The organism is Sheuella amnicola (assembly GCF_010499255.1).
Lineage (GTDB): Bacteria > Pseudomonadota > Gammaproteobacteria > Burkholderiales > Burkholderiaceae_B > Zwartia > Zwartia amnicola.
Window position 1 is genome coordinate 1 of sequence record NZ_JAAGRN010000005.1, and the last position, 54,857, is coordinate 54,857.

Here is a 54,857-nt window from a genome sequence, read left to right on the forward strand (position 1 = left end):
AGCTATTTACTTTAAATCGCGTCTGACGATTTTTGGTTTTTTCTGTTGCTGTTTGAGCAGCAGAGAAACGAGATTATGAAGGACTTTTTTTACCCTGTCAAGTTGATCTACCTAAAGTAGTTCTACCCAGGCAAAAACTAGTTTTTTAACTTGTCTGAAAACTGCTTCTTGAACTTGGATACCTTGGGCGCGATCACGAAATGGCAATAGCTTTGCTCGGGATGCAAGGCGAAATAATCGTCATGCATCTCTTCGGCCGGCCAAAAGGTTGCCGCCGGCAATAACTGGGTACAAACCGGATCCGCAAAACGACCGGAACGATTCAACTCGGCGATTGCCGCCTCGGCAGATGCAAGCTGCTCGGGCGATTGCACAAAAATGGCGGACTGATACTGGGGTCCCACATCATTGCCCTGACGTCCCGGAGTCGTTGGATCGTGGGTCGCGAAAAACACCTCCAACAAATCATCGTAGCGGACTAAGGCAGGATCAAATTCGATCCGCACAACCTCGATATGCCCGGTCTGCTTTGTACAGACCTGCTCGTAACTTGGATTTTGAACATGTCCGCCACAATAGCCCGACTTTACGGAAACAACCCCGGTCATCGAACCAAAAACAGCTTCGGTGCACCAGAAGCACCCACCACCAAATACGGCCACTTCATTTTGAATCGTCATGATCATTTCCAACTAACTAATCAGCAGGCTTGAGTGTCGTAATCCAACGCGCCAGCGTTAAAGCATCCTGCCTTGTCACGGACTGGGCAGGCATGGGAATCGCACCCCATCTACCCCGCCCACCTTGCATGATCGAATCTGCAAGGTATTCGACATCGGCCTGACTATTACCGTGGCGCCGGGCAATCTGCACAAAAGACGGACCAACCCTTTTGTCTTCGACCTGATGGCACCCCAAACAGGTTTTTGACTTGGCTAATGCAAATCCATCGACCGTCTGAGCCAAGGTCGGAGCGTGCAAAAAAAGACACGCTACCGATAAGGCCGTTGCATACAACTTTCTAGTCACGAAATCATTACTCGTCGAAACCGTCCGTGACCGCACCACGGCTAGCCGTACTTGCGAGACGACCAAACTTGGCAAGCACGCCACGCGTGTATTTGGGCTTGGGCTGTTTCCATACCTTGCGACGCTGCTCGATTTCCTGCTCGGACACATTCAGTTGCAACAAAAGCTTATGGGCATCGATCGTGACTGAATCACCCTCGTGGATCAAGCCGATCAATCCACCGACATATGCCTCGGGCGAAACGTGTCCGACAACCATTCCCCATGTGCCGCCGGAGAAGCGGCCATCGGTAATCAAGCCCACCGTTTCGCCAAGTCCCTGACCAACCAGCGCGGAAGTCGGGGCGAGCATTTCACGCATGCCGGGACCACCTTTCGGGCCTTCATAGCGAATCACAACGATATCGCCATCCTTAATCTGACGAGCCATGATCGCTTTCATCGCATCGTCTTCAGAGTCGAAAACACGGGCAGGCCCTGTTATTGCGGGGTTCTTCAATCCCGTAATTTTGGCAACCGCGCCCTCAGGCGAAAGATTACCCTTCAAAATCGCCAAATGCCCATGGTCATACATGGGGTTATCGATCGAACGAATAACCTGCTGACCGGCAGGAGGCTGATCCGGAACATCTTTCAACAATTCAGCAACGGTTTTGCCGGTAATCGTCATGCAATCGCCGTGAATCAAACCCGCGTTGAGCAAAATTTTCATGACTTGCGGAACACCACCGGCCTGATGCAAGTCAACAGCCAGAAATTGGCCCGACGGCTTCAGGTCGCACAATACCGGCACACGCTTGCGAATGCGTTCGAAGTCGTCAATCGTCCACTCTACCTGCGCGGCATGGGCGATCGCCAGAAAATGCAATACGGCGTTGGTCGAACCACCAAGCGCCATGATCACCGAAATGGCGTTTTCAAGCGACTTGCGCGTAATGATGTCGCGGGGGCGACGATTATTACGCACGGCATCAACCAAGACGCGCGCGGCCTCGCGAGCATTGGCGATTGCTTCACCATCCTCGTTGGCCAAGGTGCTTGAATATGGCAATGCCATACCCAACGCTTCGAAAGCAGAACTCATCGTGTTCGCTGTGTACATCCCGCCACACGAACCTGTTCCCGGAATTGCTTTTTGTTCGATCGCCTTGAAATCTTCCGTACTCATGCGCCCCATGGTGAACTCACCAACAGCCTCGAACACGGACACGATGTTGAGATCTTTGCCTTTGTAATGTCCGGGCTTGATGGTTCCGCCATAGACATAAATCCCGGGCACATTGGCGCGAGCCATGCCGATCATGCCGCCAGGCATATTCTTGTCACAACCACCAATCACGACAACACCATCCATCCACTGACCATTTACGGCGGTCTCGATGCAATCGGCAATCACTTCACGCGACACGAGCGAATATTTCATCCCTTCGGTACCCATAGACATGCCATCGGAAATGGTTGGCACGCCAAACACCTGGGGGTTTGCCTTGGACTCTCTGATCGCCTCGATTGCAGCGTCGGTCAAAGGCTGCAAACCGCTATTGCAAGGGGTAATCGTCGAGTGTCCATTCGCAACGCCAATCATAGGATTGGCAAAATCAGACTCCTTGTAGCCCATGCCGTAATACATCGCACGGTTCGGTGCACGCGTGATTCCCTCGGTAATATTTTTTGAACGATCGTTATTTGCCATGATGAATGAATATCCAGTGTTGTTTCACAAAAAACTGTGGACTAAAAGGTGAATCGTACTCTTCAGATGAGTCGCTGCAAACTGTCCGACCCGAAATACAAGAGTTATTATCGAACATCTTTAATTTGATGGCTTGACATGCTCCAGTTTCCTCAATTCGATCCGGTGGCGATTCGCCTTGGCCCCCTTGCCGTACATTGGTATGGATTAATGTACTTGCTGGCATTTGGTTCGGCCTGGGTACTTGGTCGCTGGAGAATTCAGCACGGCAAAACCCGCCTGACGCTACGCGACCTCGAGGATGTCATCTTTTACGGTGTATTGGGCGTCGTTGCAGGAGGGCGGTTAGGCTACGTCCTGTTTTACAAGCCAGGCTACTACCTGAGCCATCCTCTTGAAATCTTCTATCTTTGGGAAGGCGGCATGTCCTTTCATGGCGGGCTCATCGGTGTGCTGGTCATGATGCTCTGGTTTGCGCGCAGCCGTGGCTACAAGTGGCTTGAAGTCGGTGACTTTATCGCCCCACTCATCCCGACAGGACTTGCCGCAGGACGGCTTGGCAACTTCATCAATGGCGAACTGTGGGGGCGTCCAAGCGATTTGCCTTGGGCGATGATTTTTCCACAAAGCGGCGACGGAATCGCGCGACACCCATCCCAACTCTACAACATCGGACTTGAAGGGGTTTTCCTGTTTATTCTGCTCTGGTGGTTTGCGAATAAACCGAGACCAACCGGTCAAGTAAGCGCAATATTTTTGATTGGATACGGCAGCGTCCGATTCATAGAGGAATTCGCTCGGCAACCCGATGATTTTCTTGGGCTGCTTGCCGCAAACTTATCGATGGGCCAGTGGCTATCGATTCCGATGGTGATCGCCGGATTGTTGATGTTTGCGTTATGTGCAAAAAAAAGCTGATTCCCTTCTTGAGGAATCAGCTTCATTTACATCCAAACCAGTGACGCACTGCTCACTGGCTGGCTCTCGAATAATTGCCCCGCTTGTGCCGTTCAGGTCGGCATCTCGAACCTAAGGTTCAAGTCGGCCACGTTGTGTTGATTTCGAGTTCGTCTGACAAGAGACGAACATGCCCACTCAACAAGCTCGCAGCCTATGTATGCCATAAGCATTGGTTCAGAGAATATATGACCTGGTCACGAACACAGCAGGGACAAACTTTAAATTCAGCGCGATAGAGCGAATGCGGAATCCAAAATCGCGTTCATGTCGTCAATTTTACGCTTGAAGTCACCCACCGCCAAGCCCCCAAGCGGGCCATCGGGAGCACGCATCGATAAAAGCTCGACTGCGATCTGAATGGCCGCCATCACGGCAATTCTTTCATTGCCGGAAATTTTACCGCTGCCCTGAATACGGCCTGCCAACTGGCTGACATGCAGTGCTGCCGCATTCAAAGCCTCTTTTTCTTCAGGCGGACATGCCAAAGAGTATTCGCGCCCGAGAATGGAAATGTCGACACGTTCCATTAGTGCTGCTCCTCATGATGACCACCTGGCAAGCGCTCGAGAACGGCATCAATACGCTCTTTTGCCTGAATCGTCGCAGCACGCAAAGCACTCACCTCATGGTCACGAGACTGCAACTGAGCTTGCAAATTGGTGTGCTCTTGCTTGAAGAGATCAAGCGACCCCTGAAGCGCCTGATTTTTGGCTGTGCTTTGACTGCGCAACACCTCGATTTCGGCCTCGTAAGCATTGACTTTGATACCTAAAGCCTTGGCTTGCACATCCTCTTGAGCAAGCTTTTTTGCTAGAGCATCGCGCTCGGACTCGACCTGGGCAAGTCGAGTTTGCAAGGCTTTACGGTCGGCAACAAGCTGCTGAGTTTGCTCAACCAGCTTTTTCAGACGTTGGGATAAAAAATCGAGATCATCAAGCATGGCACTATCGTAAATCAAAAAATGCAAGCTTAGTTAAGGATTCAACATTTTGCATTTCGAAAAAATAGCAAAAATGAAAGAAATGACATTATTTACACCATCAGTCAGCTTCGAGTAAGAATTGTCTCATTTTGTACATAAACAAAATGTCATTTTGATGAGCAAGCTCAAACTCTTGCGCCTTTATTTGATTTTTCTGCCTTTCTCTAGGGAAAACCCCACTGATTAGGGGTTAGTTCAGGGTTTGCATTGTCGCTTCTCTCAATTACCATGCACTCCTCAGTTTATCGAGTGCATTAACCTGATCGGCTCAAGCCCTCGAAGTACAGAAAGAACACTCGGTGCAAAAACACCGAACTATCGATTTTCAACAAAACTCTGTTAGCAGCGCAGTCAAGGAGCTACTTACCATGCAGCTTAGAAATAAACAGGATTTCTGGTCGGGGGTGATGTTCATCCTGCTAGGGCTGGGATTTGCCTGGAAGGCAACCAGTTATTCAATGGGTACCGCCGCCCGAATGGGACCCGGTTATTTCCCGCACTGGCTTGGAATTCTCATGGCCATCCTTGGCTTCGTGATTCTTCTTTCCTCCTTGAGAAAAAAGGCGGAAAAAACTGAGGTCGACCGTTTCGACTTCAAGATTCTGGCCATTATCGTTGGCTCGATCGTTCTCTTCGGTTTCGTCCTGCGTCCTTTGGGCCTGGTTGTCTCCCTTTTCCTGTTGGTTGCCTGCAGTAGCTTGGCAAGCCACGAGCACAGCTGGAAAGTATCGATTCTCAACTCGATCTTTCTAACGCTTCTTTGCTGGTTGGCTTTTGTCAAAGGTCTCGGCTTGGTGTTCCCAATTTGGCCAGCTTTTCTCGGTATGAATTAAGGAGCCGACTTAAATGGACTTACTCAATAATCTAATCGTCGGTTTCGGCGTCGCGTTTACTCCCGAGAACCTCTTTTACGCACTGATGGGTTGCCTGTTGGGCACGCTCGTAGGCGTTTTGCCGGGCTTGGGTCCTGTGCCAACAATCGCAATGCTGCTGCCCATTACGTACCAGCTGCCCCCGATTGCCGGTCTGATCATGCTGGCCGGTATTTATTACGGCGCACAATACGGTGGATCAACCACAGCTATTCTGGTTAACCTGCCAGGTGAAACGTCATCTGTTGTGACGACGCTAGACGGTCACGCCATGGCGAAAAACGGTCGGGCCGGCGCGGCTCTGGCTATCGCCGGACTGGCTTCGTTCTTTGCCGGTAGCGTTGCCACGCTACTTTTGGCTGCGTTTGCACCTCCTCTGGCCGAAGTCGCTTTCAAGTTCGGCCCTGCCGAGTACTTCTCCCTAATGGTTCTTGGTCTAGTTGGTGCCGTGGTTCTGGCTTCCGGCTCGCTGATCAAGGCGATTTGCATGATCTTGCTCGGTCTGCTGCTGGGCATGGTCGGTACGGACGTTAACTCGGGTGTTGCACGCTTCGACTTTGGCGTACCTGAACTGCAAGACGGCCTGGACTTTGCGATCGTGGCGATGGGCGTATTCGGTTTTGCCGAAATCATGACCAACCTCGAACAGAAAGAGAACCGCGTTGATTTGACCAGCACGATGGGGTCGCTTTACCCGAACATGCAAGAGTTCAAAGAGTCTTGGCCTGCTGTTGTTCGTGGCACGGCGATCGGTTCGGCTTTGGGTATCCTGCCGGGTGGTGGCGCAGTACTTTCCTCGTTCGCCTCTTACACGATGGAAAAGAAACTGTCCAAGCATCCCGAGCGTTTCGGCAAAGGCCATCCTGCAGGTGTTGCAGGCCCTGAAGCCGCAAACAACGCTGGTGCGCAGACATCATTTATTCCTCTGTTGACCTTGGGCATTCCCGGCAACGCTGTGATGGCGCTGATGGTTGGCGCGATGACCATTCACAACATCCAGCCTGGCCCTCAGGTCATGACCAGCCACCCTCAGTTGTTCTGGGGTCTGATTGCCTCGATGTGGATCGGTAACCTGATGCTGGTGGTTCTGAACCTCCCGCTCGTCGGAATCTGGGTCAAATTGCTCAAAGTGCCCTATCGCATTCTGTTCCCTGCGATTCTGGTGTTCTGTACGATTGGCGTGTATTCGCTCAACTACAACACCTTTGACATTTTCACCACCTCTTGCTTCGGCATCATCGGCTACCTTTGGTCGAAACTGAAGTGTGAAGGCGCCCCGCTGTTGCTGGGTCTGGTGCTGGGTCCCCTGATGGAAGAAAATTTCCGACGCGCATTGTTGCTTTCACGCGGCAACTACATGACATTCCTGGATCGCGGTTTGTCGGCATCTCTGCTTGCAATCGCCGTTCTCTTGGTGATCATCGTTGCGCTGCCTTCGGTCAAGAAGAAACGCGAAGAAGCCTTCGTGGAAGAGGATTGATTCATGGCAAGCATCAACGCCAGAACGTACGAGCCATCAAAACCCCGCAAGGTCGCGTTTTTAGGCCTGGGGGTCATGGGCTTGCCCATGGCTGGCCATCTTGCCAAAGCAGGTCATCAGGTTACGGTGTACAACCGTAACGCGCAAAAGGCTCAATCATGGGTCAGCGAATTTGGCGGTCGTGCCGCTGCTACGCCTCGCGAAGCCGCTCAGGGCGCTGAAATCGTCTTTTCCTGTGTCGGCAACGACGATGACCTCAGAAGCGTAGTGCTCGGTGAGAATGGTGCGTTCGCGGGGATGCCGGCCGGATCAACTTATGTTGACCACACAACAGCGTCCGCTTCGGTTGCGCGAGAACTCCATGAGATTGCGAAATCGAAAGGCCTGCGGTTTATTGACGCCCCTGTTTCAGGTGGCCAAGCAGGCGCGGTCAATGGCATGCTCACCGTCATGTGCGGTGGGGATGCCGCCGAATTCGCGGCCGTTAGCGATGTCATCGCAGCCATGGCGCGTGCAGTGACACTTGTAGGTCCTGTCGGAGCTGGTCAACTAGCCAAGATGGTCAATCAAATCTGTATTGCCGGTCTTGTTCAGGGCTTATCCGAAGGCATCGCCTTTGGACAGGCTGCCGGCCTGGACATGAAACAGGTACTTGATGTCATCAGCAAGGGTGCAGCGCAAAGCTGGCAAATGGAAAACCGTGGCGCAACCATGGTGGACGATAAGTTCGAATTTGGCTTTGCAGTTGACTGGATGCGCAAGGATCTGAGCCTGGTCATGGACGAGGCGCGTCGTAATGGCGCCCGCGTCCCGGTAACCGCTTTAGTCGACCAGTTCTACGCGGATGTTCAAAAAATGGGTGGATCTCGTTGGGATACTTCCAGCTTGATCAAACGACTTCGTTAAAGTCCGCAGCCCAGTCATATGAAAAAAAGGCAGTGCAAGCGCACTGCCCTTTTTTTTGGATTGAACACAATTGAACTCAGCGAATAACACCCTCGTCCGGCATCAAGATACGCGAATCGGACTCAATTTGGCGCGCTTCTCCAGACCTTCTGAAAATCAGGGGTGCCAACTCGTTCAGGGCCTGCGTGTAAACACTGCGCTTGAACTCGATCACAGACTCAAGGGAAACCCAATAATGGCTCCAGCGCCACGCATCAAACTCGGGGTGAGGCGTAGCGCGCAGGCAGACATCATGATCCCGGCCAACCATGCGCAACAAAAACCAGATCTGCTTCTGGCCTTTGTAATGGCCACGCGACTCGCGCCGGATAAAGGTATCCGGCACGTCATAGCGCAACCATTCTCTAGTTCGTCCCAAAATCTGCACATGGTCGGGTTTCAAGCCGACCTCTTCGTGAAGCTCGCGAAACATGGCCTGCACCGGGCTTTCCCCGTGCTTGATGCCACCCTGAGGGAACTGCCAGGCATGTTCCCTGATACGCTTGCCCCAAAAGACCTCGTTTCTATGATTGACGAGGATGATACCGACGTTGGGACGGTAGCCTTCGCGATCAAGCATGGCTAGTTCCAACGAATTCAATACAATTGCACTTGATTATACGTACCTGTCGGCTTTTTTGCCCTAATCAAATTTAGTATTTACACATGCGCGCATCCGCTTTTCATCTCAATACCCTTAAAGAGGCTCCTAACGAGGCCGAAATCGCCAGCCATCAACTGATGTTGCGTGCGGGCATGATTCGCAAACTTGCAGGAGGTGTCTACAACTACATGCCAATGGGGCTGCGCGTGATTCGCAAGATCGAGCGCATTATCCGCGAAGAGATGGATGCCGCAGGTGCCCTCGAATTGCTCATGCCAGTGGTACAGCCCGCCGAACTTTGGATGGAGTCCGGACGCTGGACCGAGTACGGTCCCGAACTGCTTCGCATTAAAGACCGTCATGGCAGGGACTTTGTTCTGCAGCCAACATCCGAGGAAGTCATCACCGATATTGCTCGCAATGAAATTCAAAGCTGGCGCCAGCTACCAGTCAATTTCTACCATATCCAGACAAAATTCCGTGATGAGCGTCGTCCACGCTTTGGCGTGATGCGGGGACGCGAATTCACCATGAAAGACGCCTACTCTTTTGATCGCGATGTAGAGGGCGCCCAAAAGAGCTATCGCATCATGTACGACGCCTACATGAAGATCTTTAATCGCATGGGTTTGACCTTCCGCGCGGTCTCTGCGGATACGGGATCGATTGGCGGCTCGCAAAGCCACGAATTCCAGGTGATTGCCGACATCGGAGAGGATCTGATTGTTTATGACCCAGAGTCCGACTATGCAGCCAATATCGAATTGGCTGCCGCACCCTGTCTGATTGCGACGCGTTCACCGGCCAGCTCCCCCATGACATTGACCCCTACCCCTGGTGCAAGCAAATGCGAAGCTGTTGCCGAATTACTCGGAATACCGCTTGCCAGCACGATCAAATCCATCGTGCTGGCGACCGATCCCGAAAAGGGACCGGCTCAAATCTGGTTGCTTCTTTTGCGTGGAGATCATGAGCTCAATGAAATCAAAGCCGGAAAGATTGAGGGCCTGAATAAGGGTTTTCGGTTTGCAACCGAATCCGAAATCATTGACACTTTTGGCTGCAAACCCGGTTATCTCGGTCCGGTCGGTACAAAGCGATCCGTTAAAGTCATAGCAGATTTGACCGTTTCAAACATGCATGATTTCGTTGTCGGTGCGAACCAAGAAGACGCTCACCTCACGGGGGTGAACTGGGGTCGCGATCTACCCGAGCCGGATTTGATCACCGACTTGCGCAACGTGGTTGTCGGCGATACATCGCCCTCCGGCAAAAGCAAACTGGCCATCCAGCGGGGAATTGAGGTCGGTCATGTATTTTATTTAGGCACAAAGTACTCGAAGGCGCTTAACGCCACTTTCCTGGACGAGAGCGGCAAGCCCGCACTCATGGAAATGGGTTGCTACGGGATTGGCGTTACCCGCATTGCCGGCGCCGCTATCGAACAAAATCATGACGAACGAGGCATCGTGTGGCCACGTGCCATTGCACCCTTTGAAGTCGTTGTCTGTGGTCTCGGATGGGGTAAAAGCGAAGCCGTTCGGGAAGAATCCGAAAAGATTTACAACGCGCTCAAGACAGCGGGTGTCGACGTCATTCTTGACGATCGAGATCAACGCCCGGGGATTATGTTTGCCGAGTGGGAACTCATCGGAGTGCCGGTTCGAATTACGGTTGGCGACAGAGGCCTGAAAGATGGCATTGTGGAAGTGCTTTTGCGCAAGGAAACTGAAGCCGCACGGGTTAGCCTATCGGACTGCATCAACGAAACACTTGCTAAACTTGCATCCGTTTAATGACGCAAATCCCTTCACCCGCATTTCGTCATCGACTTGAGGTCCGTGTTTATTATGAAGACACGGACGCAGGGGGGGTCGTGTTTTATGCCAATTATCTGAAATTCATGGAGCGAGGTCGCACAGAATGGCTCAGATCGGTCGGCGTGAACCAATCCCAGGTGGCGAGAGATTTTGAGCGAATATTCATTGTCGCCGGACTAGATATCAAATATCTGAGACCGGCTCGACTCGATGATGTGCTTCAAATCGACAGTGCGGTCACACGAATGGGCCGAGCTTCGTTACACTTCGCACAGTCCGTTTCCCGAGATGGGGAACTTCTGGCTCAAAGCAACATCCAGATAGGTTGCGTGGATACGGTTAAGATGCGTCCCGCAGCGATTCCGGAAATTGTGAGATCCAAATTTGTAGTAACTACCCAGGAATAAGTCATGCCTTTTACCCCTGAGATGTTGGCACTATCACCACTACTGCTTGCAAACGCAAACGGCGCTCCGTCGGCATCGGATATGTCGATGCTATCGCTCGTGATGAACGCCAGCATTCCCGTACAACTGATCATGCTGATGTTGATCGTTATTTCGGTCATTTCCTGGACATTCATCTTCGCAAAACGTGCCACGATCAAAAAGTCACTGGTGCAAACGCGCCGCTTCGAGGATGATTTCTGGTCGGGCGGCGACTTGGCGATGTTGCATCAGTCCATATCCACTCGTCGGGCGGAACAAGGCGCATTAGCCAGAATCTTCGACTCGGGCATGACAGAGTTTTTGAAAGCCCGTCGCGCGGCCGGACCTACCGCCGATGTGTCGATTACCTTGGATGGGGCGCGACGTGCCATGCGCGCCGCCTATCAGCGCGAAATGGATGAACTGGAGTCGCACCTTAATTTTCTGGCCTCTGCAGGCTCAGTCAGCCCATACATCGGATTGTTGGGTACTGTATGGGGAATCATGCACGCCTTTGTAGGCTTGGCCAACGTTCAGCAAGCAACACTTGCCTCTGTTGCCCCCGGTATTGCCGAAGCCTTGATTGCAACGGCTATTGGCCTTTTTGCGGCGATCCCGGCGGTAGTCGCCTACAACCGCTATACACATGACATTGACCGTCTATCGATCAGATTCGAGACCTTTGTCGACGAGTTTCTGAACATTCTGCAACGGCAGGTGCGCTAATGTCCTCGGTTCGGTCAAGTTCCGGTCGATCAGGCCGGAAGCTTAAAAACGACATTAACGTCGTTCCCTATATCGATGTGATGCTTGTGCTGCTCGTGATCTTTATGGTCACAGCACCCTTGATCACTCCTGGAGTCATCGAATTGCCCTCGGTTGGTCAGGCTTCGAATGTGCCCCAAACTCCCATTGAGATACAGATTGCCGAAGATGGCAAAATTTCTTGGCGCAAACGAGAAGCCGGGTCAACATATCAACCGGTGGAACGCAGCTCTTTGGCTCAGACCATTTTGTCTGAACTCAAGCCGGATCAACCTGTGGTGATTGCCGCAGACGGTAAAGTGCCATACGAAACCGTCATGAAGGTCATGGACGATCTGCGCACCAACGGAGTGACAAAACTTGGCCTACTGGTTGATCAGAAAGGCAATTCGAATAACGCCCCGAAATCAGGCGGCAAATCCAATAAACGTTAAGGCTCATATGCGCATCCGATGCGCAACTTCACCAAATTAATGACTAAACACCAAGATATTGCCACTCGCGGCCCGATTTTGCCGCCCAGACAAACGCTGAACTGGCGTGCGTTGGGCATGGCTCTGGCTGCGCATGGACTGCTGGTGTTGGCGCTCGTGTTAAACCTTGACTGGAGAACGGAAGCGCAAGGGCCGATGCAAATCGAACTCTGGGCCGACGGCAATAGTCCTGTGAGCCCGCCGCCACAAGCTTCCAAGCCTGTCCCTCAACCCGAAGCCAAGCCCGAGCCACAGCCTGAGGCCGAGGTGCCACCGCCACCGCCACCACCTCCGCCACCTCCCCCACAGCCCCCTGCGCCGGCAGTGACCGAAACCCCCAAGGCTGAAATCGATCCTGAAATTGCGCTTGAAGATGAGCGCAAGAAGAAGCTCGAGAAAGAGCGCCTGGCCAAAGAGGCGGAAGAAAAGCGTAAAAAAGAAGAAGCTCGCAAAGAAGAGTTGAGAATCAAACGCGAAAAAGAATTGGCTGAAAAGAAGGAACGCGAGCGTCTGGAAAAAGAACGCCTGGAAGCTGAACGCCTTGAAAAGGAAAAGAAGGCTAAAGAAGAAGCCATAAAGAAAGCCGCTGCCGAAAAGAAGGAAAAAGAGGAAAAGGCCAAGAAAGAAGAAGCAGCCAAAAAAGCCGCCGAGGACAAGAAAGCCAAGGAGGCAAAGGCAGCGGCTGACGCAAAGGCCGCAGCCGATAAAAAAGCCGCAGCTGACAAGGCGCTGAAGGATGCATTCAGAAACGACGCAATGGGCGTAGCAGGCATCCCGGGTGGAACAGCGGATCGAAATCAATCCGGTGGCGGTCGTGATAGTGGCTATGCCGGGAAGGTCCGCCAGTGCATTCAGCCCCAGGTTTCATATCCGACCCCTGCCAGAAGCGGATCGGCAAATCCGACTGTTTCTTACATTGTGCGGTTAAAATCGGACGGAACAGTTTCCGGCCTTAACCTAAAGAAATCTTCAGGTATTGCCCAGTTTGATGAAGCAGTCGCTAAAGGCATCCGGCGCTGCGATCCATTTCCCAAGCCTAGCACGGGCGGCTATCCAGCCGATGGCATCGAAGTGATTTACCAGATGTACGACTGACAGGAGAAATGAATCCATGAAGTTTGACAGTCCCGTTACACCTCGTCTGGCAACCGCGCCAAACGTAGCTCAAATGATTCGAACCGTTTGGATGAAATTCCTTATGGTTTTGAGCGCTTGCCTGGCTTTGCCGGCGGCGCACGCGCAGTTACGCGTCGACATTTCCGGGGTGAGTGCCCAACAATATCCGGTAGCGATCGCTGACTTCAGTGGGGATCCGGCGGGGCGTCAGATTGCAGAAATCATTCGTGCCGACCTGACCAGAACCGGTCAGTTTCGTCTGATCAACGCAACTGGAGCCGCACTTACCGTAGACACTCCGATCGCATATGACGAATGGCGAGGCAAAGGTGCCGACTTTATCGCCTATGGCACGGTGGTTCGCAGCGGCGACGGTCGCTACGAAGTTAAGTACCGACTGGGTGATACAACCAAAAAGGGACAACTTGATGGTGTCGCATTTACCGGCACCGAGAAAGAGTTGCGTCGTATTTCCCACCAGATTGCCGATCGCATTTATGAAAAAATTACCGGCATCAAGGGCGTATTCTCAACCCGTATTGCTTACGTCTTGAAGCAAGGCGGGACATACGAATTGCAAATCGCCGATGCCGATGGCCAAAATCCCCAGGTTGCCCTGCGTTCCCGCGAGCCGATCATCTCGCCTGCTTGGTCGCCTGATGGCAGCCGTCTGGCTTACGTAAGCTTCGAATCCGGTAAGCCAGTCGTCTATGTCCATCACCTCGCAACCAGCAAGCGCCAGCCCGTTGCTAATTACAAAGGTAACAATTCGGCTCCTGCTTGGTCACCCGACGGCAAGTCCCTTGCCGTGGTGCTCACTCGCGATGGTTTATCCCAGATCTATGTCGTGAATTCCGCCGACGGCAGTGGGTTGCGCCGCATTACGCGGTCACCGCTCATTGATACCGAGCCGACTTTCAGCCCTGACGGCGGCTCGATTTACTTTACAAGTGACCGCAGCGGCAGCCCCCAAATTTATCAAGTTGGACTAGGTGGCGGCGAACCTCGTCGCGTCTCTTTCAACGGGGGTTACAATATCTCACCAAGAATTTCTCCAGATGGCAAAACGTTGCTTACTGTTACACGTCGAGACGGTTCATATCGTGTCGCGTCGCTGAATCTGGCAAATGGTTCTGAAACCCTTCTTACCGAAGGACGTGATGACCAATCACCCAGCTTCGCACCCAATGGTATGCAGGTGTTGTATGCCGCTGTTCAGGGCGGCCGTAGCGTTCTGGCAGGCGTATCCAGCGATGGACGCGTTCGCCAGACACTTTCGGTGCTGAACGGCGAAATACGCGAACCCACCTGGGGCCCGTTTCCCCAATAATTTGTTGAGTCTCCCCACGAAGGAAATATCATGACCTCGCGCATCACAAAAGCTCTTTCCATCGCTGCACTGACTGCCACGCTGGCTGCATGTAGCTCCGTCAATCTTGATGACAAAGCCGGTGCCGGTGGCGCAGGCAGCGCCGATGGTTCGGGCGTGATGGATCCCTTCAACCCGAACAGCGTGCTGGCAAAACAGCGTTCGGTTTACTTCGACTTCAACAGCTATACCGTTGGCGAGCAGTATCGCAACACGGTTGATCTGCATGGTAAATACCTGGTCGCCAATCCGCAGCAGCGTGTAACAATCGAAGGCAACACCGATGCCCGTGGCGGTGCGGAGTACAACTTGGCCTTGGGTCAGCGCCGCGCGGAGGCTGTTCGTCGCATGTTGACGCTGATCGGCGTGCCTGACACACAGGTCGAAACTATCAGCTTTGGTAAAGAGAAGCCCAAAGCACTGGGTGATACAGATGCCGACTACGCAGAAAACCGCCGTGCGGATTTCAGCTACAAGCGTTAATCTTCCGGTTGCTGTTTAGTTTTACATAAGGCGGCTCATGGCCGCCTTGTTGCTTTAACGAGGATGGACATCATGCGCTTTAAATCTTTTTCCTTACGAACTGCAAGCTCCAGCATTCTGCTAGCCTGCAGTTTCATGACTTTCACCCAGACTGCCATGGCTTTCGCCGATGACGATGCGCGCAAAGCAATCGTCGATTTACGCCAGCAAGTCAAAAACATGCAAGAAGCCAATCAGCGTGCCCGCATGCAACTGGCCGATCAAATCGAAGCACTCGAACAGGAAGTAGCTCGACTGCGAGGCGAAATGGAACAGCTTGGCCGCCCGGGTGGCTCGCAAGGAGGTCGTGCAGCTGAAGCCAAGGCAAATGATCCCCGCGAGCAAGCCGCTTACGACCAAGCGATGGAAGCCTATCGCAAAGGACAGTATAAAGAGGCTACGACAGGCCTGATGAACTTCATGGTGGACTTTCCGGATAGCCCTCTGACCCCATCAGCGCTGTTTTATCAGGGCAGTAGCCGATATGCCCAAAAGGACTTCAAAGGAGCGATTACGCAACTTCAAGGTATGGCGCAAAAATATCCTGACCATCCTCGTGCACCCGATGCACTCATGATCGTTGCTGGCTCGCAAATCGAACTGAACGATCGTGCCGCAGCCAAAGCGACACTACAGCGCATTGTCAAGACATATAAAGGCACGCCTGCGGCGGATACGGCAGCAAAACGCCTCCAGTTACTGCAGTAACTTCTTGCTTATCTTACGCGCCACCTGGGCCTGCTCAGGGGCGCGTCAAAAGCAAAATCGCCACACCGGCAACGATCAAAATTGTGCCGAACATTTCTTGACGCGTGCCTTTGTTCAAAAAGACACGCCACGACAAAATTTGGGCAAACAGAACTTCAACCAGTCCAAGCGTGCGCACGTTTGCCGCCGCGGTCAGGGCAAAGCCCAAAAACCAGCCCTCGGATGCCGAGGCGCCAAGCAATCCACCCCAGATAGAGATTCTCCATGCTTTGAGACACTGGATCATTGCCTCACGATGGAAAATGGTCATCCATGCACCAAGCATCACGGTCTGGATGCCTAATCCGCAAGCCAGTGTAAAAGACGAATGGGCTAGAAAATGTCCATCACCCAATGCAAGAATCGCACCACGGAAAGTCACGGCTGCCACGGCAAAACTTGCGCCAGCCAACAATCCCAGAACGACGGGTCGCCAGTTGCCTGTTTGATTTTCGGTTTTCGCGACGGGCTTGCGCGCCATGATCGTCACGCCCACTGTCGCCACCAAAATTGCAAACATGCCTAGCCAGGATATGTGGTCACCAAGCACAACCAATCCAAAAACAGCTACCTGCACCGGCTCAGTCTTGGTCCAGGCAGTGACCACCACAAACGCGCGCTGCCTCATCGCTGCGAGCATCAGCGCGGTTGCAGCTATCTGACTGACAGCACCTGCCAACGTAAACATCACAAAATCGGAATGAATGACAGGCCATTTCGAGCCGGTGGCCCATAGCGCCAATGCGGCAAATAGCACTGCGAAAGGAAAGCCGTACAGAAATCTCACCTGAGTTGCGCCTAGCGTTCCTAGCTTTTCCGTCAAACTGCGTTGAATTGCATTGCGCCCGGCTTGCGCTGCGGCGGCAAAGATCGATGCAGGAATCCAAAGCCAAGTCCATTCGTGCACAACAATCCCCTTATTATTTATTTTGAAATCACGCCAAGCCGCGCACTACATTCTACATACTTGTTCGTTCACCCATAAAAAAACGCCGGACGATTTGTCCGGCGTTTTTTTTCGGTATCGATCCGAACCGAGGTCCGGATCCGAAACAAGCGTAAAAGCTTAGAAGCCCATACCGCCCATTCCACCCATACCGCCCATGTCGCCACCGGGCATACCGCCTGGAGCGGGCTTGTCTTCAGCCAGTTCGCAAACAGCGGCTTCGGTCGTCAGCAACAAGCTAGCAACGGAGGCTGCATTTTGCAATGCTGTGCGGGTGACTTTGGTCGGATCCAGCACGCCCTGCTCCACCAGATCGCCGTACTCGCCGGTCGATGCGTTAAAGCCGTAGTTGCCTTTACCGTTTGCAACGTTGTTAACCACAACGCTTGGCTCATCGCCGGCGTTGGCAACGATCGTGCGCAGTGGCTCTTCGATTGCGCGCAACACCAGCTTGATACCGGCTTCCTGATCACCGTTGTCGCCCTTAACCTGAGCAACTGCGGCGCGGGTGCGAATCAGAGCAACGCCACCGCCGGGAACAATACCCTCTTCCACAGCAGCGCGAGTTGCGTGCAGCGCGTCTTCGACACGTGCTTTCTTCTCTTTCATTTCGACTTCGGTGGCAGCACCGACGCGAATCACGGCAACACCGCCAGCCAGCTTGGCCACGCGCTCTTGCAGTTTTTCACGATCGTAGTCGGAAGTGGCTTCTTCGATCTGGATACGAATCTGCTTGACACGTGCTTCGATCGATTTTGCATCACCGTAACCGTCGATGATGGTGGTGTTTTCTTTGCCAACTTCGATACGCTTAGCCTGACCGAGTTCAGCCAGTGTTGCTTTTTCAAGCGACATGCCGGTTTCTTCGGAAATAACAGTACCACCGGTGAGGATGGCGATATCTTCAAGCATGGCTTTACGACGATCACCAAAACCAGGCGCCTTGACAGCGGTAGTCTTCAGAATGCCGCGGATGTTGTTCACAACCAGCGTAGCGAGTGCTTCGCCTTCGACGTCTTCTGCAACGATCAGCAAAGGACGGCTCGACTTGGCAACCTGCTCGAGTACGGGCAACAGATCACGAATGTTGCTGATCTTCTTGTCGAAAATCAGAACATAAGGATCGTCCAGTGCCGACACTTGCTTGTCAGGATTGTTGATGAAGTAGGGCGACAGGTAGCCGCGGTCAAACTGCATACCTTCAACGACGTCGAGTTCGTTGTCGAGCGACTTGCCGTCTTCGACAGTGATCACGCCCTCTTTACCCACTTTGTCCATTGCGTCGGCAATGATCTGACCGATCGACAAATCGCTGTTAGCCGAGATCGAGCCGACTTGAGCGATTTCCTTGGTCGTGGTGCAGGGCTTGGACAGCTTCTTGAGCTCTTGTACGGCAACGGCAACAGCCTTGTCGATACCGCGCTTCAGATCCATTGGATTGATGCCGGCGGCAACGTACTTCATGCCTTCGACAACGATCGATTGAGCCAAAACGGTAGCAGTGGTCGTACCGTCACCGGCGTTGTCGGACGTCTTGGAAGCCACTTCCTTGACGAGCTGAGCGCCCATGTTTTCGAACTTGTCCTTCAGTTCGATTTCTTTCGCAACTGAAACGCCGTCCTTGGTGACGGTGGGGGCGCCGAACGAACGCTCGAGCACAACATTACGACCCTTCGGGCCGAGGGTGGTCTTAACAGCATTGGCGAGGGTGTTCACGCCACGGACGATACGTACGCGTGCGTCATCACCGAATAAAACTTGCTTGGCAGCCATTTGAATTTCCTTCGTATTCTGTCAATTACTGGATCACGGCGAGGATCTCTTCCTCGCGGATGACGAGAACTTCTTCGCCATCGACTTTTACGGTCTGGCCGGCGTATTTGCCGAACAGGACTTTGTCACCGACTTTGACGTCCATCTTCAGGACTTTGCCATCTTCGGTTTGCTTACCGGGACCAACAGCCAGCACTTCACCTTGGTCGGGCTTTTCAGCCGCGCTTTCAGGGATAACGATGCCCGAGGCAGTTTTGCGCTCGTTGTCCAGGCGTTTGACGATCACGCGATCGTGCAGGGGACGCAGGGCCATGTAGAACTCCTAAATTTCAGTAGTGATGGGTTGTAGAAAAATTTGGCGCGACGCTATTCAACGTTTAATTGTTAGCACTCACATCCATTGAGTGCTAATTATAGAGACTGTTTTATGCATTTCAAGGGGTATCGAAAGAAATTCCGACTAATTTACTCAACATTAAGTTAGTTTTTGTGCCGCAATGCGAATTCTGATACCGTATTGAGCAAAACAAAGGCCAACTGGAGACGCTTTTATGAATATCACTCGAAGACTGATGATGATCGGTTCTATATGTACCGCTCTAACGCATCAAACAATTTTTGCTCAAACTACCGAAGATTATCCAAATCGCCCCATCACTATCGTCGTGCCATTTACTCCGGGCGGCGTAACGGACATCACCACGCGACTGATTGGTCAAAAAATGAGCGAAAAACTCAACCAGACCGTCATCATCGAAAACAAGCCGGGAGCGGGAGGCAACATCGCGGCATCTTATGTCGCGAGATCACCTGCCAACGGGTACACCTTGTTTCTGGCTACGATCGGCACACATGCGATCAATCAGAATTTATATAAAACCATGCCCTATGATGGGGAGAAAGATTTCGCCCCCTTGTCAAGACTCGCGGTATTTCCGAACTTGCTGGTTGTACCCGCCAACTCGCCCTATCAGACCGTCAGCGATCTGATTATTTTTGGCAAAAACAATCCGGGCAAATTGACTTTCGGCTCCCCCGGAAATGGAACATCATCCCACCTGTCGGGCGAGTTGTTCAAACTCATGACAGGGGTGAACATGGAACATATTCCCTACAAGGGAAGTAGTCCGGCCAATGCAGACCTCATCAGCGGACAAATCAGCCTGATGTTCGATGCGATACCCTCTGCTTCAACCAATATCAAGGCAAACCGCACCCGCGCACTGGCGATTACATCAAAGGACCGCAATGCCCTACTCCCTGAAATTCCAACGCTGGATGAATCAGGGGTGAAAGGCTATGAACTGATTGCATGGGTCGGGCTAGTCGCGCCCGCCGGCACGCCTCAACCCATCGTTGACAAACTGTACAAGGTCATTGCAGAAGTACTGGCCAGTCAGGAAGTGAAGGACAAGCTGTTGTCGCTTGGTGCAAATGCAGCGCCACAAACCCCGAAGGAGTTTGCGGGCTACATCAAAGAAGAGGCGGCAAGATGGCGCAAAGTGATTTCAGAAGCGAAAATCTCAATCAACAACTGAGTGCTATTAATCGGGAATGATTTACTTTCTCGGAGACGTGCATGGCCGGTTTGATCATGTGCAAAATTTCATTCAAGAGCGAAGGGGGCACCAGGATGCGCCCTGCTCTTTGATCTTTCTTGGTGATATCGAAGCACCGCGTCCATTTGAAGATATGATTCGTCCACTCCTGGACGAAGGTGCCGCCGTCTGGTTTATTCACGGCAACCATGACACGAATCGATCGCAAAGCTGGGACAATCTGCAAGACTCACAGCACAGAAATCTGAACGGCCGCATCGAAATCATCGAGGGATTCAGGGTAGCGGGAGTCGGTGGCATATTCAGGGGAGAGGTTTGGTATCCCGGAATGAAATGCCATGAAAACACCGCTCAGTTTGAAGCGTCCCCTCAAAAAAAATTCACCTCCTATACAGAATATGCTGATCAATTACGCGCCAGTAGCTTGAAAAGCGAAGAGGTGCTTTCGGGTAAGCTGCTAAAGCATAAGAGTACGATCTTTCCGCAAACTATCGACTCATTGAGACGCAAGGTAGCGGATGTCATGGTGTCGCATGAGGCCCCCGACGGTCATCCGCACGGTTTTAGCGAACTTGGACGACTCGCGTCGGCAATGGGTGTGACGCATTATTTTCACGGACATCATCACGACAGTCTTGACTACACTGATTGGCGAAAAGCAACAGGCATCAATTTGCATGGCGTTGGATTCAGAGGCATTACGAATATGAACGGCGAAATCATCGTTCAAGGCACTACCTTATCAACCATGGAAACAATGCATCCATGAGCAACACTCCACTGCCCGCCGATTCAACGATCGGATCAGGTTCGCCTCCTTCCTCGGTATCATTTGGCGAAGCTTTTCTCTTTTGGCTCAAGCTTGGATTCATCAGTTTTGGTGGGCCCGCAGGTCAAATCGCCATCATGCATCAGGAACTGGTTGAGCGCAGGCGCTGGATTTCAGAGCGACGCTTTCTGCATGCGCTGAACTACTGCATGGTATTGCCCGGCCCCGAAGCGCAACAACTAGCCACGTATATAGGTTGGATGATGCACAAAACAAGGGGTGGCATTGTCGCCGGAGTACTTTTTGTACTGCCTTCGCTGTTGGTACTGATCGGCCTATCTTGGATTTATGTCGCTTTTGGTGATATGCCGCTTGTGAGCGGATTGTTTTACGGAATCAAGCCGGCGGTCACTGCGATTGTCGCTCAAGCGGCACATCGCATCGGATCGCGTGCTCTGAAAAACAATACGCTATGGGCAATCGCCGCCGCATCGTTCATCGCGATTTTCGCACTGGATGTCCCCTTCCCGATCATTGTGGCTGGTGCCGCCTGCATAGGTTACGTCGGAGGAAAATTGTCGCCGCAATCGTTCAAAACGGGTGGCGCTCAACACGAAAGCGATAAATCATATGGACCCGCATTCATAGACGACCACACCCCCACACCCGACCATGCGCTATTTAGCTGGATAAGGTTGTTGAAGGTGTTAATCATCGGCCTGTTACTTTGGCTCATGCCAATGGCGCTCATGACAGCTCATTACGGCTGGGATCATACTTTGACTCAAATGGGTTGGTTTTTCACCAAGGCGGCTTTGCTGACTTTTGGTGGAGCGTATGCAGTTCTGCCATACGTTTACCAAGGTGCGGTCGAACATTTCGGTTGGTTAAACGCGACGCAAATGATCGATGGATTGGCGCTTGGCGAAACCACGCCGGGGCCTTTGATCATGGTGGTCGCTTTTGTCGGATTTGTCGGCGGATATATCAAGGCGCTGTTCGGACCGGAAAGCCTTTTCCTCGCAGGAGCGGTCGCTGCCACAGTCGTCACCTGGTTTACCTTTCTGCCATCCTTCGTTTTTATTCTGACCGGCGGACCATTGGTCGAGACCACGCACAACAACCTGAAGTTCACCGCGCCATTGACCGCGATCACCGCTGCTGTGGTAGGGGTCATTTTGAATTTGGCGCTTTTTTTCGGATACCACGTCCTATGGCCAAATGGCCTTCAAGGCGGTTTCGACCCGGTCGCGGCACTGATTGCAACCGCGGCCGGAATCGCACTATTACGCTACAAGATAAATGTGATTCATGTTATTGCAGCGTGCGCCTTGCTTGGACTCTTGATTAGAAGTTTTTAACTTCTCTGTGCCCGACGTGCTGCCTTCTTGTCCATGAAATCCTTGACGATCGCGGCATGCTCTTCTGTTTTGTGCACAATCGCTTGATAGGCAGCAGACAACTCGAGCAAGTTGGCCAGTGATGACTGCTGACCCTCACGCAACAGCCGCTTGGTCATTCGCACAGCTGGAGCCGAATTAGTCGCCATTTTGCGGGCCAGGGTTTGAGCGGTCGACAACAATTGATCGGCGGGCACAACGCGCGAAACCATGCCCCAATCAAGTGCAGTCTGAGCATCGATCGCATCTCCCGTAAAAGACATTTCGGCCGCACGCGCCATGCCGATGACGCGGGGCAGGAACCAAGCCCCTCCGTCGCCCGGCACAATGCCGACCTTCACAAAGCTTTCGGCGAACGTCGCTGCCTCAGACGCGATGCGCAAATCGCACATGCACGCCAAGTCGCATCCAGCGCCAATAGCAGGTCCATTGACGGCGGCAATAGTCGGCACCTCAATCGCATGTACGGCCAGCGGCAAGCGCTGAATGCCGTGGCGATACTCTTGTCTTAAAACGGCGCTATTGAACTCCGGTCCGATCTGGCGTTGCATTTCATCGATTTTTCCTCCGGAGGAAAAAATCGGGCCATTCGCAGTGATGATGACCGCGGTAACAGTCGGATCGTGTTCAATGCGATCGCAAGCCTGGAGCATAGCTTCTACTATGCCGGTGCCGGTCAATGCATTGCGCGTTTCGGGGTGATTGAGTGTCAGCGTCACGACGCCGAGGTCGTCCTGTTCGTAAATAACCGGTGATGTCATGTTTTAACGATTCCGTATGGTTTATAAATTTGGGGTTGATGACTACAGAAGGCCGGGAAACAACCCGCCATCGATCAGGATGTTCTGGCCTGAGATGTATCCCGCTTGCCTACTGCATAAAAAGGCACACGCCTGACCAAATTCGTCCGCTACGCCGAGACGACGCGCAGGGATGTTTGCGACCTGCATTTCGACCTCCTGCTCGACAGTTCTGCCGGACAACTGGGCACGCTTCAAGTTATTGCTTCGCAAGCGATCGGTATCGAACCGCCCTGGCAGTGCATTATTGATAGTGACGTTGTGTCGCGCAACCTGTCGGGCAATGCTGCCAACCGCACCGGTGAGTCCGGCACGCGCGCCGTTGGACAAGATCAGCATATCGACAGGGGCTTTGACAGCGATGGACGTGATATTGACGATGCGGCCAAACCCACGCTCTATCATCGGGTCGATGACGAGATTGATAAGATCAAGCGGGGCAAGCATGTTGGTATCAAGCGCCGCCAGCCAGTCATCGCGGCTCAACTCCCTGAAATCCGCGGGTTTAGGTCCACCGGCGTTATTAATCAGAATATCGATTTGCGGCGCGGCCCGCACGGCCTGCAAGCGATCTTGCGCCTTCGAAACATCCGAGGCCAACGCGATGACCTCGACACCGGTCGCTTGCCTGATCCGGTCCGCACTCGCTGCCAGCGTGGACGCGGTGCGCGCAACCATGACGAGATTCACGCCTTCCTGGGCCAGGGAGTGGGCGCAAGCAAAACCAAGACCTGTGCTCGAACCGCACACCAGGGCCCATTTACCTTTTAATCCGAGATCCATGTCTAGCGACCCGCGGCCTTTGCGGTGCGTCCGCCGGCGACACCCATATCCGTTGACGGCGTATCGAAAATAATGGTTCGCACATTTTGGGTGGACAGGCCCAGTGCCTGCTCGGTTGCGTTAGCTAGAGCAAGCACCAGGGCGGCCTTGAGCTCTTCCGTACGACCCGATATTAATCCGGCGGTAATCAGCGCCATATCATGCCCCAACTCACCGGCAACAATCACGTTTTCGCGAGGAACTTCTTGAATCACGACGCGAATAGAAGCCAGTGGCGCAGCGATGCTGTCGACAACGGCTTGAGACAGCTTCTTGAGCAAGTCAGTTTTTTGCGCCGGGGTATATCCCTGAATAATTTGAACATTAAGTATGGGCATGGTGTGCTATCTTCTAAAATTAGTTTATGTATGTAATGTAATTTATGTGCCTGATCTCGGTCAGGTGAACTCTCTTTATAAACGAAGTTGCCCAACGTGTCCTCCCGTCATTCTCCGTTCAAAAGCAAAGGTGGCTTCAGTCGGATTCTGAATGCCGCACGCTATTCGGCGCAGGGATTAAGTGCGGCCATTCGTCATGAGGCAGCCTTCAGGCAGGAATTGCTTCTTGCCATCATCCTGACTCCCGCTGCTTTTTGGGTCGGACAAACTGCCATGCAGGTTATGCTTCTGCTGTGTTCGCTGCTGGTGGTACTGATTGTCGAGTTGCTAAACTCCGCAGTTGAAGCCGTGGCTGATGCAGTTTCGCTGGAAAACAATCAGTTGATCGGACGAGCAAAAGATCTCGGCAGCGCCGCGGTTTTGCTCAGTTTGCTCATGGCAGCCGGCTTATGGATCGTCTGCACGCTGAACCACTGGTATCGGATACTCTGAGGCAGCAAACAAACTGCGGTTTAAACTGTTAACGATATTTATTTCATCGAGTCGACATGTCCTTCATCAATAAACTGAACGCCGCCTGGGCAAGCTCAAACTCCCTGCTGATGGTCGGTCTCGATCCGGACATGCCACGCATCCCGGCCGAACTGCAAGGCAAGCCGGACACCATTTTCCAGTTTTGCAAAAAAATCGTTGATGCGACCGCGCCGTTCGTTTGCGGCTTCAAACCCCAAATCGCTTATTTCGCAGCCGAACGTGCGGAAGGCCAGCTTGAGGATCTCTGCGCCTACATTCGCGAAACTTATCCGCACTTGCCTATCATGCTGGATGCCAAACGCGGCGACATCGGGGCAACTGCGACGCAATACGCCCGAGAAGTTTTTGGGCGCTATGGTGCCGATGCAGTGACGGTCAGCCCTTACCTGGGGTCGGACTCTGTCGAGCCATACCTGGAATGGAATGATCGGGGCGTGATCGTGCTTTGCCGCACATCCAATCCGGGTGGATCGGATCTGCAATTTCTAGTCACCGATGGCGTCCCGCTTTACTTGCGTGTTGCCGACCTGGTGGCCAACAAGTGGAACACCAATGGTCAGTGCGGACTGGTTGTCGGCGCGACATTTCCGAATGAGCTGGCGGCTGTTCGCAAAGCAGTTGGCGACAACATTCCTCTGCTCGTACCCGGGGTGGGCGCTCAAGGTGGTGATGTGGCGGCAACATGCGCGGCCGGTTGCAACTCGAGCGGCACGGGCATGATGATTAATTCATCGCGTGCGATTTTGTATGCGCAAGGCCCGGGACACTGGACAGAGGCCGCAGCAGCTGTCGCCAAACAAACTCGCGACGAGATCAACGCGCATCGCTGACTTTCAATTCGAAATGTCTAATTCGACGACAGCCAATCGCATGCTGTTGCAAGAGAGAAGTGGACAGAAGATTGCCTGACTGCTCCACGATCACCCTCGAACACTTTGGCAACTGAACGAACCTCAATTCCGTTACTTGTCCGTCGGGCGAATCCAAAACATACCAGACCAACCGGTTTATCTGCGGTTCCACCACCGGGACCTGCGATACCGGTTGTCGCAAGCGCCAATTTTGCTCGGGGAGCCTGCGCAAGCGCACCTTGTGCCATCTCGCGAGCGACTTCTTCGCTCACCGCACCGAATTGATTCAGCGTCGCGGCACTAACGTTAAGCTCCTTGCGTTTTGCATCGTTGCTATAAGTAATCCACCCGCGATCAAACCACGCACTCGAACCGGCAATTGCTGTGATCGCTCCCGAAAGAAGGCCTCCCGTACAAGACTCGGCCGTGGTCAGCATTCCTTCATGTTGAATTAACAGCTGCCCTATTCGCACGGACAAAGCATCAATCTGAATTTGCATGTTTTTTATTACCGTATGAAATCAAAATGCGCCAATACCATCATCACTAGCAATGCATACCCGGCAGCCAGCAGGTCATCCGCCATCACGCCTATGCCGCCTTTAAAGCGTGCATCCACCACTTTGATCGGAGGTGGCTTGATCGTATCGAACAGCCTGAACAACACGAATGCGACCACTTGTGAAACCCAACCGTTCGGTGAGGCAATCGGTACGAAAAAAGGAATCAGCCAGAGCAACAACCAAAATGCGACAAACTCATCCCAGACAATACCCACATGGTCCTGCACACCAAGCTCTTGAGTAACACGGTCCACAGCCCAGCACCCATAAACCAAGCTGACAAAAAGAAATATACCGATGGCCAGGTCATTCGCTCCCGGGGCGGCAAAATTCCAAAGCACCCAGGCAAGACACGTTCCCCATGTGCCCGATCCGGGACGAATTAATCCGGAGCCGAGGCCAAACATCATGAATCGACCAGGGTCTGAAAAAACCCAGATTGGTTTAGGCCAAATCGTTCGATGTCGTTTGCTTACATCTGTCATTTCACGTCCTGAAGTGGTCAAAGCCGAACGGTAAATCAATCAAAGGACTACCGACAGAGTCGTAAACAATCAACTGTTGATTCGAGATGATGCTGCCGATTCGCGTGACCGGCGTCTGTAGTGTTTGCCCGATCTTCAGGATAGCCTCGCGCGCATCAATGGGTGCGGTCCAACAAAGCTCGTATACATCACCACCGGCAAGCGCAGCCTGCCTTAATCGCGCAGGGTCAATCCCCTGCAACACCGGCGCAATCGGCAGCAACGATTCATGTAACTGCGCCCCACATCGGCTAGCCTTGAGTATGTGCTGCAAATCCTGCGCCAACCCATCCGAAATGTCGATCGCTGCATGAGCATACGCACTCAATGCCTTTCCCAGATCGATACGGGGAACCGGTTGTTCTAATGCAAGTCGCGTGCGGTCCAGTAAAGCCAGGTCCATTGGCATTTGTCCAAGCATCATGCTGCATGCGATATCGGCTGCACCCAAATAGCCCGACACCCAGATATCGTCACCGATACAAGCCGAACTGCGTCGCATTGCCTTGGCAGGATCAACCGCACCGAATACAGTGACACTAATTGCGATATCGCTTTCACTGCGTGTCGTATCGCCACCAATCAAAGGACAAGCGTGACGATCGACCAAAGTATAAAACCCGTCCGCGAAAGCCTTGACCCAACCTTCATCGATGCGAGGCAAGGCAATGCCAAGCAAACAGCCAATCGGAGTTGCGCCCATGGCGGCCAAATCGGACAGATTCACCGCGAGCGCCTTGATGCCTAGCTTGAAAGGATCCACATCGGAGAAAAAATGTCGCGACTCGAGCAACAGATCCGTACTAGTCGCAACCTGCATACCTTCGGGCACAGCGAACAAAGCGCAATCATCGCCTCCACCCAACATGCCGGCAGGAACCGGACGCTTGAAATACCGTGCAATCAAATCGAATTCAGAAGCCACGGTATCGCGTATATCTGTCAACGTTTGGCTGGCACTTTGATTTCAGTGGCGCGAACAACGGCTGCGAGCTTGTCAAGCACACCATTGACGAACTTGAAACCATCCGTGCCGCCAAACGACTTGGCAAGTTCAACTGCCTCGTTAATTGCGACACGATAGGGAACTTCGATGTGATGCACTAATTCGTAGCTTCCGATCAAAAGAATACCGTGCTCGATCGGAGACAATTCGCCAATGGGACGGTCCACGAAAGGGGCGAATTTTTCGCGCAACTCGGGCGCATCGCGCATAGCGCCATGCAGCAATGTCTTGAACCAGACAGCATCAGCCTGATCAAACTCATCTTCATCGCGAAGATGCGCTTCGATCTCGCCGGCATCCTGCAGACTATCGCCACCACGAACCAACCACGCGTAAACGCCTTGCAAGGCCAACTCACGGGCCCGACGACGCGCACTGCGTGGTGGCTGAGCAGCCAATTCGGAATCAGCTTTATTCAAAATCAGATTTCCTCTTCTTCATCTTCGTCGGCTTCGGGCTCAAGCGCCGCGACGAGATTGGCCATTTCGACGGCGCACTGCGCACAATCTCGACCTTTATCAGCAGCTCGGGCTTCAGCCTGCTCATCCGTTTCAGTCGTCAAAACGCCGTTGGCGACAGGGATACCGGTTTCGATCGAAATACGCGTCATGGCGGCAGCACTTTCGTTGCTGACAATCTCGAAGTGATAGGTCTCGCCTCGAATGACGGCCCCAAGAGCAATCAACGCGTCGAACTCATATGTTTCGGCCATCTTGGCCAGTGTCACACCCAACTCAAGTGCGCCGGGGACGGTCACTACCATGATGTCGCGTTCGTCAACACCCAGGTTTTTAAGTTCTTGCAGACAAGTGTCTAGTTCAATTAAACCGATGTCTTCATTGAAGCGCGCACGGACGATCCCGATATGCAGACCCTCGCCGTTCAAATCGGGTGTAAGCGTGAATGGGCTCATTTGTGTGCTTCCTGATTAGTTTTGTGAAGTAGGTTCATTATCGTAACCCGTTACATCCAGACCGAAACCCGGCATGATGCTTGGCATCTTGCGGGGTTTGGCCAGCAATCGCATTTGTCCGACATTCAGATCACGCAAAATTTGCGCTCCCATGCCGTATGTACGCAAATCGAGACGATCCGGAGTTCTGGCTGCGGAAACACGCGGCTTGCCGGACCAGTCGGCAATCTGATCGAACAACAGGTCGGAAGATGCATCGCAGTTCAGAAGAACGACCACCCCGGCAGGTGCTTCCTTAATTGCAGCGAGCGCCTTTGCGATCCCCCAGCTATGTCCCGGACTATGAATATCCAGCACATCAAGAACCGATGTTGGCTCATGGACGCGCACCAACGTTTCAGAAACTGGATCGATTTTGCCGGATACAAGCGCCAGGTGCGGCCGTCCGGCAACGGTATCCCGGTAAGCCACTGCCTGAAATTGACCGCATGGGGTCTCGATGACGCGCTCGCCGACACGCTCAATGACGGACTCGTGTTCGCTGCGATACTGGATCAGATCCGCGATAGTGCCGATTTTTAGTTGATGCGTCCGGCTATATTCGATCAGGTCAGGCAACCTGGCCATCGTGCCATCGGGTTTCAGGATTTCGCAAATTACGGAGGCAGGCGTCAGACCGGCCATTGCAGTCAAGTCACAACCCGCTTCGGTATGGCCGGCACGAACAAGAACCCCGCCCGGTACGGCGCGCAACGGGAAAATATGCCCGGGCTGAACCAGATCGGTTGGCTTGGCATCCTTGGCCACGGCAACTTGAACCGTTTTTGCGCGATCGGCAACAGAGATCCCGGTTTCAACGCCCTCGGCCGCCTCGATCGAAACGGTGAAATTCGTGCCGTAAGGGGTGCCGTTGCGATTTGACATCAAGGGCAGATCAAGCTGACGACAACGCTCTTCGGTCAAAGTCAGACAAACCAGACCGCGCGCATGCGTGACCATGAAGTTGATCGCTTCTGGAGTGACAAACTCGGCTGCCATGACGAGATCGCCTTCATTTTCACGGTCTTCTTCGTCGACCAGGATGACCATACGGCCAGCCCTCAGTTCGTCGACTATTTCGGATACGGGTGAAATCGCCGCGGCGAGGTCTTCCGGCGTGATAGGCACAGAGGAGGTTTGAACAGACATGAGAGGTGTGGTTGAACGGATGTGTAAACGCCTATTATAGAATCGTTCCATTCTGACCGACGGTTCACCTTTATGCTTTCCCTTGAAACGCTTTCGCACGATCAAATTACCCAAATCCGATACGTCCTGACTGACATCGATGACACGGTTACGACTGAAGGACGCTTGACGGGTGAAGCCTATCTGGCTATCGAGCGCCTGACCCGGGCTGGCTTTACCGTTATCCCGATCACCGGCCGTCCCGCCGGCTGGTGCGATCATTTCGCCAGAATGTGGCCTGTTTATGCCGTTGTGGGTGAAAACGGAGCGTTTTATTTTCGCTACGATTCACATGCGCGCAAGATGCACAGCCACTATTGGGCAAGCGCTGAGCACAGGGCTGAAAATCGCCTGAAATTGAACCAATTAGCTAACAATATTTTAGCTTCTGTCCCCGGTTGTGCGCTGGCGAGCGATCAGGACTACCGGCAAGCGGATCTTGCGATTGATTTCTGCGAGGATGTCCCCCCCCTGCCCGAAGCGGACGTCCAGCGCATCGTGAATATGTTCGAAGCTGTGGGTGCACAAGCCAAGATCAGCTCAATCCACGTCAATGGCTGGTTTGGACATTACGACAAGCTATCGATGACTAAGACGCTTTTTGCTCGCGAATTCAACTTGTCACTGGAGCAAAATCTGGACAAAGTCCTCTTCATCGGGGATTCACCGAACGATGAGCCCATGTTCGGATTTTTCGACTACTCGGTCGGTGTGGCGAATATTCAAACACAACTGCACAGGCTTCATGATCGCCCCAAATATGTCACGACGTCCAAAGGGGGTTCGGGTTTTGTGGAAATGGCGAACCATATTTTGTCATTTCGCGGTCAAAAAAATTAATAGCAGTGCTTTATGACTTGTCATCATTTACCTGGGAGAGTACAGCTAAACTCAATATCCCTCGACCATGCGAGTCAACATGTCTGAACAAGAACTGAAATTGCATGTCCCTGCACATTCGAGGGCAGGGATCGTGAAAGAACTTACGCAACAACCTGTTACGCGTGTTCGGTTGCATGCGCTGTATTTCGATACACCTTCACGAGCGCTCGTAAAAGGTCGCATTGCGCTGCGTCTGCGCCAGGAAGGCCGCAAATGGGTCCAGACATTAAAAATGCCGGGCGACCATCCCTTGTCGCGAATCGAACTGAATCACCCTCGTCCGGGCCCCTCTCTCGATCTGACGCTTTATCACGGCACCGAAGCCGGCGATGCGCTTGCAAAAATCACCGAACAGCTTGAAGTTTGTTACGAAACAGATGTCAAACGCATGCTTCGCAAAGTCAGGAGCAGACAAGGCCTGGTCGAAATCGCTTACGATCAGGGCATACTGCGTGCGGGCTCGATCGAATTACCCATTTCGGAAATCGAGTTTGAATTGATCAGCGGTCGTATTGAAGCGATTTTTGTCGTCGGCAAACGCTGGCAAAAAGCGCATGGGCTCATCATGGATGCCCGTAGCAAAGCCGAACGCGGCGATAACCTTGCCATGCTTAACCAAACGCTGGATAGAATCAAATCGGGCAAGGTGGAGGATGCGGAGGGTTTAAACGCCAAAGCCATTGCGAAATTCTGGTCACCACGAAGCAGTCAACTGCCTTCGCTCAACAACCAGATGACAATCGCTCAGGCGTTAGTCCTGGTCACACACGAATGCCTGGATCAAATCATTCGCAATGCTGCCGTGTTAGCCGAAGTCGATACTTTGGGAATCATGCAAGCCGGTAAAGCCGAGCATGTGCATCAACTGCGCGTTGGCATTCGAAGACTCCGTTCCGCATGGTCATTATTCAACGGACTTACACCATTACCCCCAAGAGAAATGCGTGAAGCGATTAAACCGCTTTTTGCAAAACTCGGCGGCACCCGCGATCTTGATGTGTTGAATGAAACTCTTTTGCCTATTCTGAGGGCTGCAGGACAACCTCCACTCATTCTGGCTCAAGATTATGATGATGTCCCGGCAAACGAATTAGTGACAAGCCAGACATTTCAAGGGTGGTTACTTGACCTGATTGAATACACGATTGCTCCACCTAAAGAACTGCCCAACGCTTACGAATCAACCGAAGCAGAAGAAAACCCATTAACGACCCATTCAACTGCGTTGAGCAAAACGACCGTCCAAGTCGTGCCCTTGCATGCGGCATCCAACCTTGTCGCGCCCATTCAGGCACTCAAGGAACCTGCCTTGAAACACGCCCTGATCGGAAGACTTAAAAAATGGCACAAGCGCGTGATTCGCGAAGGCCTGAAGTTTGAGGAAATTGATATCGAAGCCCGACACGAATTGCGTAAACGCGCCAAACGCCTTCGCTATGGCCTTCAGTTTGCCGAAACACTTTTGCCCGAAGTGCGCTTGCGCAGTTACCGCAAAGAGTTGGCGAATGTGCAGGATATTCTGGGCGAAATGAATGACCTTGCGGTCGCACGCGAACACTTTGTCATTTTGCGAGATACGCAACCTAGTGCGTGGTTCGCGTGTGGATGGATCACTTCACGACTTGAAATACTGACTCATCGCGCTACGAGCGCTTTCAAGACTCTTTCAAAAACCGAGCCGTTTTGGCGCTGACCTAACCGACAAGCGCCGCAGCGAATTCGGAAGCCACAAACGGTTGCAAGTCTTCCATCCGTTCACCGACACCGATCCAGTAAACAGGAATAGGGCGCAACCCTTGACTACCGGCCGCAACAGCGGCCAATGTTCCACCTTTTGCCGTGCCATCAAGTTTGGTGACGATTAGGCCAGTCAAGCCGATCGCGGCGTCGAATGTACGAATTTGCGACAACACGTTCTGACCTGTATTGCCATCCACAACCAACAAGACTTCATGGGGCGCGGTCGAATCCGCTTTTGCAATCACACGGCGGATTTTTTTCAATTCGTCCATCAGATGAAGCTGAGTAGGCAACCGTCCGGCCGTATCCACCATCACGACATCCATCCCACGCGCACGTCCGGCGTGTACGGAATCGAATGCAACAGCCGCGGGATCTGCGCCGTCTTGAGCGATCACATTCACGTTATTGCGCTGCCCCCACTCGACAAGTTGCTGACGGGCAGCGGCCCGAAATGTATCGCCCGCAGCTAACAGCACGCTGGCGCCCCGCTGCTGGAATGCATGCGCAAGCTTGCCGATGGAAGTCGTTTTTCCGGCACCGTTTACACCCGCAATCATCACAACAAGTGGTTTGACTCGTCCTATTTCGAAGGGCTTTTCAAGTACCTTTAAATGCTCGGTCAGCACATCCCTCAACGCCTGACGAACTCCATCTGCCTGGTCAATCTTGTCCTTTTTAACCCGGGCCCGTAATTTGGCGAGTATCTGCTCAGTTGCCTCAACGCCGGTATCAGCCATGATTAAAGCGGTTTCGAGTTCGTCAAATAAAGCCTCATCGACTTTGACTCCGACAAAAATCGTACTGATGCTTTGTCCCGTCTTGGCCAACCCACTTTTAAGACGCGAAAACCAGGATGTCTTTGCCGCTTTTTCCTCTTGAGGTGCAGGCTCTTGCTCATCGGAATGCACTTCTGGTTGCGTAAGTGCGACAATATCCTCTGCGGGGAGCTGGCTAACCGGTTCCTCGACAACGGTTTGATCCGCCGCAGGCTCGATGGCCTCGACAGATTGTGAATCAGACTCAGATACCGGGATCTGATCTTGTGGCACCTCGATGGGTGCGGCAGGTTTTTTCTTGAAAAAGCGAAACATAATGAAGAAGTATATTCGCATCGTGGGAGGTCAATATCGACGCACACCGATTGAAGTGATCGATGCGCCCGGATTAAGGCCCACCCCCGATCGCGTCAGGGAAACCCTATTCAATTGGCTAAATTATTTTTGGGGCGGTCGTTTTGACGATAAACGTGTACTCGATTTGTTTGCCGGCAGTGGTGCATTGGGTTTCGAAGCGGCATCCAGAGGTGTTGCGCATGTACAGATGGTTGAGCAAAATCCCAAAGCTGCCGCCACGTTAAGAGCATTAAGAGACAAATTAGGCGCAAATGCCGTCCGAATACACATCGGAGACGCTTGTGTCGCGATCAAACGCCTTGAAGCGGCCAGATTTGATCTGATTTTTCTTGATCCCCCTTTTGGTGCAAACTGGCTGGATCGGCTCTGGAAAGACCTGCCGGATTTGTTAGAACCCAACGGTCTTGTATATATTGAGGCAGAAAAAGCGATTTCTCCACCCCAAGGCTTCACCTTATTGCGCCAAGATCGTGCAGGAGTCGTACACTACCAACTTATTCAAATTGATGCACTGCAAAAATGATCACAGCAATCTACCCCGGCACGTTTGATCCTCTCACCCGCGGCCATGAGGATTTGGTGCGCCGTGCAGCCAGCCTGTTCGACAAAGTTGTCGTTGGCGTGGCGCACAGCCGAAACAAACGCCCCTATTTCTCTATCGACGAACGCGTCGAGATCGCGCGTGAAGTACTTGGGCATTATCCCAACGTTAAAGTAGCCAGCTTTGCCGGTCTGCTGAAGGATTTTGTCAGGGAGCAAGAAGGCCGTGTCATCGTGCGCGGCTTGCGGGCGGTGTCGGATTTTGAATACGAATTCCAGATGGCCGGCATGAATCGCCATTTATTGCCTGAAGTTGAAACGCTCTTCATGACGCCTTCGGACCAATATCAATTCATTTCGGGCACGATTGTTCGCGAAATCGCCGAGCTTGGCGGAGACGTCAGCAAGTTCGTGTTTCCATCCGTCGAGCGCTGGTTGCAAGCGAAGGCTAAAGAGCGCCGCGCGCAGGCCGGCGCATAAGGTTTAAACAGATGGCATTACGCATTACCCTCGAATGCATCAACTGTGACGTTTGCGAACCGCAATGTCCAAACGATGCGATCAAAATGGGTGAAGAGATTTACGAGATCAACCCGAACGCATGCACAGAATGCGTCGGGCATCACGATGAGCCTCAATGCAAAGTGATTTGCCCCGTGGATTGCATCGAATTAAACCCCGACTGGATCGAGGGACAAGACGTGCTCATGGCAAAGTACCGCACGCTGACCGCTAAAAAAACCGAAAAAGTCTGACTCAATCCAGACGCTTGACCAGACGGCACGCCGCACCCGTCACGTTTTCGAACCACGCAGCAGCGACATCCCCCTCGTCCACGACGTGAACGATCGTTCCATTGATCGTGACCGTGCGCTTCACACTGTCATCATCCTCGATCACATCAAGCGGTATATCCATGCGCAACATACCTGGCGCACGAATAATCAAATCCCCCATCCGAATGTCTGTTGTGACTTGTTGCAACGCTGGAAACTGATCTGCGGTGACGCCGACACCTTGCGCATCAACAATCGACCAACGATGGTGATAATCAACAGCCATGCGGTTTTGGCAACCCGCGCAACCGGCGATCGGGAAATAAACAGCCGAATTCATCTTTTCATTCCTTGCACTGAGCCAGACGTTTTAACGAGACGATTGTAGATGCAGTATCCGCATGTGCATGTTTGTTATGCTCATGCTGAAAAATATTCATTATTTTCCGATAGGAATGTATCGCCATGAAAATAGATCGACTGGATCATCTTGTACTAACTGTTGCCAGCATTGAGCGCGCTTGCGAATTTTATTCCCGCGTCCTGGGATTCGAAGTCGTCACATTTCTGGGCGGACGCAAAGCCCTGCAATTCGGTCAACAAAAAATCAATCTTCATGAAGTCGGCAAGGAATTCGAACCTAAAGCTCTCAAACCAACGGCTGGATCCGGAGATTTGTGTTTCATCGCATCGACCCCGCTTGAAGAAATCATCAGGGAACTACGCGATGCTAATGTCGCAATCGAGATCGGGCCGGTCGACAGAACCGGAGCGATCGGCCAGCTTCGATCAGTATATGTTCGGGATCCCGATCAAAACCTCATCGAAATTTCAAACTACACAATCTGATTCGGGGTTTTCCCTGACAAGGTAGTTTGAGGGCGCAAGATGCGATAAGCTAAGCATCAATCAGTTCAATCAATACAATATTCAATCCGGCTTCTGCCGGTCTTATAAAAATTAGGGAGACAGTATGAGCAACAAGTTCACGAACAAGCTAGCGCAACCCGGACGTCGTAAATTGCTTCAAGGCGCCACTGCGGCCGCTGGCATGGCCACGCTCGGCATGCCCGGCCTGTCATTCGCGCAAAACAAGCCGATCAAGATCGGCATGCCTACGATTCTGTCAGGGCGCGTTGCCATTTTGGGCATTTCATCGCGCAACGCAGTGATGATGGAAGTGGAAAAGTTCAATGCGGCAGGTGGTCTTGGTGGCAGAAAGATCGAAATGGTTATTCGCGACTCCAAAGGCGCTCCTCAAGAGGCTGCACGCGTCGCACGCGAACTTGTCACAAGTGAAGGCTGCGAAATCCTGATCGACGCCGAGGCTTCTTCAGGCGCTTTTGCCGTGCATGAAGTGGCGCGCGATCTGGGCGTACTTTGTTTGCACACCTGTTCTGAAACGTCCTCCCTGACTGCTGATCCAAAGCTGCGTATCCCCAACGCATTCCGTGTCGCGCGACAGGGCATTCATGACGCAGTCGTTGGCGGCTCATATGGCGCAGGCTGGGCTCGCGCTAAAAAAATGAATAAGTGGATGACCATTTCGCCTGACTACGCCTACGGTCGCGACACAACAGCCGAATACGTGGAATATCTCAAACACTTCAATAAAGACATTGAGATCATCGGTGAAGTTTGGCCCAAACTATTCCAGGCAGATTACAGCGAGTCGATCACCCGACTTTTACAGGGCAAGCCACAAGCCATTTACTCATGCCTCTGGGGCGGCGACCTTGTTTCGTTCATCGATCAGGCCAACATTTATGCTCTCTTCAAAGGCCGTAACTTCCTGTCGGTCAACATGGCCGACTATCCGGTACTGGGCGCGATCAAGAAAATTCCCGAAAACGTTCTAGCTGCAACGCGTTATCTGAAAAGCTTCCCCAAAAACCCAGGCAACGCGGAATGGGGCGATGCTTATTTTGCCAAGTTCAAAGAAATGCCAACCAACTGGGCATGGCAAAACGCGGCTTGTGTCAGCTTTCTCACAACCGCAATGAAAAAGACCAACAGCGTCGACGGCAAAAAGCTTGCTGAAGCGCTCAAGGGCATGACAATCGATTCTCCTTTTGGTGCAAACGGCAAACTGACGCTACGCGCCGAAGACCATACGCTGGTCGAGTACGCTGACGCTTGGGGCGAGTTGATCACCAAAGAGCCCTACATCGAAAATCCGGTTCCTGCAGACTGGAAACAAATTTTCGAACTTGAACTCCAATGGAAAAAGCGCAAAGGCTGGGCATAAGCCAAAAGCGCTAACCACCAGTTAGGGCTTGCTTGCGCGCAATTGCAAGCAAGCCCGAAAGCCGCGGAAGCGTTACTGCGGTTTGATAACCGTAGCAACGTCCCGTTTGCACAATACACGCATTATCGCCACACTCGGAGATATCCTTGGATTCCACCGCTCTATTTGACTGCCTGTCTGATTTGTCATGCATCGTGACACAGACTAGCACCGGCCTGATTTCCGGAGCCCTGCTATTTTTGGTTGCTGCAGGCCTGACTTTAATTTTTGGCGTGTTACGCGTGATCAATTTCGGTCATGGCTCGCTCTATATGCTTGGCGCGTACATCGCACTGTCCGCATATCGCGTTTCGGGCAGCTTTACCATCGCCACATTATCAGCGGCGCTTGGGGTTGGCCTATTTGGCCTGGCTTTTGAGCGATTAATCATGCGTCGCGTATACAACGCTGATGTTTTGATGCAATTGCTGGTGTGTTACGCATTGATCCTGATTCTGGACGATGTAGTCAAGATCGTGTGGGGTGCCGAATTCCAGTCCATGGGTATGCCTGAGTATTTTCAGGCGCCCCCATTGTTTATTGGCGGCGGTATCGTCCCGGTGTTCTACCTGTTCCTGATCATTGCAGCTTTTCTGATTGCACTTGTTCTCTGGTATGTGTTGACTAAAACACATATGGGGAAAGTCGTTAGGGCTGCCGCCCATAATCCGACGATGACGTCAGTACTGGGACTGAATACGAACTGGATATATGCGGGCGTGTTTGCGTTTGGTGGCGCACTCGCAGGGTTGGCCGGAGCGCTTGCGGCACCGGTACGCTCCATGTCTCCAGGCGTAGGCTTTTCGATCCTGATCGAATCATTCATTGTGACAGTCATCGGAGGAATGGGATCTGTTAGCGGAGCGCTTGTCGGCGCACTACTGATCGGACTGATTCGATCCTTCGGTTCGATTGGTTTTCCCCTGTTTGTCGAAGGCATCATGTTTATTGCAATGGCGCTCATCCTGGTTCTTAAGCCAAGTGGCCTGTTGGGCAAGGAGCCACGTCCATGAAGAATCTCACTTTTAAAAATGAATTACTGATTGCGATATTGTGCCTGGCGATCCTAATTGCCATTCCTTTCATAACCGATTCGCGCATCACATTGGATTTTGTGATTCGCCTGGCGTCATATGGCATCTTTGCGGCGTCGCTCAACATCCTGGTTGGCTATGGAGGGATGGTGTCATTCGGGCATGCATTATTTTTTGGAGGCGGGGCCTATGCATTTGGCCTGCTGATGCAAAAAACTAGCACAAGCATTCCGGTGGCGCTGTTAGGAGCCATCGTGTTTTGCGCCCTGGTGAGTTTCATCGTGGGTGCGATATGCGTGCGCTTAAAGGAAATTTATTTTTCCTTCCTCACGCTGGCATTCCAGATGCTCTTCTACAGCATCATCGTGACATGGAGCGGACTAACCGGCGGCGATCAAGGCTTGACCGGAGGCATCCCGCGCACGCCGTTTTGGGGAATCAATCTGGGCGATACAACACACATGTATTGGTTTGCCAGTGTTCTCGGCATAGTCTGTCTTGTTCTGATGCGCTACATCCTGCAATCACCATTCGGCTACACGTTACGGATGGTTCGTGACAATCCGGATCGCGCGCGGTTTCTAGGTGTCGATGTCTGGCGCGTGAAGCTTTACGCATTCATCCTGGCAGCCTGCTTTGCCAGTGTAAGCGGCGTCATCATGGCATTATTTGTTTCTGGAGCATTTCCTGACTTCACATACTGGACAATGTCTGGTGAAGCCGTGTTCATGATCATGATGGGCGGCCTGAACTCATTTATCGGGCCGGTTGTCGGCGCTGCGCTGCTGATGATCTTCAACGACATCATTAGCCGCACGACTGAATACCATGGCCTGGCTCTTGGAGTCATCGTCCTGATATTCGCCCTCGGATTCAAAAAGGGCATCACAGACTTCATTCAACAGGCCTATCGTTTGGTCACCAACAAGGGAGCACAGTCATGACTCAACCATTCATCAGCGTCGTGACAGGCGGCTCAAGCGGTATTGGCGCGGCATGCGTCAGGCATCTTGCCAAGCGAGGAGATACGGTCATTCTTCTGGATCTACCCGGCACTTGGGATGACGAGAAACTGCGTAAGCTCGGCGCCCAGGCCGGATATGCCTGCGATGTCACCGATGAGAAGGCTGTGCGTGAAGTGGCAGCCATGATCGAAAAAAAGCACGGTCCGGTATCGGGATTGGTCAACAGTGCCGGCATCCTTCAGCACAAACTGCCACCCGATCAGCTCACCATGAAAGAATGGGATCGCGTGGTTGAAGTCGATCAACGTGGCACCTACTTGGCTTGCGCGGTCTTCGGTTCGCGCATGGCGGAGCTGGGCTCAGGTGCGATTGTCAACATCGCATCTGTGACCGGTTGGCGCTCTGTTCCGTTGCATGCATATGCCCCGGCCAAAGCTGCCGTGATTTCCATGACCGCATGCCTGGCTGCGGAATGGGGTCGATCCGGCGTCCGAGTCAATGCCATATCTCCCGGTTACACGCTTACCGAAGCGCTGCAAGCCGCAATCGATCGCGGCGACCGTCAACCTGAAGAGCTCACGATACAAGCGGCGATGGGGCGTATGGTTACACCGGATGAGATCGCGGACTCCGCGGGATTTCTGTTATCTAAAGCCGCATCGGCAATCACGGGAATCAACCTGCCTGTAGATGCCGGCTGGCTTGCGGGTGCGAACTGGATTACATATGGCGGCATGCCGGCATCCAGAGCCGTGAATTCTGGTGGAGCGCGCTAATGCTTAAGATTGAAAATCTTTGTAAATCGTTTGGTGGTGTCGTTGCCACTTCGAATGTATCGATACATTTCCCGACCGACTCGCTGCATGCAGTGATCGGTCCGAATGGAGCCGGTAAAACTACGTTCTTCAACCTGATTTCGGGTGCGCTCAAACCAGACTCAGGACGCATCTTGCTTGATGGGGAAGACATTGTCGGTCAATCCAGTCAGGTCATTGTGCAAAAAGGAATCGGCCGTGCGTTTCAAGTCGCCAAGCTTTTCAAAACGCTGACTGTAGAAGAATCCTTGCGTGGCGCGCTGATGTCACCCCTTGGACAATCCTTGCAATTGCATGGCCGTTTCCCTTTGGCCAAAACCCGTGATCGTGCCTACGAAGTCATGGAACAGCTTGGGCTTCACACCAAAGCCGATGTTATTAGCGGCAACCTTTCACACGGGGATCAAAAACTGCTGGACATGGCGCTTGCGCTCGTATTGAAGCCAAAAGTTCTGTTGCTCGACGAACCCGTGGCCGGCATGGGTCCGGAAGAGCGGGAGCAAATGATCGAAACCGTTTACGCGCTTTGGAAAAAAGGCGGACTCACTCTGGTTCTGATCGAACACGATATGGAAATCGTTTTTCGGATTTCGCAAAATATCCACGTGCTTTCATACGGCAAACTGTTGGCCGAAGGCAATCCCGAACAAATTCGTAACAACCCTGCCGTGATTGAAGCGTACCTGGGTACACCGCAGGAGGCACACGCATGAGCCATTCCGTTTTGCAAGTCGATAAAGTCAATGTGTTCTACGGCAGTAGCCAAGTTCTTTTCAATATGTCGCTTGACGTTAGGCAGGGCGAAACACTGGCCCTGCTCGGTCGCAATGGGGCCGGCAAAAGCACCACGATGAAGACGATTGCCGGTGTACTTACCCCGAAAAGTGGCGACATTCGCTTCAAGAACGCTTCGATTGCCGCACGCGCACCGCATCTCATTTCCCGTGCCGGCATCAGTTTCGTTCCGGAAGACAGGCAGATTTTTCCCGACCTCACCGTTGAAGATAATCTGACTATCGCAATCAAAAACAGCGCCGATGGAAAAAAGCCTTGGAATCTCGAGCGAGTCTACGACATGCTCCCGCTTCTCTCACCGCTGAAAAATCGCCTAGGTGGACAGTTGTCGGGCGGAGAGCAGCAAATGCTAACTGTTGGGCGGGCACTCATGGGCAACCCGGACGTCATCCTTCTGGACGAACCCAGCGAAGGCCTTGCACCAATCATGGTGCAAAAAATTGGTGATTTGATCAATGCGCTACGCAAGGTCGGCACGACAATTGTTCTCGCTGAGCAAAACCTACATTTTTGCCTGGGTTTAGCCGATCGTGCTGTGGTGATCGACAAAGGAGTTGATGTGTTTTGCGGCACGATTTCGGAACTCAACGCGAACGATGAAATCAAACAGCGCTACTTGTCAGTCTGATTTTCTGCCATTTTAGATACAACCCTGGAAGCCCGGAACATGTCTCAATCATCACCGAATACCCAATCAGTCGCGGCATTTGACATGTCCGGCACCAGGATGCTGATCACGGGAGCCGCGGGTGGAATCGGACAGGCCACGGCAAAACTTTGCGGCCAGCTTGGCGCAACCATCGTCCTGAGCGACTTTGTAGAATCATCCCGTCTTGACGAGATCGCCAATCAAATCAAAGGTGTGGTGGCTACCGAGCGTTGTGATGTCACAAAACGCGATGCTGTCGAGGCCATGGTTAAACGTCACGGTCCATTTACCGCGCTGGCGGATACCGCCGGAGTCTGTCCTTACGATGACGACTGGATGTCGCCTGACTGGAATGAAACAGCTTTCCAGAAAGTCATTCAAGTCAATGTCCTCGGGCCGATCAATTTGGCCCGGGCGGTCATGCCAGGCATGATCGAGAGGAAATATGGCAGGATCGCTTTATGCGGATCGATCGCGGGCTGGGCGGGCGGGCTTCGCGCCGGACCGCACTACGCCGCATCCAAAGGCGGTGTCCATGCACTCGTTCGCTGGCTGGCTCAGCGCGCGACGCCGCACAATGTGACAGTCAATGGCGTGGCTCCCGGCCCGATCGAAACCGGGATGACTGCAACGGGTGGCTACGATGTCAGCAAATACCCCATGAAGCGAATGGGGCAACCCGAAGAAATCGCAAGCATGCTGACGTACTTATGTTCTCCGGGTGCGGGTTTTGTTGCGGGCGCCATTATGGATGTGAATGGCGGCACATTGCTGCGATAAGCGCCAGCATTAGGCCTTTTCGGCAAATCCGTCCGCTACGATCACCTCGACCAAAGTGGGTTTGCCGCTTGCGATGGCGGCTTGCAACACTCGGCTCAAGTCGGAAGGATCCGTCACACAATGCGCATCCATGCCCAACCCTTTGGCGACACCGACGAAATCGATCGCGGGATCGTTCATATCCATCGCAACGAACGCATCGGTTCCGCGCATCGCCAATAAACGCTCTTTGATGATGCGATAGCTTCGATTATTGATGATCACATAGGTGATCGGCAATTTAAGATGCGCCGCCGTCCACAAAGCCTGTATGCCATACATGGAACTACCGTCCCCGATCGTAGCCACGACAGGTCTATCGGGTTGCGCGAGGCTCACGCCCACAGCGCCGGGCATACCAAACCCCAAACCACCGCTTGACAGGCCATAGTAGGCATTGGGATCTTGTGCGGGCAACATGCCGGCGATTGCGGGGGCTGCTGTCAAGGTTTCATCGACGACAATCGCGTTTGCAGGCAACACATCCACCAGCTGCTTTACGAGATAGCGTTGATCAATCGGCTGAGCTGCAGCTGCCGCCTGAACATCGGCGCGTAATTTCGCGCAGTTTGCCGACCAGTTACGCGTGCTCAAATCCTGAATGCGCTTGGTCGCCTGATCCTGGTATTGCCCATTACGAGCAGCACGCAATATAGGCAATAAGGCTCGCAACGTTTCTTTGACATCGGCTCGCACGGCATATTCAGTCGAATAGTTCTTGCCAAGCTCCCACTCTCGCTCCGAAATATGCATCACGGACATGCCGGGAGGCAGGGGCTCGACATCGCTCTTGGGTGACATGCGCAACAAGTCGGCTCCCAGACACAGCATGAAATCATACTGTTCAAGCGTCTGGCGGATTTTTTTCTGATTGCGCGTCAAATCACCCATACATGTGGGATGTGTCACGGGATAGCGCGCATTGTAAGGAACAGACTCCTGATAAACCGCTGCACCCAGCAATTCAGCCAATTCGGTCGCCTCTGCAAAGGCATCCGCATTTGCAATTTCACGACCGGCGATCATGACAGGATGCTTCGCTTGCAATAAACGGTTGGCCAAAATCTTCAACGTTTCATCGCTCGGACGAGTCGCGGCATCGATACGGGTCGGAAAACCGAAATCGATTTCAGCTTCTTCGTCCAGAACAGATCCAGGCAGGCTGATGAAAACAGGCCCCATAGGAGGCGTCATCGCGATTTTTGCGGCGCGACGCACAACACGCGGCAAGTCTTCAATGCGCGTGACCTCGAATGACCATTTCACCAAGGGTTTGGCAATTGTCACGAGATCATCGTACAGAAGCGGCTCTTGCAATCCATAACCAACTTCATACTGACCCGCCGTGATCAACAAGGGGGATCCCGAAAACTTGGCGCTATAAATCGCACCCATGGCGTGACCCAATCCCGGTGCGCAATGTAGATTCACGGCCGCCATTTTGTTGGAGGCACGAGCGTAACCGTCAGCCATACCGACAACGATAGACTCTTGCAGCCCTAAAACGTATTTCAGCTCAGGAAATTGCGGCACCACTTCCATGATTGCCAGTTCAGTCGTACCTGGATTGCCAAACAGATGAGTAATGCCTTCATCGAGCAATAGCTTGATGAATGCCTCGCGACCCGTCATTTTTTGAATTGCCATTTTTGCCCCTGTTTTATTGATTTTGTTTATAAATTTGATGCTTTGCCAAAATACCGACTATATGCCTGCCAGTCGTCGGACTTCGGCAGCATCCACGCCCAGCTTTTGCGCTGCGGTCAACATATCCTGCCAGGTATTCTCGTCTACCGGCACACCGTTGGCCAATCGCTCTGCGCGATACTCCCGCTCAGGTTCGCCCGCCACCCGGACGTGATCAATGCCAGGCGCAGGGGGTGAAGCTTTCACCCAGTCGATGAAGGCGTTCATCTCGCCACCAAACAAGCTCATATCGGACAATTTGGCCGGATCAATGATGATAGTCAACATGCCATTAAGAATGCGCTTCTTGCCATCGGCAGGCGTCGAGGTCGTCAGGCCACCAGCCAGCGCACCGCCCAACAATTCGCAAACTAAAGCCAGGCCAAATCCTTTGTGTCCACCAAATGTGCACAAAGCACCATAGGGTGGTTTAACCCCGTAAATCGGATCGGTTGTCGGGTGTCCTTTGTCATCGATCAGCATGCCAGGCGGCAACTGCTCGCGCTTGTTATGCGCCACGCGTGTTTTGCCTTGTGCGATCACACTGGTCGCAAAATCAAGCAATATCGGCTCTTTGCCTGCAACCGGAATACCAACCGAAAATGGGTTGGTGCCAAACCGGGCATCACCACCACCAAAAGGCGCAACGATCGGCCGCGAATAGGCATTGACGAAATGGATCGAAATCAGGTTTTGCGCCACAGCCATTTCCGCCCATGCACCAATACGGCATAAATGATGCGAATTACCCAGCGCCATCACGCAGCTGCCATGTTCTTTTGCTCTGGATATGCCTAACTCCATCGCCTCATGGCCGATCACCTGACCAAAACCAGCCTGGCCATCCAGACTGAGCATGGCTCCACTATCCATCTTGGTCGCAATGTGGGCGTTTGCCTTAAGCCCCCCTTCTAGAAAGGCTTCCGCATAACGGGGTAGCATGCCCACACCATGCGAATCATGCCCGGTCAGGTTAGCCTGCACCAGATTCTCGGTCACAAGTTCGATTTCTCTTTCCTGACTACCAAATCCACTAACAAGATAACGAACCGCTGCGCGCAAGCGGTCAGCATTAATGCGATACATCTGAGCCATGCATGTCTCCGAATTTATTGTTTCAATTTTGACATAGTCACAGCCAGTGAGTTTACTTTGAGATTGTGGTACTTTGAGGTTGTTTACTTTTAATGTTTCAACCTAAATGAAAAGTCTTTTCCGATCACTCAAACTATTCGTTTTCTCCTCCACCACAGCTTTGCTGACAATGAATAGCCATGCCCAGTCCACTCCCCCTGCATTGAAAAGCGGGGAGCAGGTGTATCAAAGTGTCTGCCTGCAGTGTCACGCTCAGGGTCAGGACAATGCGCCTAAATTCGGGGACAAGGAAGCCTGGGCACCATTGATTGAAGAAGGTCAGGCGGTTCTGACCGGTCACGCATGGGTTGGAGTGAGAAAAATGCCCCCAAAAGGCGGCAAGCCGGATTTGTCGCAAGAAGAATTTGCTCGAGCCGTTGCATACATGGCTCGAGCTGCCGGTGGCTCATGGCAGGACCCCGACCCCGCCATGATGATGAAAATTCGCGAAGAAGAGCAAGCCCGCCTGAAAGAACTCAATCGGGGCAAACAGTAATCATCAGGCATTCAATGCCGTTGTCACCGCTTGAGTTAAGTCAGCTAGCGAATGCTGTTCAAGATGCTGGATAACGTCTAGCAATTTCTGGACGGCATCCGGATTCAGATCGGTGACGTTTTGCTTGAATTTGCGGATGAAGTCCTCATCAGATGCGGGATTTTCCGGCTCGCCATTAGGTAGTGGCACGTCGATTGTCAAAATCTCGCCCTTGCGAGTCCGGATTTTCAACCCCGCTCCGCGTTCGCGAGGATAGGCTTTTTCCCAACGCTCGCTCGTGCCCGATGTGACTCGAGCGGCAAGCGAGCGAATCTCTTCGTTCATCACCGTAGCCTGGGTATAGCGAGACTCTCCGGCATCGCCAAAGTAGGCAGCCATCGCGCTTGAAAATGCCAGGCTGAATTTCGCACCTTCGGGCGTATCAGGTAAATCTTTTGATCCGCAAAAACTGACCGCAACAGGATACGTAGTGATATCGATCGAATCCAAATCCTGAAACTTCAACTGTCTATCACGCATCACAGACAGAAGGCCATCTATTGTCGGGTGAATGTGCCGGCACGCCGCATGAAACTTGATGTACTGACCTGAAATATAAAACTCGGTTCCAAGTCCATCGAACAAATGATCGACATTTACCTCATCAGCCATCGCCTTGAACAACCCTTTCTGGCCTTCAAGCGCAATGACTGGCCCTTTCGCGCCGCGCAGCGCAAACTCGGCCGACAGGACACCCGCCATCGCGGCTTTACCCGGATGCAAAGGCTTCACCATTGCGCCATCCGTCAAAATCTGAAGCAATCCCGCCGATTGCAAAGCCGACATGCCGATCGCATGCGCCATCTGTCGGTTATCCAGTCCCAGTATCACCGCGCAAGCCGCAGCGGCACCCAGCGAACCAATTGTTCCGGTGGTATGAAAACCACGTCCTAAATGTGATGGATTCATCGCCTTCGATATGCGATTGATGATTTCATAACCCATGACCATCGCAAGCAGGAATCGTTTACCGTCGAGATTTTTGGCCTCTCCCAATGCAAGAGCGGCAGGAATGACCGCAACACCCGCATGCACTCCGCCATAACGATAACCATCATCCATATCCAGGGCATGGCTGCTGATGCCATTGACCAGAGCCGCATGCAGCGCCGGAACTTTCTCACGGACACCGAATATCGTGGATTGCCTGACCCCTTCGAGACTCGATAAATAGTCGATCGCGATTTGGGGAAAGTCCATCCTGGTGCCGGGTAGCGCGACGCCTATCAAATCAATCGTCAGCATTTTCGCTTTATGCACGACCTCGGCGGGCAGGTCGTCGAATTTCACGCTACAAAAATAATCCGCAAATCGCTGAATAATGGATTCCATACTTGTCTCTTTATAAATTTGAATGGATTAAATCACGCCTTCGCTCTTGAGCTCGACAAGATCCTTTTCGTTCAGTCCGAGCCATTCGCCATAAACTTGTTGGTTATGCTGTCCGAGCTTCGGACTGGAAACCGTTTTGACTCGATCGGCACCATGAATGATGATCGGACTCGCCGCAAGCACGACACGTCCCAGCTCGTCGTCCTCGAACCACTCCAGTTGACCACGCGCATGCATATGCGGATCGTTCATCACCTCGGGCAAGCTGCGAACGGGAGCAGCTGGAAAACTATGCTTGCCGCTTAATGCGAAGAGCTCGTCCCTTGTGAGCGTTCGCGTCCAGTCTTCCACGAATCGATCTGTACGCTCTATTTCTGCAACTCTGGCTTTGTTAGTCGAAAATCGCTCGTCGTCAACGAGATCCTCGCGCCCCATCGCCGCCAGAATGTTTTGCCAATGACGCTCTGTCGCGCAAACGATCGCAATATGTCCGTCTTTTGCCTCGTAGACACTATATGGAGCTAGAGCCAAACCACCATGCCGGTTGCCCACGCGGGGAGGCACTGCGCCATCGTTTCTGTACAACAAGCCGATATTGGATGCTAGTGTCGGATAGGCGGTTTCTTGCATCGACACTTCAACAAGTCGACCTTTATTGGTGCGCGTTCTTTCGAACAATGCGGTCATGATGCCGGCATACAAATGCACGCCACTCAAAAAATCAACCAGCGAGGCGCCCGAACGCATGGGTGGACCATCCGCCATGCCTGTAACGCTCATAATGCCCGATGATGCCTGAATCGTCACATCCATCGCCAGATTATCCCGATCGGGCCCGGACAATCCGTAACCTGTGCCAGTGCCATAAACAAGCTTCGGATTAATCTGGTGCAACAGGTCCCATCCCAAGCCAAGCCGGTCCATCACTCCTGGAGCAAAATTTTCAATCAACACATCCGCCTTGGCGATCAATTTCTTGAAAATCTCTTTACCGCGCGGAGATTTCAAATTGAGTGTGATTCCCTTCTTATTGACATTAAGCATTGCCATCGGCAACGAAGCGCCACCATTCACCTTTGCGCGAATGCGGGTAGGCTCGCCCAAAATCGGTTCGATCTTAATGACATCCGCACCGGCTTTTGCCATCAGGAATGTGGCGTAAGGGCCTTGGTAAATCTGGGTGAGATCAATGACTTTTAAACCTGCAAGCGGCATGTTTTCGGTCGTGGAATCAGTTGTAATCGACATTGCTTGCTCCATGATCACCGCTTACCGAATGCCTTTGAGAATTTTTTTCGCCAAAGACATCCGATGCACTTCAGTGGGACCTTCGTAGACACGCATGACGCGAACGCGCTGAGCCATCAAGTGCAAGGGCAACTCCTTGGTCACGCCCATCGCACCGAATGTCTGCATGGCGTGATCTATGATTTCACTCGCCATTTCGGTTGCGTACACTTTTATCATCGATGCTTCGGTGCGAATATCCATCCCCGCATCCTGTTTTCTTGCGGCATCCAGCACCATCAGCCGACAAGCATGCATCTTGATCGCCGCATCCGCAATCCACCACTGGATAGCCTGACGATCGGACAACAACATGCCGAACGTTTTTCGTTGCTTGGCATGGGAGCCCATCATTTCAAGCGCGCGACGGCACATGCCCAAACACCATGCGCCGATCTGCAGGCGACGCACATTTAACCGCAATTGCATGGGTGCAAAACCCTCGCCTACTTTACCCAAAAGATTGGCGGCGGGAATTCGACAATCTTCAAAAGCGATCTCATAGGTACGATGTCCGGCTAGCATGGGGATCTCACGCAAGACATTGAAACCGGGCGTGCCGCGATCAACCAGAAACGCCGAGATGCCTTCATGCCCTTTGCCGCCACCGACACGCGCCATCACAACAGTGAAATCAGCCGAAGACATCCGGCTCACCCAGATTTTTCTTCCGTTGATCACCCATTCGTCACCGTCCAATTCGGCCCGTGTGATCATGCCTGAGGGATCTCCACCCGCATTCGGTTCGGAGATGGCGATCGCCGACTTGGCCGTCCCGGCTGCATAAGGCTCGAGGTATTTTTTTCTCTGCTCTTCGGTGACAGTTGCCATCAACATATGCAAGTTGGGCGAATCAGGTGGAAACGTGAAGGGAGTCACCGTACGACCGATTTCTTCGTTCAAGGCCATGAGTGTCACATTTGACAGTCCTGCGCCTCCCATTTCCTCCGGAGCATCCAGCGCCCATAAGCCAAGTTCTTTGCACTTGGCATTGAGCATCGCTTCTTCATCCTTGGTCAATGCGAGGTGTTGTCCTTTGATCTCTCGGTCAAGCACTGCCTGCTCAAGTGGCATCAACTCCTGATCCACAAACTTGGCAACCAAGTCCACCACCATGCGCGACTCTTCGTCCATTCCATCCAATGTATTCTGCAAATCCATGATATGTCCGCCTTACTAATTTCAAAAATGAAAATTCCGTACATGCCAACGATGCAATCGATTCGTTCGATGCATTCGATCCGTTCTGTTAGCGATTCTTAAATACCGCAGGTCGCTTATCGCGAAAGGCTGTGACCGCCTCTTTGTGGTCTTCGGTCGAATACATTGCAGCCATATGCGATGAGGCCATCTCTAAATGCGCGCGCAAGTCCATCGAAGCGCTCGCGCGTGCGGTGCGCTTCATCATGCGAACAGCCAGCTGTGGTTGCGCACTGATTTGACCTGCCATCTCATAGGCGCTTGGCATCAATTGATCATCATCAACGACTTTATTCACGATACCGAGTCGCTCGGCTTCATCGGACTCGACGAACCGAGCTGTCCAGAACAACTCAAGCGCCTTAGGCATTCCGACAAGCCTGGGCAAATACCAGGTGCCGCCATCGCCCGCAAATAGACCGACCTTGACGTACGTTTCGGCAAATCGCGCGCTGCGTGCCGCGATTCGAATATCGCCCATCAACGCCATATCCATTCCGGCCCCGGTAGCCACACCATTGACGGCCACAATGACAGGCTTATCCATTTTTTCGAGCGTTAATGGAATACGGTGAACATAATCCGCCAGAAACATTTTCCGACTGTAGGCGCTATCTTCTGATCGGTTCTTCATGTTGCCGACATCACCGCCCGAACAAAATCCTTTGCCCGTACCAGTCAAGACGATGACATTGACATCTTCACGAGCCTGGGATTCTTCAAGCGCGCTGGCCCATGCAGTCAGCATTTCGGCGGTAAACGCATTGTACTTATCGGGACGATTGAGCCGAATGGTCGCGATTTTGTCATGCACGTCAAATACGAGCTGGTCAGTCATCATTTCTCCGTTTTTTGTTTTTCGTTTGATTTTGCGATTAATATCGCTTTCATGTTTAAAATAGAATTGATGTCTATTCTAGCGAATTTATGAAAAGAGTGTCGAATGGCTCCTGAAAAAGAACCCGGCGTCGCAGCCGTCAATCGTGCCCTGTCTATCCTGATGGCATTCGAAGACAGCGTCGAAGGACTCACTTTGGCGGAATTGGCGACGGCCACAGGTCTTTATCACAGTACGATTCTGCGCATATGCGAGTCGCTTGAGAATTACGGCTTCCTGAACCGACTGGAGGATGGACGGTTCATGCTCGGGTCGACGCCATTCTATTTAGGGATGCTCTACCAAGATTCATTCAGAATCTGGGACTACGCTGCACCCGTGCTGCGAGAGCTCGTGCGAACCACGAAAGAAACGGCGGCGATATATATCCGCGACGGAAACGATCGTGTATGTCTACATCGCATGTCACAACCACGATCCGTTCGCATGTCCGTTCGCGAAGGCGAGCGAATCGAGCTGGACAAGGGCGCGGCAGGTAAAGTGTTGCTTGCTTTTTCCGGCGAAAAAGGTAAAAAGTTCGACATCATCCGGGAGTCGCACTACGCGGTATCACTATCCGAGCGGCTTTCCGAAACAGCGGCTATAGCCTGCCCCGTCTTCGGTGTGCGACAACAATTAATTTGCAGTATTTCGCTTGGTTTACCCCTATTCAGATTCAATCGGGAGGTATTCGAAGAGTTCTTACCACTCGTTATGCAAGCAGCAAAGGGAATGACAAAAAAACTTGGTGGTGACCCGACGGGGTTTGAACCGCCATACAAACATCTGGAAAAAGTCGTATTTCCGGACTAACCACGCTGACACCTCATCAAATCAACATGAACCATAACTACATCGACAACACGAAATTACCGCCCCCACCCGCTACGCAACCGGCATTCAAAGCTCCACCCGGTTCATGCGACTGTCACTGCCATGTCTTCGGTCCTTACGATCAGTTTCCATTGGCGCCCGATCGAACATACGGGCCTCCGCAGGCACCCGTGGGCACGTATCTTGCCATGCTCGATACCATCGGCATGGATCGAGGCGTACTGGTTCAGGCCTCTGCACACGGTATGGACAACAGTGCGATGCTCAATGCGATTGCGCAGCACCCGGATAGATTGCGCGGTGTCGCAGTGGTCAAGGGATCCATCACCAAACCGGAGTTAATCGATTTATATAAAAAAGGGATCAGGGGGCTGAGGTTTTCCAGACTACTAAACCCGGATGGGACACCACGATACAAAAATACTGTGGACGTTTCCGAAATGACTGGTTTGCTACCCACGTTGCGCGAACTTGGCATGCATGTTCAGCTCTGGATTGGCTTGGAGCAGTTACCTGAACTTGAACCCATGATCCGCACGGCCGGCATCCCCCTTGTCGTCGATCATATCGCAAGGCTTGAGGCGACGGTTGGCGTAGAAAACAAACACTTCCAGCAATTATGCCAACTGGTGAAAGAGGGATATCTCTGGGTCAAACTGACACCTTATCGATGCTCGACGCTTTACCCCGATTATCCCGACGTCAAGCCGTTTCACGACAAGTTGGTCGAGGCAAATCCGGATCGTTTGCTCTGGGGGAGTGACTGGCCTCATATCAACATGAGCCGTGACATTCCCGATCCGGGTTATCTGCTCGACTTGCTGGCAAAGTGGACTAAAGACCAGGACATCATTGAAAAGATTCTAGTTAAGAATCCGGCTCAACTTTACGGCTTTTAAAAAATCAGTATCAAATACGGAGTAGACATGCAAGCGGGAAAATTCTTAAAACATATCGGTCTCGGCTTGGTGGCATCCTGCTGCCTGCTGTCCGGATTGACGCAGGCACAACCTCAAGGTCTTCCGTCCGTCATCAAAATGATCGTGCCCTTCACGCCCGGCGCGAGCAACGATGTATTCGCACGCGCGCTCAGCGAGCAGCTTTCCGCAAAGCTTGGCGTGACCATGATTGTGGAAAACAAACCCGGAGCCGGCGGAATCATCGGATCGGCCGAAGTGGCGAGAGCCAAGCCGAATGGCGCAACGTTGCTATTCAGTTCAAACTCCTTTGTGACTCGTGCAGCAGTAGAAGAAAAGCTTCCTTTCTACCCCAGAAAATCATTTACGCCGATCGCGGTCGTTGCGCAAGGAGCAATGCTGCTTGTGGTCGGCAACGACACGCCTTTCAAAAACGTCAAAGAATTGATTGCAGCCGGTAAAAAGCAGCAGATCAACTATGGATCCGCGGGTATTGGATCGATCGGACAAATGGGTGCGGAGCTATTCAATTCGATGGCCAACGTAAACATGAATCACATTCCATACAAAGGCATTACCGGTGTTCTTACCGACATGATCGGCGGCAGGGTTGAAGCAATGATCACGGCTCCGGCATCGATTGGTGGTGCATTGAAAGGCAAACAGATTCGACCGTTGGCAGTCACATCCGCAGAGCCCTCGCCATTCTTCCCGGATTTACCCACTATTGCCCAGGACTTGCCGGGCTATCAAGTCGACGTCTGGTTCGGAGTCTACGGGCCGGCGGACATGCCGATTGCGATGGCGCAAGAGCTAAACCGTGCCATTCGCGAGGTTTCAGCCACACCCAAAATGCGTGAGCTATTCGCGAAGGAAGCCGTATCTCCCTCAAACATGGATGTGAAAGAGTTCGCATCTTACCTTGATCGCGAATTGAATCAGTGGCAAGCATTGGCTAAATCGCGCGGAATAAAGAGTAGCGAATAGGCATTCAAAACATACCCAAGAAAACTAAACCATCAAAACGGAGACAAGCATGAACAAACTTAAAAAAGCCCTTTTCAGTCTCATACTCAGTCCATTTGCGTTGATACCCTGGGGCGCACAAGCGCAGGCCGACTATCCAAACAAACCCATCACGATCGTCGTCCCGTTCGCCCCCGGCGGTAACCTGGATGTCAGCGCCAGAATTGTGACGCCTGAAATGTCTAAGATTCTTGGACAATCGATCATTATCGAAAACAAGGCAGGCGCAGGTGGTGCAATTGGTCACCAAGCCATTGCCCGAGCCAATCCTGATGGATATACGCTTGTGACGACCGCCAACGGTAGCTTTACCGTCACGCCCCGACTTCAACCGGGTAAGCGCCCATTCGAACCAGGCGAATTCACACCCGTTGGGATGATCGGAATCACTCCTTGCGTGATTGAAGTATTAGCAACAAGTAAATTTAAGAACCTTGACGACTTCATCAAGTATGCAAAAGCGAATCCCGGAAAAGTAACGGTTGGCCACTCCGGAAACGGTACAACTAATCACGTTGCGATTCTGCTGTTCGAAGAAGCTGCCGGCATCAAGTTGAATGTGATCCCATATAAGGGATCTGCTCCCGCGCTTTCGGATTTATTGGGCGGCCAGATCGACGCAGTGGTGGATCAACTGCCAAGCTCGTTAAATCACTTACGCGGCGGCAAACTAAAAGCACTCGCAATGACGGTACCAAAACGCTCGGTCGATCTGCCTGATGTTCCGACGCTTGATGAATCCGGTTTCAAGGGTTTTGATGTGGCGACAGCATCGGGCTTTCTTGCTCCCGCAAACACACCCGCGCCTGTCATAGAAAAATTGAATGCCGCCTTGAATCAATCCCTTGCAAACAAGGATGTACAAAACCGGTTGCTAGGTTTAGGTTCCGAACCATCGCCGATGACCACTGCGCAATATCGCGACTTTCTGATGCGTGAGGATGCTAAAGCCGAGGCTCTGCTTCAACGCGGCACGTTAAAACCCGAATAATCAAATTCAGTCAAATAAAACCGAACAACCCACGATCTTACTGGTGATAAAAATGGAAGCGAAAGACGGTTATTTACAAATTCCTTCACTTAAAGGCAAAGTGTCCGATGCCGAATGGCAAGCCCGTGTGAACCTTGCCGCATGCTACAGACTGGTCGACATGTATGGCTTGTCCGACATGATTGCGAACCATATCTCCGCCCGTATCCCCGGAGAAGATGGCGTATTTCTGATCAATCCTTATGGCATGATGTATGAAGAAATCACGGCATCAAGCCTTTTGAAATCCGATTTCCAGGGAAACATCGTCGGTGGTCCTGATTTCGGCGATCTGGGGTATGGCGTGAATCGCGCCGGTGCAGTCATCCATAGCGCGATCCACGAAGCGCGACACGATGTAGGCTGCGTTCTTCACACCCACAGCTGGGCATCGATGGCTGTTTCTTCCCTGGAGTGCGGAATATTGCCTTTAACGCAAACCGCAATGCGATTCCTGAAAGTTGCTTATCACGACTATCAAGGCGTTGTATTGAATGATTCCGAGAAAGTATCATTGGTCAATGACCTCGGAATGAATAACGTGCTCATTTTGAGAAACCATGGTGCATTGACAACGGGATCGACGATTGCCGAAGCTTTCAACTGGATGCATCGTCTCGAATTATCTTGCTACGCGCAACTCGCCTCCATGGCGTGTAACAGCCCATTAAGCAAGGTACCCCAAAAAGTTCTTGAAGAAACCTGGAACAACTACCAACCAGGAACACGCC

General features: G+C 52.5%; 62 protein-coding genes and 1 other RNA gene (1 of these 63 running past the window's edge). 36 read left to right on the forward strand and 27 right to left on the reverse strand.

The annotated features are described in order from the left end of the window. Positions 1 to 137: 137 nt before the first annotated feature. Genes msrA through ilvD form a run of 3 tightly spaced genes read right to left on the reverse strand, consistent with a single transcriptional unit; the run spans position 138 to position 2,722 of the window. On the reverse strand, positions 138 to 680 hold the full coding sequence (msrA, locus tag G3I67_RS08230; RefSeq protein ID WP_203583588.1) for a peptide-methionine (S)-S-oxide reductase MsrA: 543 nt from the start codon (positions 678 to 680) through the stop codon (positions 138 to 140). A 16-nt stretch (positions 681 to 696) separates the two neighbouring features. Then, complete coding sequence (locus G3I67_RS08235; RefSeq protein ID WP_311197071.1) at positions 697 to 1,029, reverse strand: c-type cytochrome; 333 nt, start codon at positions 1,027 to 1,029, stop codon at positions 697 to 699. A gap of 7 nt (positions 1,030 to 1,036) precedes the next feature. Then, on the reverse strand, positions 1,037 to 2,722 hold the full coding sequence (gene ilvD / locus G3I67_RS08240) for a dihydroxy-acid dehydratase (protein WP_163654160.1): 1,686 nt from the start codon (positions 2,720 to 2,722) through the stop codon (positions 1,037 to 1,039). Between the two features lie 138 nt (positions 2,723 to 2,860). Between ilvD and lgt the strand changes: the two genes are divergently transcribed. Then, positions 2,861 to 3,640 (forward strand): prolipoprotein diacylglyceryl transferase, encoded by a 780-nt coding sequence (lgt, locus tag G3I67_RS08245; protein ID WP_163654163.1) that lies wholly within the window; start codon positions 2,861 to 2,863, stop codon positions 3,638 to 3,640. 72 nt (positions 3,641 to 3,712) lie between these two features. On the opposite strand, the gene ssrS is transcribed toward lgt, so the two are convergent. From ssrS to G3I67_RS08260, 3 genes are all read right to left on the reverse strand, one after another. After that, positions 3,713 to 3,897, reverse strand: a non-coding RNA gene (gene ssrS / locus G3I67_RS08250) — 6S RNA. A 9-nt stretch (positions 3,898 to 3,906) separates the two neighbouring features. Continuing rightward, positions 3,907 to 4,209: a cell division protein ZapA gene (locus tag G3I67_RS08255; RefSeq protein WP_163654166.1), complete on the reverse strand. Its 303-nt coding sequence runs from the start codon at positions 4,207 to 4,209 to the stop codon at positions 3,907 to 3,909. Then, on the reverse strand, positions 4,209 to 4,622 hold the full coding sequence (locus G3I67_RS08260; protein WP_163654169.1) for a hypothetical protein: 414 nt from the start codon (positions 4,620 to 4,622) through the stop codon (positions 4,209 to 4,211). The genes G3I67_RS08255 and G3I67_RS08260 overlap by 1 nt, the downstream gene beginning before the upstream one ends. Positions 4,623 to 5,032: 410 nt before the next feature. Between G3I67_RS08260 and G3I67_RS08265 the strand changes: the two genes are divergently transcribed. The 3 genes from G3I67_RS08265 to G3I67_RS08275 are packed head-to-tail and all read left to right on the forward strand — an operon-like array spanning position 5,033 to position 7,922. Next, complete coding sequence (locus G3I67_RS08265) at positions 5,033 to 5,497, forward strand: tripartite tricarboxylate transporter TctB family protein (protein WP_163654172.1); 465 nt, start codon at positions 5,033 to 5,035, stop codon at positions 5,495 to 5,497. Positions 5,498 to 5,510: 13 nt separating this feature from the next. Continuing rightward, positions 5,511 to 7,016, forward strand: a complete 1,506-nt coding sequence (locus G3I67_RS08270; protein ID WP_163654175.1) for a tripartite tricarboxylate transporter permease — start codon at positions 5,511 to 5,513, stop codon at positions 7,014 to 7,016. A 3-nt stretch (positions 7,017 to 7,019) separates the two neighbouring features. After that, positions 7,020 to 7,922, forward strand: a complete 903-nt coding sequence (locus tag G3I67_RS08275; RefSeq protein WP_163654176.1) for an NAD(P)-dependent oxidoreductase — start codon at positions 7,020 to 7,022, stop codon at positions 7,920 to 7,922. Positions 7,923 to 7,998: 76 nt separating this feature from the next. Here G3I67_RS08275 and G3I67_RS08280 read toward each other — a convergent pair whose 3' ends face one another. After that, the gene (locus G3I67_RS08280) at positions 7,999 to 8,541 is read right to left on the reverse strand and encodes an RNA pyrophosphohydrolase (protein WP_163654177.1); all 543 of its coding nucleotides are present in this window, start codon (positions 8,539 to 8,541) and stop codon (positions 7,999 to 8,001) included. Positions 8,542 to 8,627: 86 nt separating this feature from the next. Here G3I67_RS08280 and G3I67_RS08285 point away from each other — a divergent pair, with 86 nt between their 5' ends. From G3I67_RS08285 to ybgF, 8 genes are all read left to right on the forward strand, one after another. After that, positions 8,628 to 10,361: a proline--tRNA ligase gene (locus G3I67_RS08285; protein WP_163654178.1), complete on the forward strand. Its 1,734-nt coding sequence runs from the start codon at positions 8,628 to 8,630 to the stop codon at positions 10,359 to 10,361. Further along, positions 10,361 to 10,792 (forward strand): tol-pal system-associated acyl-CoA thioesterase, encoded by a 432-nt coding sequence (gene ybgC / locus G3I67_RS08290; protein WP_163654179.1) that lies wholly within the window; start codon positions 10,361 to 10,363, stop codon positions 10,790 to 10,792. The genes G3I67_RS08285 and ybgC overlap by 1 nt, the downstream gene beginning before the upstream one ends. Positions 10,793 to 10,813: 21 nt before the next feature. Further along, complete coding sequence (gene tolQ, locus G3I67_RS08295; RefSeq protein WP_163654749.1) at positions 10,814 to 11,539, forward strand: protein TolQ; 726 nt, start codon at positions 10,814 to 10,816, stop codon at positions 11,537 to 11,539. Beyond that, the gene (gene tolR, locus G3I67_RS08300; RefSeq protein WP_163654180.1) at positions 11,539 to 12,012 is read left to right on the forward strand and encodes a protein TolR; all 474 of its coding nucleotides are present in this window, start codon (positions 11,539 to 11,541) and stop codon (positions 12,010 to 12,012) included. Before tolQ ends, tolR begins: the two co-directional genes overlap by 1 nt. 39 nt (positions 12,013 to 12,051) lie before the next feature. Continuing rightward, positions 12,052 to 13,146, forward strand: coding sequence for a cell envelope integrity protein TolA (tolA, locus tag G3I67_RS08305; RefSeq protein ID WP_163654751.1), 1,095 nt, complete (start codon positions 12,052 to 12,054; stop codon positions 13,144 to 13,146). 73 nt (positions 13,147 to 13,219) lie between these two features. After that, a complete protein-coding gene (gene tolB, locus G3I67_RS08310; RefSeq protein ID WP_163654753.1) occupies positions 13,220 to 14,497 on the forward strand; it encodes a Tol-Pal system beta propeller repeat protein TolB in 1,278 nt (425 codons plus the stop codon). 30 nt (positions 14,498 to 14,527) lie between these two features. Next, on the forward strand, positions 14,528 to 15,019 hold the full coding sequence (pal, locus tag G3I67_RS08315; RefSeq protein ID WP_163654181.1) for a peptidoglycan-associated lipoprotein Pal: 492 nt from the start codon (positions 14,528 to 14,530) through the stop codon (positions 15,017 to 15,019). A 72-nt stretch (positions 15,020 to 15,091) separates the two neighbouring features. Then, on the forward strand, positions 15,092 to 15,766 hold the full coding sequence (gene ybgF / locus G3I67_RS08320) for a tol-pal system protein YbgF (RefSeq protein ID WP_163654182.1): 675 nt from the start codon (positions 15,092 to 15,094) through the stop codon (positions 15,764 to 15,766). Between the two features lie 34 nt (positions 15,767 to 15,800). Here the strand turns inward: ybgF and G3I67_RS08325 are convergent, their stop codons facing one another. From G3I67_RS08325 to groES, 3 genes are all read right to left on the reverse strand, one after another. After that, positions 15,801 to 16,712: an EamA family transporter gene (locus tag G3I67_RS08325; RefSeq protein WP_163654184.1), complete on the reverse strand. Its 912-nt coding sequence runs from the start codon at positions 16,710 to 16,712 to the stop codon at positions 15,801 to 15,803. A gap of 159 nt (positions 16,713 to 16,871) precedes the next feature. Next, positions 16,872 to 18,524 carry a chaperonin GroEL gene (gene groL, locus G3I67_RS08330; protein ID WP_163654186.1) on the reverse strand — a complete coding sequence of 551 codons (1,653 nt, stop codon included), beginning with the start codon at positions 18,522 to 18,524 and terminating at the stop codon, positions 16,872 to 16,874. Between the two features lie 25 nt (positions 18,525 to 18,549). Next, positions 18,550 to 18,837, reverse strand: coding sequence for a co-chaperone GroES (gene groES, locus G3I67_RS08335; protein ID WP_163654188.1), 288 nt, complete (start codon positions 18,835 to 18,837; stop codon positions 18,550 to 18,552). A 238-nt stretch (positions 18,838 to 19,075) separates the two neighbouring features. On the opposite strand from groES, the gene G3I67_RS08340 reads away from it, so the two are divergent. Genes G3I67_RS08340 through chrA form a run of 3 tightly spaced genes read left to right on the forward strand, consistent with a single transcriptional unit; the run spans position 19,076 to position 22,213 of the window. Then, positions 19,076 to 20,062: a Bug family tripartite tricarboxylate transporter substrate binding protein gene (locus G3I67_RS08340; RefSeq protein ID WP_235931813.1), complete on the forward strand. Its 987-nt coding sequence runs from the start codon at positions 19,076 to 19,078 to the stop codon at positions 20,060 to 20,062. Between the two features lie 16 nt (positions 20,063 to 20,078). Next, a complete protein-coding gene (locus tag G3I67_RS08345; protein ID WP_163654190.1) occupies positions 20,079 to 20,852 on the forward strand; it encodes a metallophosphoesterase family protein in 774 nt (257 codons plus the stop codon). Next, positions 20,849 to 22,213, forward strand: coding sequence for a chromate efflux transporter (gene chrA, locus G3I67_RS08350; protein ID WP_163654192.1), 1,365 nt, complete (start codon positions 20,849 to 20,851; stop codon positions 22,211 to 22,213). The genes G3I67_RS08345 and chrA overlap by 4 nt, the downstream gene beginning before the upstream one ends. Here chrA and G3I67_RS08355 read toward each other — a convergent pair. Genes G3I67_RS08355 through G3I67_RS08365 form a run of 3 tightly spaced genes read right to left on the reverse strand, consistent with a single transcriptional unit; the run spans position 22,210 to position 24,212 of the window. Beyond that, positions 22,210 to 23,013, reverse strand: a complete 804-nt coding sequence (locus G3I67_RS08355; RefSeq protein WP_163654194.1) for a crotonase/enoyl-CoA hydratase family protein — start codon at positions 23,011 to 23,013, stop codon at positions 22,210 to 22,212. The two genes, chrA and G3I67_RS08355, sit on opposite strands and share 4 nt — an antisense overlap. A gap of 42 nt (positions 23,014 to 23,055) precedes the next feature. Continuing rightward, positions 23,056 to 23,835 (reverse strand): SDR family oxidoreductase, encoded by a 780-nt coding sequence (locus tag G3I67_RS08360; RefSeq protein WP_163654196.1) that lies wholly within the window; start codon positions 23,833 to 23,835, stop codon positions 23,056 to 23,058. 2 nt (positions 23,836 to 23,837) lie between these two features. Next, on the reverse strand, positions 23,838 to 24,212 hold the full coding sequence (locus G3I67_RS08365; RefSeq protein ID WP_163654198.1) for a tautomerase family protein: 375 nt from the start codon (positions 24,210 to 24,212) through the stop codon (positions 23,838 to 23,840). Positions 24,213 to 24,308: 96 nt separating this feature from the next. Between G3I67_RS08365 and G3I67_RS08370 the strand changes: the two genes are divergently transcribed. Further along, positions 24,309 to 24,704, forward strand: a complete 396-nt coding sequence (locus tag G3I67_RS08370; protein ID WP_163654199.1) for a diacylglycerol kinase — start codon at positions 24,309 to 24,311, stop codon at positions 24,702 to 24,704. Positions 24,705 to 24,760: 56 nt separating this feature from the next. Then, a complete protein-coding gene (gene pyrF / locus G3I67_RS08375) occupies positions 24,761 to 25,576 on the forward strand; it encodes an orotidine-5'-phosphate decarboxylase (protein WP_163654202.1) in 816 nt (271 codons plus the stop codon). 17 nt (positions 25,577 to 25,593) lie between these two features. On the opposite strand, the gene G3I67_RS08380 is transcribed toward pyrF, so the two are convergent. Genes G3I67_RS08380 through ribBA form a run of 6 tightly spaced genes read right to left on the reverse strand, consistent with a single transcriptional unit; the run spans position 25,594 to position 29,791 of the window. Next, a complete protein-coding gene (locus G3I67_RS08380) occupies positions 25,594 to 26,097 on the reverse strand; it encodes a CinA family protein (protein ID WP_163654214.1) in 504 nt (167 codons plus the stop codon). Positions 26,098 to 26,105: 8 nt separating this feature from the next. After that, complete coding sequence (locus G3I67_RS08385; protein WP_163654216.1) at positions 26,106 to 26,645, reverse strand: phosphatidylglycerophosphatase A family protein; 540 nt, start codon at positions 26,643 to 26,645, stop codon at positions 26,106 to 26,108. Between the two features lies 1 nt (position 26,646). Next, a complete protein-coding gene (gene thiL / locus G3I67_RS08390) occupies positions 26,647 to 27,609 on the reverse strand; it encodes a thiamine-phosphate kinase (protein WP_163654218.1) in 963 nt (320 codons plus the stop codon). Between the two features lie 17 nt (positions 27,610 to 27,626). Next, complete coding sequence (gene nusB / locus G3I67_RS08395; RefSeq protein WP_163654221.1) at positions 27,627 to 28,109, reverse strand: transcription antitermination factor NusB; 483 nt, start codon at positions 28,107 to 28,109, stop codon at positions 27,627 to 27,629. A gap of 2 nt (positions 28,110 to 28,111) precedes the next feature. Further along, positions 28,112 to 28,603 carry a 6,7-dimethyl-8-ribityllumazine synthase gene (gene ribH / locus G3I67_RS08400; protein ID WP_163654224.1) on the reverse strand — a complete coding sequence of 164 codons (492 nt, stop codon included), beginning with the start codon at positions 28,601 to 28,603 and terminating at the stop codon, positions 28,112 to 28,114. A 15-nt stretch (positions 28,604 to 28,618) separates the two neighbouring features. Further along, positions 28,619 to 29,791, reverse strand: coding sequence for a bifunctional 3,4-dihydroxy-2-butanone-4-phosphate synthase/GTP cyclohydrolase II (ribBA, locus tag G3I67_RS08405; protein ID WP_163654227.1), 1,173 nt, complete (start codon positions 29,789 to 29,791; stop codon positions 28,619 to 28,621). 72 nt (positions 29,792 to 29,863) lie between these two features. Between ribBA and G3I67_RS08410 the strand changes: the two genes are divergently transcribed. After that, on the forward strand, positions 29,864 to 30,670 hold the full coding sequence (locus G3I67_RS08410) for an HAD family hydrolase (RefSeq protein WP_163654230.1): 807 nt from the start codon (positions 29,864 to 29,866) through the stop codon (positions 30,668 to 30,670). A 79-nt stretch (positions 30,671 to 30,749) separates the two neighbouring features. After that, a complete protein-coding gene (locus G3I67_RS08415; protein WP_163654234.1) occupies positions 30,750 to 32,405 on the forward strand; it encodes a CYTH and CHAD domain-containing protein in 1,656 nt (551 codons plus the stop codon). 1 nt (position 32,406) lies between these two features. On the opposite strand, the gene ftsY is transcribed toward G3I67_RS08415, so the two are convergent. Then, positions 32,407 to 33,546, reverse strand: coding sequence for a signal recognition particle-docking protein FtsY (ftsY, locus tag G3I67_RS08420; RefSeq protein WP_203583591.1), 1,140 nt, complete (start codon positions 33,544 to 33,546; stop codon positions 32,407 to 32,409). Between ftsY and rsmD the strand changes: the two genes are divergently transcribed. From rsmD to G3I67_RS08435, 3 genes are read left to right on the forward strand one after another with little or no spacing between them, the layout of a single operon-like run. Further along, positions 33,530 to 34,111, forward strand: coding sequence for a 16S rRNA (guanine(966)-N(2))-methyltransferase RsmD (rsmD, locus tag G3I67_RS08425; protein ID WP_375539307.1), 582 nt, complete (start codon positions 33,530 to 33,532; stop codon positions 34,109 to 34,111). The two genes, ftsY and rsmD, sit on opposite strands and share 17 nt — an antisense overlap. Continuing rightward, on the forward strand, positions 34,108 to 34,608 hold the full coding sequence (coaD, locus tag G3I67_RS08430) for a pantetheine-phosphate adenylyltransferase (RefSeq protein ID WP_163654242.1): 501 nt from the start codon (positions 34,108 to 34,110) through the stop codon (positions 34,606 to 34,608). The genes rsmD and coaD overlap by 4 nt, the downstream gene beginning before the upstream one ends. Positions 34,609 to 34,619: 11 nt before the next feature. Then, the gene (locus G3I67_RS08435) at positions 34,620 to 34,883 is read left to right on the forward strand and encodes a YfhL family 4Fe-4S dicluster ferredoxin (RefSeq protein ID WP_163654246.1); all 264 of its coding nucleotides are present in this window, start codon (positions 34,620 to 34,622) and stop codon (positions 34,881 to 34,883) included. A 1-nt stretch (position 34,884) separates the two neighbouring features. Here the strand turns inward: G3I67_RS08435 and G3I67_RS08440 are convergent, their stop codons facing one another. Next, complete coding sequence (locus G3I67_RS08440; RefSeq protein WP_163654249.1) at positions 34,885 to 35,244, reverse strand: MOSC N-terminal beta barrel domain-containing protein; 360 nt, start codon at positions 35,242 to 35,244, stop codon at positions 34,885 to 34,887. A 125-nt stretch (positions 35,245 to 35,369) separates the two neighbouring features. On the opposite strand from G3I67_RS08440, the gene G3I67_RS08445 reads away from it, so the two are divergent. The 8 genes from G3I67_RS08445 (at position 35,370) to G3I67_RS08480 (ending at position 42,229) form a co-directional block, all read left to right on the forward strand. Further along, a complete protein-coding gene (locus G3I67_RS08445; protein ID WP_163654252.1) occupies positions 35,370 to 35,753 on the forward strand; it encodes a VOC family protein in 384 nt (127 codons plus the stop codon). Positions 35,754 to 35,877: 124 nt separating this feature from the next. Then, on the forward strand, positions 35,878 to 37,152 hold the full coding sequence (locus G3I67_RS08450) for an ABC transporter substrate-binding protein (protein ID WP_203583592.1): 1,275 nt from the start codon (positions 35,878 to 35,880) through the stop codon (positions 37,150 to 37,152). A gap of 146 nt (positions 37,153 to 37,298) precedes the next feature. Further along, positions 37,299 to 38,204 carry a branched-chain amino acid ABC transporter permease gene (locus G3I67_RS08455; protein ID WP_163654255.1) on the forward strand — a complete coding sequence of 302 codons (906 nt, stop codon included), beginning with the start codon at positions 37,299 to 37,301 and terminating at the stop codon, positions 38,202 to 38,204. Continuing rightward, positions 38,201 to 39,169 (forward strand): branched-chain amino acid ABC transporter permease, encoded by a 969-nt coding sequence (locus G3I67_RS08460; RefSeq protein WP_163654258.1) that lies wholly within the window; start codon positions 38,201 to 38,203, stop codon positions 39,167 to 39,169. Before G3I67_RS08455 ends, G3I67_RS08460 begins: the two co-directional genes overlap by 4 nt. Then, complete coding sequence (locus G3I67_RS08465) at positions 39,166 to 39,966, forward strand: SDR family NAD(P)-dependent oxidoreductase (protein ID WP_163654261.1); 801 nt, start codon at positions 39,166 to 39,168, stop codon at positions 39,964 to 39,966. The genes G3I67_RS08460 and G3I67_RS08465 overlap by 4 nt, the downstream gene beginning before the upstream one ends. Beyond that, positions 39,966 to 40,718 (forward strand): ABC transporter ATP-binding protein, encoded by a 753-nt coding sequence (locus G3I67_RS08470; protein ID WP_163654264.1) that lies wholly within the window; start codon positions 39,966 to 39,968, stop codon positions 40,716 to 40,718. Before G3I67_RS08465 ends, G3I67_RS08470 begins: the two co-directional genes overlap by 1 nt. After that, positions 40,715 to 41,428, forward strand: a complete 714-nt coding sequence (locus G3I67_RS08475; protein WP_163654267.1) for an ABC transporter ATP-binding protein — start codon at positions 40,715 to 40,717, stop codon at positions 41,426 to 41,428. Before G3I67_RS08470 ends, G3I67_RS08475 begins: the two co-directional genes overlap by 4 nt. A gap of 39 nt (positions 41,429 to 41,467) precedes the next feature. Beyond that, a complete protein-coding gene (locus G3I67_RS08480) occupies positions 41,468 to 42,229 on the forward strand; it encodes an SDR family NAD(P)-dependent oxidoreductase (RefSeq protein ID WP_163654270.1) in 762 nt (253 codons plus the stop codon). 9 nt (positions 42,230 to 42,238) lie between these two features. Here G3I67_RS08480 and G3I67_RS08485 read toward each other — a convergent pair whose 3' ends face one another. Continuing rightward, a complete protein-coding gene (locus tag G3I67_RS08485; RefSeq protein WP_163654273.1) occupies positions 42,239 to 43,915 on the reverse strand; it encodes a thiamine pyrophosphate-binding protein in 1,677 nt (558 codons plus the stop codon). Positions 43,916 to 43,972: 57 nt separating this feature from the next. Then, the gene (locus tag G3I67_RS08490) at positions 43,973 to 45,049 is read right to left on the reverse strand and encodes a malate/lactate/ureidoglycolate dehydrogenase (protein ID WP_163654276.1); all 1,077 of its coding nucleotides are present in this window, start codon (positions 45,047 to 45,049) and stop codon (positions 43,973 to 43,975) included. A 106-nt stretch (positions 45,050 to 45,155) separates the two neighbouring features. Between G3I67_RS08490 and G3I67_RS08495 the strand changes: the two genes are divergently transcribed. Next, on the forward strand, positions 45,156 to 45,584 hold the full coding sequence (locus tag G3I67_RS08495) for a c-type cytochrome (RefSeq protein ID WP_163654280.1): 429 nt from the start codon (positions 45,156 to 45,158) through the stop codon (positions 45,582 to 45,584). Positions 45,585 to 45,587: 3 nt separating this feature from the next. On the opposite strand, the gene G3I67_RS08500 is transcribed toward G3I67_RS08495, so the two are convergent. From G3I67_RS08500 to G3I67_RS08515, 4 genes are all read right to left on the reverse strand, one after another. After that, a complete protein-coding gene (locus tag G3I67_RS08500; RefSeq protein ID WP_163654282.1) occupies positions 45,588 to 46,955 on the reverse strand; it encodes an MmgE/PrpD family protein in 1,368 nt (455 codons plus the stop codon). A 27-nt stretch (positions 46,956 to 46,982) separates the two neighbouring features. Beyond that, positions 46,983 to 48,203 carry a CaiB/BaiF CoA transferase family protein gene (locus G3I67_RS08505; RefSeq protein WP_163654285.1) on the reverse strand — a complete coding sequence of 407 codons (1,221 nt, stop codon included), beginning with the start codon at positions 48,201 to 48,203 and terminating at the stop codon, positions 46,983 to 46,985. Between the two features lie 21 nt (positions 48,204 to 48,224). Continuing rightward, the gene (locus G3I67_RS08510) at positions 48,225 to 49,403 is read right to left on the reverse strand and encodes an acyl-CoA dehydrogenase family protein (protein WP_235931815.1); all 1,179 of its coding nucleotides are present in this window, start codon (positions 49,401 to 49,403) and stop codon (positions 48,225 to 48,227) included. An 88-nt stretch (positions 49,404 to 49,491) separates the two neighbouring features. Then, entirely contained in the window at positions 49,492 to 50,283 is a 792-nt protein-coding gene (locus tag G3I67_RS08515) for an enoyl-CoA hydratase/isomerase family protein (RefSeq protein ID WP_163654288.1), read from the reverse strand. Between the two features lie 102 nt (positions 50,284 to 50,385). Between G3I67_RS08515 and G3I67_RS08520 the strand changes: the two genes are divergently transcribed. The 5 genes in view from G3I67_RS08520 to G3I67_RS08540 are tightly spaced (at most 52 nt apart) and all read left to right on the forward strand, a layout consistent with a single transcriptional unit that may run on beyond the window. Continuing rightward, entirely contained in the window at positions 50,386 to 51,132 is a 747-nt protein-coding gene (locus G3I67_RS08520; RefSeq protein WP_163654291.1) for an IclR family transcriptional regulator, read from the forward strand. Positions 51,133 to 51,158: 26 nt separating this feature from the next. Continuing rightward, entirely contained in the window at positions 51,159 to 52,052 is an 894-nt protein-coding gene (locus tag G3I67_RS08525) for an amidohydrolase family protein (RefSeq protein ID WP_163654294.1), read from the forward strand. 27 nt (positions 52,053 to 52,079) lie between these two features. Beyond that, positions 52,080 to 53,057: a Bug family tripartite tricarboxylate transporter substrate binding protein gene (locus G3I67_RS08530; protein WP_163654297.1), complete on the forward strand. Its 978-nt coding sequence runs from the start codon at positions 52,080 to 52,082 to the stop codon at positions 53,055 to 53,057. A 49-nt stretch (positions 53,058 to 53,106) separates the two neighbouring features. Next, positions 53,107 to 54,087, forward strand: coding sequence for a Bug family tripartite tricarboxylate transporter substrate binding protein (locus G3I67_RS08535; protein WP_163654300.1), 981 nt, complete (start codon positions 53,107 to 53,109; stop codon positions 54,085 to 54,087). Positions 54,088 to 54,139: 52 nt separating this feature from the next. Continuing rightward, positions 54,140 to 54,857: the 5' portion of a class II aldolase/adducin family protein gene (locus tag G3I67_RS08540; protein WP_163654303.1), read on the forward strand. The gene runs 74 nt beyond the window's last position; 718 of the gene's 792 nt are visible here — the first part of the coding sequence; it begins with the start codon at positions 54,140 to 54,142; the stop codon falls past the right edge of the window.

What these genes read in the sequence shown, in the direction of transcription:
- msrA (WP_203583588.1), bottom strand. Translation starts at nt 680, where the DNA reads ATGACGATTCAAAATGAAGTGGCCGTATTTGGTGGTGGGTGCTTCTGG.
- ilvD (WP_163654160.1), bottom strand. Translation starts at nt 2,722, where the DNA reads ATGGCAAATAACGATCGTTCAAAAAATATTACCGAGGGAATCACGCGT.
- lgt (WP_163654163.1), top strand. Translation starts at nt 2,861, where the DNA reads ATGCTCCAGTTTCCTCAATTCGATCCGGTGGCGATTCGCCTTGGCCCC.
- G3I67_RS08255 (WP_163654166.1), bottom strand. Translation starts at nt 4,209, where the DNA reads ATGGAACGTGTCGACATTTCCATTCTCGGGCGCGAATACTCTTTGGCA.
- G3I67_RS08260 (WP_163654169.1), bottom strand. Translation starts at nt 4,622, where the DNA reads ATGCTTGATGATCTCGATTTTTTATCCCAACGTCTGAAAAAGCTGGTT.
- G3I67_RS08265 (WP_163654172.1), top strand. Translation starts at nt 5,033, where the DNA reads ATGCAGCTTAGAAATAAACAGGATTTCTGGTCGGGGGTGATGTTCATC.
- G3I67_RS08270 (WP_163654175.1), top strand. Translation starts at nt 5,511, where the DNA reads ATGGACTTACTCAATAATCTAATCGTCGGTTTCGGCGTCGCGTTTACT.
- G3I67_RS08275 (WP_163654176.1), top strand. Translation starts at nt 7,020, where the DNA reads ATGGCAAGCATCAACGCCAGAACGTACGAGCCATCAAAACCCCGCAAG.
- G3I67_RS08280 (WP_163654177.1), bottom strand. Translation starts at nt 8,541, where the DNA reads ATGCTTGATCGCGAAGGCTACCGTCCCAACGTCGGTATCATCCTCGTC.
- G3I67_RS08285 (WP_163654178.1), top strand. Translation starts at nt 8,628, where the DNA reads ATGCGCGCATCCGCTTTTCATCTCAATACCCTTAAAGAGGCTCCTAAC.
- ybgC (WP_163654179.1), top strand. Translation starts at nt 10,361, where the DNA reads ATGACGCAAATCCCTTCACCCGCATTTCGTCATCGACTTGAGGTCCGT.
- tolQ (WP_163654749.1), top strand. Translation starts at nt 10,814, where the DNA reads ATGTTGGCACTATCACCACTACTGCTTGCAAACGCAAACGGCGCTCCG.
- tolR (WP_163654180.1), top strand. Translation starts at nt 11,539, where the DNA reads ATGTCCTCGGTTCGGTCAAGTTCCGGTCGATCAGGCCGGAAGCTTAAA.
- tolA (WP_163654751.1), top strand. Translation starts at nt 12,052, where the DNA reads ATGACTAAACACCAAGATATTGCCACTCGCGGCCCGATTTTGCCGCCC.
- tolB (WP_163654753.1), top strand. Translation starts at nt 13,220, where the DNA reads ATGATTCGAACCGTTTGGATGAAATTCCTTATGGTTTTGAGCGCTTGC.
- pal (WP_163654181.1), top strand. Translation starts at nt 14,528, where the DNA reads ATGACCTCGCGCATCACAAAAGCTCTTTCCATCGCTGCACTGACTGCC.
- ybgF (WP_163654182.1), top strand. Translation starts at nt 15,092, where the DNA reads ATGCGCTTTAAATCTTTTTCCTTACGAACTGCAAGCTCCAGCATTCTG.
- groL (WP_163654186.1), bottom strand. Translation starts at nt 18,524, where the DNA reads ATGGCTGCCAAGCAAGTTTTATTCGGTGATGACGCACGCGTACGTATC.
- groES (WP_163654188.1), bottom strand. Translation starts at nt 18,837, where the DNA reads ATGGCCCTGCGTCCCCTGCACGATCGCGTGATCGTCAAACGCCTGGAC.
- G3I67_RS08340 (WP_235931813.1), top strand. Translation starts at nt 19,076, where the DNA reads ATGAATATCACTCGAAGACTGATGATGATCGGTTCTATATGTACCGCT.
- G3I67_RS08345 (WP_163654190.1), top strand. Translation starts at nt 20,079, where the DNA reads ATGATTTACTTTCTCGGAGACGTGCATGGCCGGTTTGATCATGTGCAA.
- chrA (WP_163654192.1), top strand. Translation starts at nt 20,849, where the DNA reads ATGAGCAACACTCCACTGCCCGCCGATTCAACGATCGGATCAGGTTCG.
- G3I67_RS08355 (WP_163654194.1), bottom strand. Translation starts at nt 23,013, where the DNA reads ATGACATCACCGGTTATTTACGAACAGGACGACCTCGGCGTCGTGACG.
- G3I67_RS08360 (WP_163654196.1), bottom strand. Translation starts at nt 23,835, where the DNA reads ATGGATCTCGGATTAAAAGGTAAATGGGCCCTGGTGTGCGGTTCGAGC.
- G3I67_RS08365 (WP_163654198.1), bottom strand. Translation starts at nt 24,212, where the DNA reads ATGCCCATACTTAATGTTCAAATTATTCAGGGATATACCCCGGCGCAA.
- pyrF (WP_163654202.1), top strand. Translation starts at nt 24,761, where the DNA reads ATGTCCTTCATCAATAAACTGAACGCCGCCTGGGCAAGCTCAAACTCC.
- G3I67_RS08380 (WP_163654214.1), bottom strand. Translation starts at nt 26,097, where the DNA reads ATGCAAATTCAGATTGATGCTTTGTCCGTGCGAATAGGGCAGCTGTTA.
- G3I67_RS08385 (WP_163654216.1), bottom strand. Translation starts at nt 26,645, where the DNA reads ATGACAGATGTAAGCAAACGACATCGAACGATTTGGCCTAAACCAATC.
- ribH (WP_163654224.1), bottom strand. Translation starts at nt 28,603, where the DNA reads ATGAGCCCATTCACGCTTACACCCGATTTGAACGGCGAGGGTCTGCAT.
- ribBA (WP_163654227.1), bottom strand. Translation starts at nt 29,791, where the DNA reads ATGTCTGTTCAAACCTCCTCTGTGCCTATCACGCCGGAAGACCTCGCC.
- G3I67_RS08410 (WP_163654230.1), top strand. Translation starts at nt 29,864, where the DNA reads ATGCTTTCCCTTGAAACGCTTTCGCACGATCAAATTACCCAAATCCGA.
- G3I67_RS08415 (WP_163654234.1), top strand. Translation starts at nt 30,750, where the DNA reads ATGTCTGAACAAGAACTGAAATTGCATGTCCCTGCACATTCGAGGGCA.
- ftsY (WP_203583591.1), bottom strand. Translation starts at nt 33,546, where the DNA reads ATGTTTCGCTTTTTCAAGAAAAAACCTGCCGCACCCATCGAGGTGCCA.
- coaD (WP_163654242.1), top strand. Translation starts at nt 34,108, where the DNA reads ATGATCACAGCAATCTACCCCGGCACGTTTGATCCTCTCACCCGCGGC.
- G3I67_RS08435 (WP_163654246.1), top strand. Translation starts at nt 34,620, where the DNA reads ATGGCATTACGCATTACCCTCGAATGCATCAACTGTGACGTTTGCGAA.
- G3I67_RS08440 (WP_163654249.1), bottom strand. Translation starts at nt 35,244, where the DNA reads ATGAATTCGGCTGTTTATTTCCCGATCGCCGGTTGCGCGGGTTGCCAA.
- G3I67_RS08445 (WP_163654252.1), top strand. Translation starts at nt 35,370, where the DNA reads ATGAAAATAGATCGACTGGATCATCTTGTACTAACTGTTGCCAGCATT.
- G3I67_RS08450 (WP_203583592.1), top strand. Translation starts at nt 35,878, where the DNA reads ATGAGCAACAAGTTCACGAACAAGCTAGCGCAACCCGGACGTCGTAAA.
- G3I67_RS08460 (WP_163654258.1), top strand. Translation starts at nt 38,201, where the DNA reads ATGAAGAATCTCACTTTTAAAAATGAATTACTGATTGCGATATTGTGC.
- G3I67_RS08465 (WP_163654261.1), top strand. Translation starts at nt 39,166, where the DNA reads ATGACTCAACCATTCATCAGCGTCGTGACAGGCGGCTCAAGCGGTATT.
- G3I67_RS08470 (WP_163654264.1), top strand. Translation starts at nt 39,966, where the DNA reads ATGCTTAAGATTGAAAATCTTTGTAAATCGTTTGGTGGTGTCGTTGCC.
- G3I67_RS08475 (WP_163654267.1), top strand. Translation starts at nt 40,715, where the DNA reads ATGAGCCATTCCGTTTTGCAAGTCGATAAAGTCAATGTGTTCTACGGC.
- G3I67_RS08480 (WP_163654270.1), top strand. Translation starts at nt 41,468, where the DNA reads ATGTCTCAATCATCACCGAATACCCAATCAGTCGCGGCATTTGACATG.
- G3I67_RS08485 (WP_163654273.1), bottom strand. Translation starts at nt 43,915, where the DNA reads ATGGCAATTCAAAAAATGACGGGTCGCGAGGCATTCATCAAGCTATTG.
- G3I67_RS08490 (WP_163654276.1), bottom strand. Translation starts at nt 45,049, where the DNA reads ATGGCTCAGATGTATCGCATTAATGCTGACCGCTTGCGCGCAGCGGTT.
- G3I67_RS08495 (WP_163654280.1), top strand. Translation starts at nt 45,156, where the DNA reads ATGAAAAGTCTTTTCCGATCACTCAAACTATTCGTTTTCTCCTCCACC.
- G3I67_RS08500 (WP_163654282.1), bottom strand. Translation starts at nt 46,955, where the DNA reads ATGGAATCCATTATTCAGCGATTTGCGGATTATTTTTGTAGCGTGAAA.
- G3I67_RS08505 (WP_163654285.1), bottom strand. Translation starts at nt 48,203, where the DNA reads ATGTCGATTACAACTGATTCCACGACCGAAAACATGCCGCTTGCAGGT.
- G3I67_RS08510 (WP_235931815.1), bottom strand. Translation starts at nt 49,403, where the DNA reads ATGGATTTGCAGAATACATTGGATGGAATGGACGAAGAGTCGCGCATG.
- G3I67_RS08515 (WP_163654288.1), bottom strand. Translation starts at nt 50,283, where the DNA reads ATGATGACTGACCAGCTCGTATTTGACGTGCATGACAAAATCGCGACC.
- G3I67_RS08520 (WP_163654291.1), top strand. Translation starts at nt 50,386, where the DNA reads ATGGCTCCTGAAAAAGAACCCGGCGTCGCAGCCGTCAATCGTGCCCTG.
- G3I67_RS08525 (WP_163654294.1), top strand. Translation starts at nt 51,159, where the DNA reads ATGAACCATAACTACATCGACAACACGAAATTACCGCCCCCACCCGCT.
- G3I67_RS08530 (WP_163654297.1), top strand. Translation starts at nt 52,080, where the DNA reads ATGCAAGCGGGAAAATTCTTAAAACATATCGGTCTCGGCTTGGTGGCA.
- G3I67_RS08535 (WP_163654300.1), top strand. Translation starts at nt 53,107, where the DNA reads ATGAACAAACTTAAAAAAGCCCTTTTCAGTCTCATACTCAGTCCATTT.